General features: G+C 72.5%; 52 protein-coding genes and 1 pseudogene (1 of these 53 running past the window's edge). 36 read left to right on the top strand and 17 right to left on the bottom strand.

What is annotated here, in order from left to right; genetic code table 11:
- Positions 1–855, top strand: the 3' portion of a protein-coding gene (locus E1266_RS05400) for a xanthine dehydrogenase family protein molybdopterin-binding subunit (protein ID WP_132044330.1). 1203 nt of this gene lie to the left of the window's left edge; the window shows 855 of its 2058 coding nt (coding positions 1204–2058); the start codon falls outside the window, past its left edge; it ends in the stop codon at positions 853–855.
- A 4-nt stretch (positions 856–859) separates the two neighbouring features.
- Here E1266_RS05400 and E1266_RS05395 read toward each other — a convergent pair whose 3' ends face one another.
- A complete protein-coding gene (locus E1266_RS05395) occupies positions 860–1105 on the bottom strand; it encodes a DUF2630 family protein (RefSeq protein WP_132044328.1) in 246 nt (81 codons plus the stop codon).
- Positions 1106–1226: 121 nt separating this feature from the next.
- Here E1266_RS05395 and E1266_RS05390 point away from each other — a divergent pair, with 121 nt between their 5' ends.
- The 4 genes from E1266_RS05390 to E1266_RS05375 all read left to right on the top strand — a co-directional run bounded on the left by E1266_RS05390 (position 1227) and on the right by E1266_RS05375 (position 3719).
- Entirely contained in the window at positions 1227–1640 is a 414-nt protein-coding gene (locus E1266_RS05390) for an STAS domain-containing protein (RefSeq protein ID WP_165965942.1), read from the top strand.
- 157 nt (positions 1641–1797) lie between these two features.
- Positions 1798–2613, top strand: a complete 816-nt coding sequence (locus E1266_RS05385; protein WP_132044324.1) for a GPR1/FUN34/YaaH family transporter — start codon at positions 1798–1800, stop codon at positions 2611–2613.
- 79 nt (positions 2614–2692) lie between these two features.
- Positions 2693–2875, top strand: a complete 183-nt coding sequence (locus E1266_RS05380; protein WP_132044322.1) for a hypothetical protein — start codon at positions 2693–2695, stop codon at positions 2873–2875.
- A gap of 49 nt (positions 2876–2924) precedes the next feature.
- The gene (locus tag E1266_RS05375) at positions 2925–3719 is read left to right on the top strand and encodes a maleylpyruvate isomerase family mycothiol-dependent enzyme (RefSeq protein WP_132044320.1); all 795 of its coding nucleotides are present in this window, start codon (positions 2925–2927) and stop codon (positions 3717–3719) included.
- Here the strand turns inward: E1266_RS05375 and E1266_RS05370 are convergent.
- Entirely contained in the window at positions 3709–4197 is a 489-nt protein-coding gene (locus E1266_RS05370; protein ID WP_132044318.1) for a nuclear transport factor 2 family protein, read from the bottom strand. The two genes, E1266_RS05375 and E1266_RS05370, sit on opposite strands and share 11 nt — an antisense overlap.
- Positions 4194–5069, bottom strand: coding sequence for a TIGR03619 family F420-dependent LLM class oxidoreductase (locus E1266_RS05365; protein WP_132044315.1), 876 nt, complete (start codon positions 5067–5069; stop codon positions 4194–4196). The genes E1266_RS05370 and E1266_RS05365 overlap by 4 nt, the downstream gene beginning before the upstream one ends.
- Before the next feature lie 178 nt (positions 5070–5247).
- Between E1266_RS05365 and E1266_RS05360 the strand changes: the two genes are divergently transcribed.
- On the top strand, positions 5248–6186 hold the full coding sequence (locus E1266_RS05360) for an IclR family transcriptional regulator (protein WP_132044313.1): 939 nt from the start codon (positions 5248–5250) through the stop codon (positions 6184–6186).
- Between the two features lie 51 nt (positions 6187–6237).
- On the opposite strand, the gene E1266_RS05355 is transcribed toward E1266_RS05360, so the two are convergent.
- Positions 6238–6837 carry a flavin reductase family protein gene (locus E1266_RS05355; protein ID WP_132044311.1) on the bottom strand — a complete coding sequence of 200 codons (600 nt, stop codon included), beginning with the start codon at positions 6835–6837 and terminating at the stop codon, positions 6238–6240.
- Between the two features lie 288 nt (positions 6838–7125).
- Between E1266_RS05355 and E1266_RS05350 the strand changes: the two genes are divergently transcribed.
- From E1266_RS05350 to E1266_RS05320, 7 genes are all read left to right on the top strand, one after another.
- Positions 7126–7998 carry an alpha/beta fold hydrolase gene (locus E1266_RS05350; RefSeq protein ID WP_132044309.1) on the top strand — a complete coding sequence of 291 codons (873 nt, stop codon included), beginning with the start codon at positions 7126–7128 and terminating at the stop codon, positions 7996–7998.
- Complete coding sequence (locus E1266_RS05345; RefSeq protein WP_132044307.1) at positions 7995–9743, top strand: FAD-binding protein; 1749 nt, start codon at positions 7995–7997, stop codon at positions 9741–9743. Before E1266_RS05350 ends, E1266_RS05345 begins: the two co-directional genes overlap by 4 nt.
- A complete protein-coding gene (locus tag E1266_RS05340) occupies positions 9740–10759 on the top strand; it encodes a ferredoxin--NADP reductase (RefSeq protein WP_132044305.1) in 1020 nt (339 codons plus the stop codon). Before E1266_RS05345 ends, E1266_RS05340 begins: the two co-directional genes overlap by 4 nt.
- 23 nt (positions 10760–10782) lie before the next feature.
- A complete protein-coding gene (locus E1266_RS05335; protein ID WP_132044303.1) occupies positions 10783–11967 on the top strand; it encodes an acyl-CoA dehydrogenase family protein in 1185 nt (394 codons plus the stop codon).
- Between the two features lie 71 nt (positions 11968–12038).
- Positions 12039–12920, top strand: coding sequence for a VOC family protein (locus E1266_RS05330; RefSeq protein WP_243718241.1), 882 nt, complete (start codon positions 12039–12041; stop codon positions 12918–12920).
- A gap of 5 nt (positions 12921–12925) precedes the next feature.
- Complete coding sequence (locus tag E1266_RS05325; RefSeq protein WP_132044299.1) at positions 12926–14392, top strand: FAD-dependent oxidoreductase; 1467 nt, start codon at positions 12926–12928, stop codon at positions 14390–14392.
- Positions 14389–15966, top strand: a complete 1578-nt coding sequence (locus E1266_RS05320; protein WP_132044297.1) for an AMP-binding protein — start codon at positions 14389–14391, stop codon at positions 15964–15966. The genes E1266_RS05325 and E1266_RS05320 overlap by 4 nt, the downstream gene beginning before the upstream one ends.
- Before the next feature lie 215 nt (positions 15967–16181).
- Here the strand turns inward: E1266_RS05320 and E1266_RS05315 are convergent, their stop codons facing one another.
- Together E1266_RS05315 and E1266_RS05310 are read right to left on the bottom strand one after the other, a co-directional pair.
- Complete coding sequence (locus E1266_RS05315; RefSeq protein ID WP_132044295.1) at positions 16182–17408, bottom strand: sialidase family protein; 1227 nt, start codon at positions 17406–17408, stop codon at positions 16182–16184.
- Positions 17409–17411: 3 nt separating this feature from the next.
- Positions 17412–18014, bottom strand: a complete 603-nt coding sequence (locus E1266_RS05310) for a hypothetical protein (protein WP_132044293.1) — start codon at positions 18012–18014, stop codon at positions 17412–17414.
- Positions 18015–18517: 503 nt separating this feature from the next.
- Between E1266_RS05310 and E1266_RS05305 the strand changes: the two genes are divergently transcribed.
- Entirely contained in the window at positions 18518–20131 is a 1614-nt protein-coding gene (locus E1266_RS05305; RefSeq protein ID WP_207945433.1) for a serine/threonine-protein kinase, read from the top strand.
- 209 nt (positions 20132–20340) lie between these two features.
- Here E1266_RS05305 and E1266_RS05300 read toward each other — a convergent pair whose 3' ends face one another.
- Genes E1266_RS05300 through E1266_RS05290 form a run of 3 tightly spaced genes read right to left on the bottom strand, consistent with a single transcriptional unit; the run spans position 20341 to position 22519 of the window.
- A complete protein-coding gene (locus E1266_RS05300; RefSeq protein WP_132044291.1) occupies positions 20341–21129 on the bottom strand; it encodes an SDR family NAD(P)-dependent oxidoreductase in 789 nt (262 codons plus the stop codon).
- Entirely contained in the window at positions 21126–21371 is a 246-nt protein-coding gene (locus E1266_RS05295; RefSeq protein ID WP_132044289.1) for a ferredoxin, read from the bottom strand. The genes E1266_RS05300 and E1266_RS05295 overlap by 4 nt, the downstream gene beginning before the upstream one ends.
- Positions 21368–22519, bottom strand: a complete 1152-nt coding sequence (locus E1266_RS05290) for a Rieske 2Fe-2S domain-containing protein (RefSeq protein ID WP_132044287.1) — start codon at positions 22517–22519, stop codon at positions 21368–21370. The genes E1266_RS05295 and E1266_RS05290 overlap by 4 nt, the downstream gene beginning before the upstream one ends.
- A gap of 149 nt (positions 22520–22668) precedes the next feature.
- Between E1266_RS05290 and hsaA the strand changes: the two genes are divergently transcribed.
- Complete coding sequence (gene hsaA / locus E1266_RS05285; protein WP_132044285.1) at positions 22669–23853, top strand: 3-hydroxy-9,10-secoandrosta-1,3,5(10)-triene-9,17-dione monooxygenase oxygenase subunit; 1185 nt, start codon at positions 22669–22671, stop codon at positions 23851–23853.
- A gap of 22 nt (positions 23854–23875) precedes the next feature.
- Here the strand turns inward: hsaA and E1266_RS05280 are convergent, their stop codons facing one another.
- From E1266_RS05280 to E1266_RS05270, 3 genes are all read right to left on the bottom strand, one after another.
- Complete coding sequence (locus E1266_RS05280; RefSeq protein WP_207945432.1) at positions 23876–25240, bottom strand: DUF2254 domain-containing protein; 1365 nt, start codon at positions 25238–25240, stop codon at positions 23876–23878.
- A gap of 154 nt (positions 25241–25394) precedes the next feature.
- On the bottom strand, positions 25395–26579 hold the full coding sequence (locus E1266_RS05275) for an alpha/beta hydrolase (RefSeq protein WP_132044283.1): 1185 nt from the start codon (positions 26577–26579) through the stop codon (positions 25395–25397).
- On the bottom strand, positions 26576–28084 hold the full coding sequence (locus E1266_RS05270; protein WP_132044281.1) for an FAD-binding protein: 1509 nt from the start codon (positions 28082–28084) through the stop codon (positions 26576–26578). Before E1266_RS05270 ends, E1266_RS05275 begins: the two co-directional genes overlap by 4 nt.
- 192 nt (positions 28085–28276) lie before the next feature.
- Between E1266_RS05270 and E1266_RS05265 the strand changes: the two genes are divergently transcribed.
- Together E1266_RS05265 and E1266_RS05260 are read left to right on the top strand one after the other, a co-directional pair.
- Positions 28277–28897, top strand: coding sequence for a TetR family transcriptional regulator (locus E1266_RS05265; protein ID WP_132044279.1), 621 nt, complete (start codon positions 28277–28279; stop codon positions 28895–28897).
- 61 nt (positions 28898–28958) lie between these two features.
- Entirely contained in the window at positions 28959–29735 is a 777-nt protein-coding gene (locus E1266_RS05260) for an SDR family oxidoreductase (protein ID WP_132044277.1), read from the top strand.
- A 55-nt stretch (positions 29736–29790) separates the two neighbouring features.
- Here E1266_RS05260 and E1266_RS05255 read toward each other — a convergent pair whose 3' ends face one another.
- Positions 29791–30711, bottom strand: a complete 921-nt coding sequence (locus E1266_RS05255) for a 3-oxoacyl-ACP reductase (protein ID WP_132044275.1) — start codon at positions 30709–30711, stop codon at positions 29791–29793.
- 169 nt (positions 30712–30880) lie between these two features.
- Here E1266_RS05255 and E1266_RS05250 point away from each other — a divergent pair, with 169 nt between their 5' ends.
- Both E1266_RS05250 and E1266_RS05245 read left to right on the top strand, forming a co-directional pair.
- Positions 30881–33055 carry an acyl-CoA dehydrogenase gene (locus E1266_RS05250; protein WP_132044273.1) on the top strand — a complete coding sequence of 725 codons (2175 nt, stop codon included), beginning with the start codon at positions 30881–30883 and terminating at the stop codon, positions 33053–33055.
- A 262-nt stretch (positions 33056–33317) separates the two neighbouring features.
- On the top strand, positions 33318–34103 hold the full coding sequence (locus E1266_RS05245) for an NAD(P)H-binding protein (protein ID WP_132044271.1): 786 nt from the start codon (positions 33318–33320) through the stop codon (positions 34101–34103).
- A gap of 10 nt (positions 34104–34113) precedes the next feature.
- On the opposite strand, the gene E1266_RS05240 is transcribed toward E1266_RS05245, so the two are convergent.
- The gene (locus E1266_RS05240) at positions 34114–35715 is read right to left on the bottom strand and encodes a class I adenylate-forming enzyme family protein (protein ID WP_132044269.1); all 1602 of its coding nucleotides are present in this window, start codon (positions 35713–35715) and stop codon (positions 34114–34116) included.
- Between the two features lie 492 nt (positions 35716–36207).
- Between E1266_RS05240 and E1266_RS05235 the strand changes: the two genes are divergently transcribed.
- The 13 genes from E1266_RS05235 to E1266_RS05175 all read left to right on the top strand — a co-directional run bounded on the left by E1266_RS05235 (position 36208) and on the right by E1266_RS05175 (position 50509).
- Positions 36208–37611 carry an ABC transporter substrate-binding protein gene (locus E1266_RS05235; RefSeq protein WP_132044267.1) on the top strand — a complete coding sequence of 468 codons (1404 nt, stop codon included), beginning with the start codon at positions 36208–36210 and terminating at the stop codon, positions 37609–37611.
- A 39-nt stretch (positions 37612–37650) separates the two neighbouring features.
- Positions 37651–39873 carry an ABC transporter permease gene (locus E1266_RS05230; protein ID WP_132044265.1) on the top strand — a complete coding sequence of 741 codons (2223 nt, stop codon included), beginning with the start codon at positions 37651–37653 and terminating at the stop codon, positions 39871–39873.
- Positions 39866–40615: an ABC transporter ATP-binding protein gene (locus tag E1266_RS05225; protein ID WP_132044263.1), complete on the top strand. Its 750-nt coding sequence runs from the start codon at positions 39866–39868 to the stop codon at positions 40613–40615. Before E1266_RS05230 ends, E1266_RS05225 begins: the two co-directional genes overlap by 8 nt.
- On the top strand, positions 40608–41372 hold the full coding sequence (locus E1266_RS05220; RefSeq protein WP_132044261.1) for an ABC transporter ATP-binding protein: 765 nt from the start codon (positions 40608–40610) through the stop codon (positions 41370–41372). The genes E1266_RS05225 and E1266_RS05220 overlap by 8 nt, the downstream gene beginning before the upstream one ends.
- Positions 41373–41377: 5 nt before the next feature.
- Positions 41378–41731 (top strand): hypothetical protein, encoded by a 354-nt coding sequence (locus E1266_RS05215; protein ID WP_207945431.1) that lies wholly within the window; start codon positions 41378–41380, stop codon positions 41729–41731.
- An 84-nt stretch (positions 41732–41815) separates the two neighbouring features.
- The gene (locus tag E1266_RS05210; RefSeq protein ID WP_132044257.1) at positions 41816–43015 is read left to right on the top strand and encodes an NADH:flavin oxidoreductase; all 1200 of its coding nucleotides are present in this window, start codon (positions 41816–41818) and stop codon (positions 43013–43015) included.
- Between the two features lie 245 nt (positions 43016–43260).
- Positions 43261–44916, top strand: coding sequence for an AMP-binding protein (locus E1266_RS05205; RefSeq protein ID WP_132044255.1), 1656 nt, complete (start codon positions 43261–43263; stop codon positions 44914–44916).
- Between the two features lie 15 nt (positions 44917–44931).
- Entirely contained in the window at positions 44932–46095 is a 1164-nt protein-coding gene (locus tag E1266_RS05200) for an acyl-CoA dehydrogenase family protein (RefSeq protein WP_132044253.1), read from the top strand.
- Positions 46092–47048 (top strand): bifunctional MaoC family dehydratase N-terminal/OB-fold nucleic acid binding domain-containing protein, encoded by a 957-nt coding sequence (locus E1266_RS05195; protein WP_132044251.1) that lies wholly within the window; start codon positions 46092–46094, stop codon positions 47046–47048. Before E1266_RS05200 ends, E1266_RS05195 begins: the two co-directional genes overlap by 4 nt.
- Complete coding sequence (locus E1266_RS05190; RefSeq protein ID WP_132044249.1) at positions 47048–48124, top strand: acyl-CoA dehydrogenase family protein; 1077 nt, start codon at positions 47048–47050, stop codon at positions 48122–48124. The genes E1266_RS05195 and E1266_RS05190 overlap by 1 nt, the downstream gene beginning before the upstream one ends.
- Positions 48121–48552, top strand: coding sequence for a MaoC family dehydratase (locus E1266_RS05185; RefSeq protein WP_243718240.1), 432 nt, complete (start codon positions 48121–48123; stop codon positions 48550–48552). The genes E1266_RS05190 and E1266_RS05185 overlap by 4 nt, the downstream gene beginning before the upstream one ends.
- A complete protein-coding gene (locus E1266_RS05180; RefSeq protein WP_132044247.1) occupies positions 48549–49724 on the top strand; it encodes a lipid-transfer protein in 1176 nt (391 codons plus the stop codon). The genes E1266_RS05185 and E1266_RS05180 overlap by 4 nt, the downstream gene beginning before the upstream one ends.
- Positions 49721–50509: a MaoC/PaaZ C-terminal domain-containing protein gene (locus E1266_RS05175; protein WP_132044245.1), complete on the top strand. Its 789-nt coding sequence runs from the start codon at positions 49721–49723 to the stop codon at positions 50507–50509. The genes E1266_RS05180 and E1266_RS05175 overlap by 4 nt, the downstream gene beginning before the upstream one ends.
- Positions 50510–50855: 346 nt before the next feature.
- Here E1266_RS05175 and E1266_RS05170 read toward each other — a convergent pair whose 3' ends face one another.
- A complete protein-coding gene (locus tag E1266_RS05170) occupies positions 50856–51089 on the bottom strand; it encodes a hypothetical protein (RefSeq protein ID WP_132044243.1) in 234 nt (77 codons plus the stop codon).
- A 173-nt stretch (positions 51090–51262) separates the two neighbouring features.
- Between E1266_RS05170 and E1266_RS05165 the strand changes: the two genes are divergently transcribed.
- The 3 genes from E1266_RS05165 (at position 51263) to E1266_RS05155 (ending at position 53529) form a co-directional block, all read left to right on the top strand.
- Positions 51263–51763, top strand: a complete 501-nt coding sequence (locus E1266_RS05165) for a DoxX family membrane protein (RefSeq protein ID WP_132044241.1) — start codon at positions 51263–51265, stop codon at positions 51761–51763.
- 21 nt (positions 51764–51784) lie between these two features.
- Positions 51785–52576, top strand: coding sequence for an SDR family NAD(P)-dependent oxidoreductase (locus E1266_RS05160; protein WP_243718239.1), 792 nt, complete (start codon positions 51785–51787; stop codon positions 52574–52576).
- Between the two features lie 323 nt (positions 52577–52899).
- Positions 52900–53529 (top strand): HNH endonuclease family protein, encoded by a 630-nt coding sequence (locus tag E1266_RS05155; RefSeq protein ID WP_132044237.1) that lies wholly within the window; start codon positions 52900–52902, stop codon positions 53527–53529.
- 302 nt (positions 53530–53831) lie between these two features.
- On the opposite strand, the gene E1266_RS05150 is transcribed toward E1266_RS05155, so the two are convergent.
- A complete protein-coding gene (locus E1266_RS05150; RefSeq protein WP_207945430.1) occupies positions 53832–55448 on the bottom strand; it encodes an MFS transporter in 1617 nt (538 codons plus the stop codon).
- A 130-nt stretch (positions 55449–55578) separates the two neighbouring features.
- Between E1266_RS05150 and E1266_RS05145 the strand changes: the two genes are divergently transcribed.
- Complete coding sequence (locus tag E1266_RS05145; protein WP_132044234.1) at positions 55579–56274, top strand: TetR/AcrR family transcriptional regulator; 696 nt, start codon at positions 55579–55581, stop codon at positions 56272–56274.
- 198 nt (positions 56275–56472) lie between these two features.
- Here E1266_RS05145 and E1266_RS37790 read toward each other — a convergent pair.
- Positions 56473–56765: pseudogene (locus tag E1266_RS37790) on the bottom strand (Coagulation factor 5/8 type domain-containing protein); the annotation flags it as partial.

Raw genomic sequence — 56765 nt, 5'->3', positions numbered from 1 at the left:
CCGGCGCCCCGGTCCCGCCGCGCGGGCCGCAGGCTGGTCGGGACGGGCGTCGCGGCGTCCACCTACCCGGCGCGCCTCAACCCGGGCCGGGCGACGGCGCGGGCCGAGCCGGACGGGACGTTCACGGTCCGGATCGCCGCCGCCGACATCGGCACCGGCGCCCGCACCGCGCTGGCGCTGCTCGCCGCCGAGACGCTCAAGGCGGACCTCGGCCGGGTGCGCATGGAGGTGGGCGACAGCTCCTTCCCCGCCGCGTCCGTCGCGGGCGGATCCAGCGGGACGGCCAGCTGGGGCACCGCCGTGGTCCGGGCGTGCGAGGCGCTGCGCGAGCGGCTGAACGGGGCCGTCCCGCCGGAGGGCGTCGAGGCGTCGGCCGACACCCGGGACGAGGTCAAGGCGCAGGAGCGGTACGCACGGCACGCCTTCGGCGCGCAGTTCGCGGAGGTCGAGGTGGACGCCGACACGGGGGAGGTCCGCGTCTCCCGGATGCTCGGCGTGTTCGCCGCCGGGCGGATCGTCAACCCGGTCACGGCCCGCTCGCAGTTCGTCGGCGGCATGACGATGGGCATCGGGATGGCGCTGATGGAGGAGAGCGTCATGGACGAGCGGTTCGGCGACTACCTCAACCGCGACCTCGCCCAGTACCACGTCCCGGCCTGCGCGGACGTCCCCGGCATCGAGGCGGTGTGGCTGGAGGAGTCGGACCCGCACCTGAACCCGATGGGCGCCAAGGGCATCGGCGAGATCGGCATCGTGGGCGCCGCCGCGGCGATCGGCAACGCGGTCCACCACGCGACCGGGGTCCGCGTCCGCGACCTGCCGATCACCCCGCCGAAGCTGCTGGCGCGCGGGTGAGGGCCTACTGGCGGTAGTCCTCGACCTCGGAGGCGGGCCGGACCTGCGCCTCGTCGGGGTTCTGCCCCGCCTCGATGCGCGCCCGCCGCTGCCTGAGCAGGTCCCAGCACTGGTCGAGCGCCACCTCGAGATCCCTGAGCCGCTGCCGCGTCTCGGCACCGCCCGTCTCGGCGCGCTCGTGCGCGTCGCGCAGCGCGTGCTCCTCCGCGATGAACTCGCTGATGCGGTTCAGTATGGCCTTCTCGTCCATGAAACGGCTCCCGATGGTGGTTTTCCCGCTCGGTGGGGTTCAGAAGGTGCCGACAGATGAGAGCCTGGCATATACGGGGCCGCCCCCGGTAGCGGCGCCCCCGGCCATAGGCGAGGAGCGGATGACGGTCTGGCGGATCACCGACGGTGAGGGCGGCCTGGAGTCCGGGCGGCGCGCGTCCCCGCACTACGACATCGTCGAGCACGACACGGCGCTGCTGCGCATCGCGGGCGCGTCGGCCTCGCCCTGGCTGCGGATGGCCGGGGAGATCGACGTCTCGAACGCCCGGGACGTGTCGCGCGCCCTCGGCGGCGCCCTGGACCGCGTGCCCGGGGACGTCCACGTCGACCTGGCGGGCGTCGAGTTCGTCGACGTCGCCGGCCTGCGCGCCTTCACCCTGACGGCCCGGGAACTGCACGCGCGCGACCGCATGCTCGTCCTGCACTCGGTGTCGTCCCACATCGAGCGGCTGTTCCGGCTGATCGGCTGGAGCGGAACACCCGGCCTGCGGGTGCACTGCCACCCCCGGGCGTGAGACGCCGGAGCGGCGCGGCGGTAATGCCCCATCCATAGCCCCGCGAATTGCCGGTAAAGGACGCTCGCTTTTCGCGAGACGACCGTTCTGGTGGTCGTTTGCCCTGCCCAGGCACGGTTACCACGAATATACGGCTCTCCGAACAAAGGGGGATTTCATGGTAAGGCGCAGAGGACGGGCCGTTTCACCGGAGCCCGGTGCGCAGGCGGCCGTGCCCGCCGAAGGAGCCGCCCCGGCGGCGCCGGGACCGGTCCGCGAACGGAGCGAGCACGCGATGTGGGAGGACCGGACACGGGTCGTCCTGACGCCGATCGCCGCGCCGTCCATCCTCGGGCTGTTCGGGTTCGCCGGCGCGACCATGATGGTCGGCGCGTGGCAGGCCGAGTGGTACGGCAACGCCCTGACCCCGCTGATCCTCTGGCCGTTCACGCTGGTGTTCGGCGGCATCGCGCAACTCGTCGCCACCGGCTGGGCCTACCGGGCCCGGGACGGGGTCGCGACCGCGATGCACGGGATGTGGGGCTCGTTCTGGGTGGCGTTCAGCCTGCTGTTCGGGCTGGTCAGCGTCGGCGCCTTCCCGGCGGCACTGGCACCCGTGGCCGGGACGGCCAGCGAGGGGTTCGCGTTCTGGTGGGTCGCCCTCGCGGTGATCACCGCCCTGGGCGCGATCGCCGCGCTCGGCCAGAACCTGGCGGTCACGGGGGTCCTGGTGACGCTGGCGGCGGGCGCCGGCTTCAGCGCGGCGGGCTGGTTCGCGCCGTCCGAGTGGTCGCTGAACGTCGGCGGCTGGCTGTTCGTCGCGTCCGCGGTCATCGCCCTGTACACGGCCGCCGCGATGATGTTCGAGGGCAGTTTCGGGCGGACGGTCCTCCCGGTCGGCAAGACCCGCGCCCGCACGGACGTGCCGGGACGCAAGGCGGCCCGGCCGCTGGAGTACGCGCAGGGCCAGCCCGGCGTGCGAAGCGGCCAGTGATCTCCGGCGTGTCGGCTTGACTTTCCCGTTGCCCTATCCTGGACCGATCCTTGACGATCGGTTCGGGAAGGGAGCGGGAATGCCCGTGGTCCGCCGGACGTGGCGGCGCCTCGTCCACACCTACCACCGGCTGTGCGCGCGGGACGACGCCGTGACGCACGGCTTCACGGTGCCGGACGGCGTCTGGTCCTGCGACCGCTGCCACGAGCCCCACCTGGAACTCTCCTCCCTCCTCCGGCACGTGCGCACCGAGCACCCCTGACACCCCGCCGAGAGGGGTCGTAGGCTCTGAGGCCGACGGAGGGGGTCATATGGAGCAGATGCGCGCCTACACCGCGGCCTGGGAGCAGACGGTCCGATCCACGCTCGCGCTCGCCGAGACGTTCGGCGGAGCCGACTGGGAGCGGCCGACCGAGTGCCCCGGCTGGACGGTGAAGGACCAGCTGGCGCACATCACCGGTGTCGAGGCCGACCTGCTGGGCGATCCGGCGCCCGAGATCGACGTCCCCGGGTTCGACCACGTCCGCAACGATCTCGGCCAGGTCATGGAGAAGGCGGTGCACGTGCGCCGCGCCGTCCCGGGTCCGGCCGTGGCGGCGGAGCTGGCGGGCGCCCTGGAGCGCCGCCTGGCCCAGCTGCCCGGCCTGGACCCCGACCGCGTGGTCATGCTGCCGGAGGGCCGGGAGGGCACCTACACCGAGCTCATGAGGGTCCGGGCGATGGACTGCTGGGTGCACGAGCAGGACATCCGGCGGGCGGTCGGGCGCCCCGGCAACCTCGACGCGCCCGCCGCGCACTGCTTCTGGGAGATGCTGAGCAGGGGCCTCCCGCTGGTCGTCGCCCGGAGGGCGAAGGCCGGGCCGGGGAAGACCGTGGCGTTCCGGATCTCCGACCCGCTCGACTTCCACGTGGCCGTCCGCGTCAACGACGAGGGGCGCGGTCACTGGGCCGAGCCCGAGGAGCCGGACGCCGAGCTGGCCATGGACTGGGAGACCTACGTCCGCCTCGCCGCCGGACGCTGCGCCCCCGACGCGGTGACCGTCCGCCTCAGCGGCGATCGGGACCTGGGGAACCGGGTCCTCGCCACCATGGCCCTCACTCCCTAGCGGGGAAGTGGGAGGCGAGGAGGGCGGGGGACTCCTCGCGGCCGTCGAGGACGCGGTTCGTCCGCTCGACGGCGCGCCAGCCGGAGGGCGTGCGGCGCAGGCGCCAGCGGTTGGCGGTGGCCCGGCGGAGCGTGAAGCCGTCCGCCGTGTTGACGATCATGAGGGTATAGGCGACCGCGGTGGCGTCGTCGCCGGAGACCGCGACGTGCGGCGGGCCGGTGAAGTGCGCGCAGCCGCCCGCGATCCAGCGCTGGTGCGGGGTGGAGCGGACCATGGCCTCGATCTCCGCCCGGCCGGTCATCAGGAGTTCGTCCACGTCGTAGACGCCGTCGTCGTCCCAGAGGGCGGCGACGTCCTCGGCCCGACCGCCGTCGACCAGGGGGCCGTAGGAGAGGATCAGCCGGGTGATCTCCCGCTCGTCCTCGAGGAGGCGCAGGCGTTCCTCTAGGGCGGCGAGCCGGGCCTCGGCAGATGTCACCGTTCCTCCTCGAAGGTCAGGTCGTAGGGCGCGGAGAGGCCGCGGAGCGCGGCGAGCTGCTCGCAGTAGTGGCCGGGGGACGAGGACGCCAGGCGGACGCCCGCGATCGTGGCGCCCGCCTCGCGGAGCCTCGTGAGCGCGGCGCCGGCGGCGTCCGGGTCGCCGATCGGGTCCAGGCGGCGGGACGGTTCGAGGACGACGTCGAAACCGGGCGGCAGGTCGTGGGAGGCGAGCATCTCGCTCAGCGTGCGCCGGGGCAGGCCGAAGGGAACCCAGCCGTCGGCGGTCAGCGCGCGCCGCAGCGACCGTTCCGTCCGGCCGCCGATCCACAGCGGGACGCGGTCCTGGACGGCGTGCGGCTCCACGACCATGCCGGAGTAGTCGTAGTGGGGGCCGTGGTACTCGGGCGTGCGGCGGGACAGGGAGGCGCGCAGCGCGGCGAGGGCGTCGTCGGCGCGGGCGCCGCGTCCGGCGAACGGCGCGCCGAGGAGGTCGAACTCCTCCTCCAGGCTGCCGACGCCGAGTCCGAGCGTGAGCCGTCCGCCGCTGACGCGGTCGAGCGTCCCGTACCGCTTGGCGATGGCGAGTGGGTGGTGGTACCCGAGCACGAGCACCTGGGTCGCCAGGCGGATGCGGGACGTGCGGGCGGCGAGGTAGCCGAACGTGGCGAGCGGGTCCCAGTAGACGCCGCCGCGCCGCTCGACGGCCTCCACCGGGACGGCGACGTGCTCGCTGCAGGTCAGATGGTGGTACCCGAGCCGGTCGGCGGTCTCGGCGATCCGGCCGATCTCCGCGATCCCGGCGTCCCGCTCCCAGTCCGCGTGGCCGCCGGGCGGCTGCGCCACCACGGGCGTGACGATGCCGACGCGCATCGGTCCTCCCTTCCTCGGCAGGAAAACGTTCTATCACGGGAGCCGGTGCGCCCAGGTCACCGCACCGTGCCCGCCTCCCCCTGCCTGACCTGGCCTTACTTGGGGTCTTCCCATCTGACCAAGCGATTGCTAGATTCACGGTAACAAGAATTCATTTCAGTCTCCTCTGGGAGGTGCGATGAGCGAGGCCACCACCACGGCCGAGGCCACCACTGGTGAGGCCACCACGGGGCCCGGCCCGGCCGCGCGACGCGAGTCGCCGCCGTCGATGATCGAGCGGATGACCCTGATCCTCGACGCGTTCAACGGGCCCACCGCCCGGCTGACCCTGGAGGACGTCGCCCGCCGCACCCGGCTGCCGCGCTCCACCGCGCACCGGATCCTCGACCAGCTCGTCCGGCAGCGCTGGCTCGCCCACCACTCGTTCGGCTACGGCCTCGGCCCGCGCGCCCTCGGCCTCGGCGGCCGGGACGGCGGGCACGGCAAGATCCGCGAGGCCGCGGCGCCGCTGCTGCACGAGCTGCAGGTCACGACCGGGCTCGTCGCGCACCTCGCCGTGCTGGACGGCGCCGAGGTGCTCTACCTGGACAAGCTCGGCGGGCGGCTCGCCGCGTCCGTGCCGTCCCGGGTCGGCGGACGCGCCCCGGCGCACTGCACCGCGCTCGGGAAGGCGATGCTGGCGTGGCTGGAGCCCGAGCAGGTGGACGCGCTGCTCGGCGCCGGGATCAGCCGGCTCACCAGCCGCACGATCGGCGAGCTGACGACGCTGCACCAGGAACTGCACCGGGTGCGGCAGCGCCGCGGCCTGGCGTTCGAGCGGGGCGAGGCGTTCCCCGGCATCGCGTGCGTCGCCGCCGCGGTCCGCGGGCCCGAGGGGCCGGTGGCGGGGATCTCCCTGGTCGGCGACATCCGCACCCCGCTGGAGAACGTCGCGCCGCTGGTGGTCACCGCCGCCCGGGAGACGTCGCAGATCCTGTTCCCCGGCGCGGTCCCCGGCGCCGGGCGCGCGGGGACCCGGGCCCGCCGCGGCACCGGGGCGGCGGGACGCGGGCCGACCTGGTCGCCGGAGACGATGAACCGGCTGGTCGCCGTGGACGGCCGCGGCGACTGGATGTGAGGCGACCGGATGCGCCGGGCGGCCGGGCGGCCCGGTGCGGTCCGGCGGCCGTCAGCCCCAGCCCCAGCGGTCGCCCATGCCCCACGGGTCCGGGGCCATCGGCGCGTCCGGCTCGTTGATGCCGAACCGGCTGCGGAAGAACACCATCGGGTGCCGCCACGCGCCGTCCCGCACCACGTGCCGCTCGACCGCGAGGACCCGCCCGATCACGATCTCGTGGTCGCCGGCCTCGTGCACGTCGTGCACGACCGCGTGCACGCCCAGCAGGACGTCCGGCAGCGCCGGGGTCCCCCACTGGGACACCTCCCACTCCAGGCCCTCGAACTTGGCGCCCCGGCTCGACCCGAACCGCTCGCACAGCTCCCGCTGCTCCTCGCCGAGCACGTTCACGCAGAACCGCCCCGCCGCGCGGATCCGCGGCCAGGAGCGGCCGCGCTTGTCCGCGCAGAACAGGATCAGCGGCGGTTCGAGGGACACCGAGGTGAACGACTGGCAGGCGAATCCGACCGGCTCGCCGCCGTCGAGGGCGGTGACCACGGTGACGCCCGTGGCGAACTCCGCCATCGCCTTGCGGAACTCGGCCGGCTCGGGGGCAACGGCGTCGGGGTCCGGAAGACCGGTGGCTGCGGTGAGCGCTGGCTCGGCTGACATCTGTTCACCTCTGTGTCGGGACGGACACGATCCCTGTCGTCAACAAACTTTCAAAGGGACAAAATCCACTAAGCGGCAGGTACCCGCCAACGGTCAAGTCGTGCGTCCGAACGTAGGCACGGCCGTCGGGCGGCGGTCCGGACGGATCCCGTTGAGTGGAAGCGCGCGCCCGGGCGGCCCGGGAAGGCGGCCGGGCGCCGCGCGTCCCGCTGATCGGGATCCGCGGAGTGACCTTGCCGCCGCGCCGATTACGTTCCGGACAAGCCACCGTCGAAGGACTGGGAGATCATGCCTGCGGAGCTGACCTACGAGGCGACGTTGCGCGAACTCGCCACCGACCGGGGCGTCCTGCGCTACCACGAGGCAGGTGAGGGTCCGCCCCTGCTGATGCTGCACGGGTCCGGCCCCGGCGTCACGGGCTGGCGGAACTTCCGCGGCAACCTCGCCCGGTTCGCCGAGCACTTCCGGTGCCTGGTCCTGGAGTTCCCCGGCTTCGGGGTCAGCGACCCGACCGACGAGCACCCGATGATGGCGGCCGGCGGCGCGACCGGCCGGTTCCTGGACGGCCTCGGCCTCGACCAGGTCGACGTGGTCGGCAACTCGATGGGCGGCATCATCGGCGCCCAGTTCGCGATCCGGCGGCCCGAGCGCGTCCGGCGCCTGGTCACGGTCGGCGGGCTCGGCGCGAACGTCTTCAGCCCCGGGGCCAGCGAGGGCATCAGGCTGCTGATGGAGTTCACCGACGACCCGTCCCGCGAGCGCCTGGTCCGGTGGCTGCGCGCGATGGTCCACGACCAGCGGCTCGTCACCGAGGAGCTGGTCGAGGAGCGCTGGCAGCAGGCGACCGACCCCGACACCCTCGCGAGCGCCCGCCGCATGTACGGGTCCAAGGCGATGGCCGCCCGCGCCAAGGCGATGGCGCAGTCCGCCGAGCCGCCGTACTGGGCGATGCTGCACAAGCTCCAGGCCCGGACCCTGATCACCTGGGGCCGCGACGACCGGGTCAGCCCTGTCGACATGGCCCTCGTCCCGATGCGGACGATCCCCGACGCGCAGGTCACCATCTTCCCGAACTGCGGGCACTGGGTGATGATCGAGCAGAAGGACGCCTGGGAGAGCGCCGTCCTCGCCTTCCTGACCAGGAAGGACGAGAGTAAATGAGCGAAGCGAACCGGGGGGTCGTCCCCCCGAAGAAGACAGAGAGCGAAGTGGACTGGGACCACGAGTTCGATCTCGTCGTCGTGGGCAGCGGCGGCGGGGGCATGACCGCCGCGCTGACCGCGCACGACGCGGGGCTGAGCGCGCTGATCATCGAGAAGGGCAAGCGGTTCGGCGGCTCGACCGCGCTCTCCGGCGGCGGCATCTGGATCCCGAACAACCCGACGCTGAAGGCGCGCGGCCACGACGACAGCCGCGAGTCGATCCGCCGCTACCTGGACCTCCTCACCGAGGGACGCGTCCCCGCCGCGCGGCTCGACGCGTTCGTCGACAACGGGCCCGCGGCGATGGAGCTGATCGGCAAGAGCAGGTGGATGAAGTTCTTCTGGACGAAGGGCTACGCCGACTACCACCCCGAGCTCGAAGGCGGCCGCGCGCTCGGCCGGTCCATCGAGGCCAAGCCGTTCGACACCCGCAAGCTCGGCGAGGACGAGAAGTACCAGCGGCCGAACAACATGAAGGGCCCCCTCGGCCTCTGGGTGACCGCCAAGGACTACCACGACCTCGCGATGGCCAAGCGCACCTGGGCGGGCCGGCGCGCGTCGATGGTCGCGGCGTGGCGCGTGTCGTCCAACCTGGTCCGCCGCAGGCACATGTCGACCGGCGGCCGGGCGCTCGTCGCGCGGCTGCGGATGGCGCTGAAGGACGCCGGCGTCCCGCTCTGGCTGCAGACCGCGATGAGCGAGCTCGTCACCGGTGCGGACGGCCGCGTCATCGGCATCGTGGCGGCGCGGCGGGACGGCACGACGCTCCGCATCCGGGCCCGGAAGGGCGTCCTGCTGGCGACCGGCGGTTTCGACCACAATCAGGAGATGCGCGACAAGTACCTGCCGGAGGGCGGCCGGGAGGACTTCGCGATGGGCGCCCGGGAGAACACGGGCGACGGCATCCGCGCGGGCGAGACCCTCGGCGCGGCGGTCGACCTGATGGACGACGCGTGGTGGATGCCCGCCGTCCGGCACCCGGCGGGCGCGACGATCCCGCTGGTGTCCGAGCGCGCGATCCCGCGGCAGGTCATCGTGTCCGCGGACGGGACGCGCTTCACCAACGAGGCGGCGCCGTACGTCAACTTCGTCCACGACCAGCTCGAAGGCGGCCACGTCCCGGCGTGGTTCGTGATGGACGCCAAGGCCCGCGCCCGCTACCCGTTCGCGCAGATCCTGCCGGGCGCGCCGATCCCGAAGGCGTTCTACGACGCGGGCATCGCGTTCAAGGCGGACACCCTCGCGGAACTGGCGGACAAGATCGGCGTACCGGCGGACGCCCTCGCCGCCACCGTCGAGAAGTTCAACGGCTACGCCCGCGACGGCAAGGACCCCGACTTCGGCCGCGGCGACTCCGCCTACGACCGCTACTACGGCGACCCGAACCTGAAGAACCCGAACCTCGACGTCGTCGACACGGCCCCGTACTACGCGTTCCGGCTGGAGGTCGGCGACCTCGGCACCAAGGGCGGCCTCGTGTCCGACGAGCACGCCCGCGTGCTGCGCGAGGACGGATCGGCCATCGACGGCCTGTACGTGACGGGCAACTCGTCGGCGTCGGTGATGGGCAACGAGTACGCGGGGCCCGGCGCCACGATCGGCCCGTCCATCGTGTTCGGCTACATCGCGGCGAAGCACGCCGCCGCCGCCGAGCCGGAGGCGGCGGGGGAGCCGGCCGCCGGGAAGGCCGCCGAGGGGTCATGACGGCACTCAAGGCGCGGGTGGTGGAGGTCGTCAAGGAGACGGCCGACGCGCACTCGCTCGTCCTCGAACCCGCCGAGGGCGACCGGGACCGGTTCACCTACCGCCCCGGGCAGTTCCTCACGGTCCGGGTCCCGTCCGGGGACGGCTGGGCGGCGCGCTGCTACTCGCTGTGCAGCTCGCCGCTCACCGACGACCGGCTGAAGGTCACGGTCAAGCGGGTCGGCGGCGGTCTCGGGTCCAACTGGATCTGCGACAACGTCACCGCGGGCGACGTCCTGGAGGTGCTGCGGCCGGCGGGCACCTTCACCCCGTCCTCGCTGGACGACGACCTGCTGCTCGTCGCGGGCGGCAGCGGCATCACCCCGGTGATGTCGATCCTCAAGTCGTGCCTGGCGGGCGGAAGCGGGAAGATCGCCCTCATCTACGCCAACCGGGACGAGCGGTCGGTCATCTTCGCGGACGAGCTGAGGGACCTCACCGAACGGCACCCTGAGCGGCTCACCGTCGTCCACCTGCTGGAGACGGTGCAGGGCCTCCCGACGCCCGCAGTGCTCCGCTCGCTGGCCGCGCCCTACACGGACCGGCAGGCGTTCGTGTGCGGGCCCGAGGTCTTCATGGACATGGTCACCGGCACGCTCACCGGCTCCGGCGTCCGCGTCCACGTCGAGCGGTTCTTCTCGCTGGAGGGCGACCCGTTCGAGGAGCCGGACACCGCCGCGGAGGCCCCGGACGGCGAGGACGCGGCCGAGGTCGAGGTCGAGATGGACGGCGAGACGCGGACGGTGCCGTGGCCGAGGTCCGAGAAGCTGCTGGACGCGCTGCTGCGCGCCGGGGTCGACGCCCCGTTCTCCTGCCGGGAGGGCAACTGCTCGGCGTGCGCCTGCGTGGCGCTGGAGGGCGAGGTCGCCCTGGACGCCAACTCGGTCCTCGACGAGCAGGATCTCGCCGACGGCCTCATCCTCGCCTGCCAGGCGAGACCGGTCACCGGCCGGCTGAAGATCACCTACGACGGCTGACGACACATCACGGGAGACAGGCGATGGCGAACCGCGTGCTCGACAAGATCATGGAGCGGGCCGACCAGATCCGCGAGCTCGGCCCCGCGAACGAGCGGCTCGGCCGGCTCGACGACAAGGCCGCCACGCTGCTGCGCGACGCGGGGGTGATCCGGCTGCTGCAGCCGGAGGCGCACGGCGGCCTGGAGGTCCACCCGCGCGAGTTCGCCGAGACCGTGCTCGGCATCGCCGCCCTCGACGGCTCCACCGGCTGGATCGCCGGGATCGTCGGCGTCCACCCGTGGGAGATGGCCTACGCCGACCCGAAGGTCCGCGAGGAGGTCTGGGGCGAGGACCCCGACACGTGGATCGCGTCCCCCTACGCGCCCATGGGCATCGCCCGGCCGGTGGACGGCGGCTACGTCTTCAACGGCCGCTGGCAGTTCTCGTCCGGCACCGACCACTGCGACTGGATCTTCCTCGGCGGGATGCTGGGCGACGACGAGGGCAAGATGGCGCAGCCGCCGCGGTCGCTGCACCTGATCCTGCCGCGCTCCGACTACGAGATCGTCGAGGACTCCTGGAACGTCGCCGGGCTCCAGGGCACCGGCAGCAAGGACATCATCGTCAAGGACGCGTTCGTCCCCACCTACCGGACGCTGGAGTACTCCAAGGTCGTGGACGGCTCCGCGCCCCGCGAGGCGGGCCTGACCAACCCGGCCTACCTGATGCCGTTCTCCTGCGTGTTCCCGCTCGGCATCTCCGCCGCGGTGATCGGCATCGCCGAGGGCGCCCTGTACCACCACATGGCCTACCAGCGGAACCGCGTCCAGATCACCGGCACGAAGATCAAGGACGACCCGTACGTGCTGTACGCGATCAGCGAGGCGGCCGAGGAGATCAAGGCGTCCCGGACCGCGCTGCTGGACAACTGCTCGCGCATGTACGACATGGTCGCGTCCGGGCACGTGCCGACGTTCGCGGAGCGGGCCGCCGGGCGCCGCACCCAGGTCCGCGCGGCCTGGCGGGCGGTGCAGGCGATGAACGAGATCGTCGTCCGGTCGGGCGGGAACGCGATGCGCACCGACAACCCGATCCAGCGCTTCTGGCGGGACGCGCACGTCGGCCTGGCCCACGCGATCCACGTCCCGGGCTCGGTGTACCACGTGTCCGCCCTGACCGACCTGGACATCGAACCCCCGCAGGGCCCGATGCGCTCCATGATCTGACCGGCCGGGAAAGCGCCGAGACTTCACCGAAGGGATCGAGGACAGTGACGCAGATCCGAGGATTGGGCTACGTGAAGGTCCAGACCCGGCACATCGAGCGCTGGCGCGAGTTCGCCCTGGAGGGGCTCGGGTTCGCCGAAGGCAGCGGCCCCGACCCGGACGGGCTGTACCTGCGCATGGACGAGCGCCGGTCGCGCCTGCGGGTGCTGCCGGGCGACTCCGACCGGGTGCTGGCCGTGGGCTGGGAGGTCCGCGACCAGTACGCGCTGGCCGCCGTGCGCGAGGCCGTCGAGAAGTCCGGCACGGCCGTGACGGCGCTGAAGCCGAAGGAGGCGGCGGAGCGCGACGCCGAGGAGGTCATCGCGTTCACCGACCCGGGCGGCACGCCCGTCGAGGTGTTCTTCGGCCCGGTCCTCGACCACAGCCCCGTCCGCACCGCGTTCGCGCAGAAGTTCGTCACCGGCCCGATGGGCATGGGCCACGTGGTGCTGCCCACCCCGAACTTCGCCGAGACCGCCGCGTTCTACAACGAGGTCCTCGGCTTCCTGCCGCGCGGCGCGATGAAGGTCGGCGGCCCGGTCCGGATCCGGTTCATGGGCGTCAACCAGCGGCACCACAGCCTGGCGATCTGCCCCGCGCCGCACGACGGCGACCCGGGCCTCGTCCACCTGATGGTGGAGGCCGACACGCTCGACGCGGTCGGCATGGCGCTCGACGCCGTCACCGCGAAGGGCTTCTCGATCTCCTCCACGCTGGGCCGGCACACCAACGACAAGATGGTGTCGTTCTACGTGCGGGCGCCCGGCGGCTGGGACATCGAGTACGGCTGCGAGGGACTCCTGGTGGACGAGACGTACTACACCGCCGAGGAGATCACCAAGGACAGCTACTGGGGCCACGACTGGTCGGGCTCCGAGCCGCTGGCCGCCTTCGCCCCGCAGAAGGAGGACTGAGGCCGATGGCGACGTCCTCGGTGGAGCCGGTCGGCGCTTCGGAGACGGCGTTCGACCACGAGTGCGACGTGCTGGTGGTCGGCTTCGGGGCCGCCGGAGCGGCCGCGGCGTACGAGGCCGCGGCGGCGGGCGCGGACGTGCTCGTCCTGGAGCGGTCGAGCGGCCCCGGCGGGACGTCCGCGCAGTCGGGCGGGGAGCTGTACCTCGGCGGCGGCACGCGGGTGCAGAAGGCGTGCGGCTTCGACGACAGCCCGGACGACATGTACGCGTTCCTCCTCGCGGCGCTCGGCCCGCACGCCGACGCGGAGAAGCTGCGGCTGTACTGCGACGGGAGCGTGGAGCACTTCGAGTGGTTCCGCGCGCGCGGCGTCCCGTTCAAGGAGAGCCTGTTCGACGCGCCGGGCTGGATGCCGTACACCGAAGACGGCCTGATGTGGCTCGGTGAGAACGCCTGGCCGTACAACACGATCGCCCGGCCCGTGCCGCGCGGGCACCGCCCGGAGGCACCGATGTTCGCCGGCGGGATCCTGATGGAGAAGCTGATCGCGGCCGCCGCCGGGGCGGGCGCCGTCACCCATGAGGACACCTACGCCACGAACCTGGTCGTGGACGAGGGGCGGGTCGTCGGGGTCGTCGCCCGCAGGTTCGCCGAGACGGTGGCCTACCGGGCGCGCAAGGGCGTCGTCCTCACCGCCGGCGGGTTCGTCGACAACGAGGAGATGCTCGCCGACCACGCCCCGGTGCTGCTCGGCCACGACAAGATCAGCGACGGCACCAGCGACGGGTCCGGGATCCGGATGGCGAGCGCGCTCGGCGCCGCGACCCGCCGCATGGCGTCGGTGGAGATCGCGCTCACCGCCAACCCCGCCGTCGTCTGCCGGGGCATGCTCGTGGACGGCCTCGGCCGCCGCTTCATCAACGAGGACGTCTACCCGGGCCTGTACAGCCACCGGGCCGTCCAGCACCAGCCCGGCCCCTACTGGGCGATCATCGACGAGACCGGGCACGACGAGATCGCCGATGCCGACATGTGGGGCGTGCGCCCCAAGCACGCGGCGGAGACGCTCGCGGAGCTGGAGGAGTCCCTCCGCCTGCCGCCCGGGTCGCTGGAGGCGACCGTCGAGACCTACAACCGGTTCGCGGAGCGGGGCGAGGACCCCTACTTCCACAAGGACCCGAGGTGGCTGCGTCCGCTGAAGGGGCCGTTCGCGGCGATCGACCCGGCCGACGGGTTCTTCGGCGCGGGCAGGCACGGCGCCGGGACGGGCGCCGGCGGCTTCACCCTCGGCGGCCTGGACACCACCGTGGACGGCGAGGTCCGCGACGTCTCGGGGAGGCCGATCCCCGGCCTGTACGCCGCGGGGCGCACGGCGGCCGGCATCCACGGCGAGGGCTACATCAGCGGGACGTCCCTCGGCGACGGCACGTTCTTCGGCCGCCGCGCCGGCCGCGCCGCCGCCCGGACCCCATGACCGAACTGGCCGACGACCGCCCGGCCCGCGAGACCACCTTCGCCGAGCTGGTCGCGGCCCGCGCGGACGACGACCGCACCGGCATGTGCTTCGAGGACGCGTCCTGGACGTGGCGGGAGGTCGTCGCGGAGTCCCGCCTCCGCGCCGCCCTCGCCGGCACCGGCGGGCACGTCGGCCTGTTCCTGGAGAACGGCCCGGAGCACCTGTTCTGGCTGCTCGGCCTGGCGCTGGCGGGCGTCCCGGTCGTGGAACTGAACCCGACCCGCCGGGGCGCCGAACTGGCCCGCGACGTCACCCACACCGACTGCCGCCTGCTGGTCACCGGGACGTCCCGAGCGGAGGCGCTCGACGGACTGACGGACCTCCCGTCCATGACCGTCGGCACCGCCGCCTATGCGGACCTGCTGGACGAGGCCCGCCCCGCCGAGATGGCTCCGGTCGACGCGAAGACGATCTTCTCCCTGGTGTTCACGTCCGGCACGACGTCCGCGCCGAAGGCGGTGATCTGCACGCAGGGGAGGCTGGGCCGGATCGCCGTCCAGCAGCGCGACCGCCGCAACCTGACCCGCGACGACGTGTTCTACGTGGTCATGCCGATGTTCCACTCGAACGCCCTGATGGCGGGGATCGCCCCCGCCGTCGCGACGGGCGGCCGCATCGTCCTGCGCCATAAGTTCTCGGCCTCGGGCTTCCTCCCGGACGTCCGCCGCCACGGGGTGACGTTCTTCAACTACGTCGGCAAGCCGCTCAGCTACATCCTGGCCACCCCGGAGAAGCCGGACGACGCGGACAACCCGCTCCGCATCGCGTTCGGCAACGAGGCCGCCGAGCCCGACATCCACGAGTTCGCCCGCCGCTTCGGCTGCACGGTCATCGACTCCTACGGCTCCAGCGAGGGCGAGATCCGCCTGAACCGCGTCCCGGGAACGCCACCCGGCTCCCTGGGCGTCGCCGAACCCGGCACCCTGGTCATCGACCCGGACACCCTCCGCGAATGCCCGCCCGCCGAGTTCGACGAGCAAGGCAGGCTCCTCAACGCGGATGAGGCGATCGGCGAAATCGTCGACACCATGGGCGCTGCCAAGTTCGAGGGCTACTACAACAACCCCGAGGCGACGGCGAAACGCGTCCGCAACGGCTGGACGTGGTCGGGCGACCTCGCCTACCGCGACGCAGACGGCTACTGGTACTTCGCGGGCCGCACCGACGACTGGCTGCGCGTGGACGGCGAGAACATAGCCGCAGCCCCCGTCGAACGCCTCCTGTCCCGCTACGACCCCTTCGCAGACGTGGCGGTCTACGCCGTCCCAGACGCGCGGGTAGGCGACCAGATCATGGCGGCGGTCACCCTGACCCCAGGCCGAGCGTTCGACGCGACGTCCTTCACCGCTTTCCTGGCCGCCCAACCCGACCTCGGCACCAAGTGGACACCCCGCTACATCCGCGTGGTCGACGAACTGCCCCGCACTCCCACCAACAAGGTGCTCAAACGCCCTTTGCGGGCGGAAGCCTGCAACACGTCAGACCCGGTCTACGAACACCGCGACGGCACCTACGAACGCCGGACGCCCTAGCCGCCCTGGCGCTCGTACTCGTCCCACAGCCCGAGCGACTCGATCAGCGAGACCTTGCGTAGTGGCCGAGTCGGGAAGGTTGAGTCGTCATGGGCAGGCGTAGAACGGATGTCTCTCGTGCCACGTGGCGTAAGAGCAGTCTCAGCAGCGGTAATGCGTTTTGATCGCGGGTCAAGTCTGCCTTCGCTTCCACGATCTGCAAGGGGCCGCCGTCGTCAGTCGCCGGTGCTGACGAAGACGCCCGCCGTCACGAGCGGGTCTATGCCGACGAGTGCCGGGATGACGACGCGGCCGCCCGCCTCGGCGGGGTCGCCCAGCGAGCCGCCCTCGGCGAAGCCCGGCAGCCGGTGCAGGCGCCAGGTCTCGCCGTCGTCCCCCGAGGTCCACAGCACGGGCACGGCGGTGCCCTCCCGCTCCACCAGACCCGACATCAGGAACGCCGAACCGAGGGCGGTGAACCGTCCGACCTGGGGATGGTCGGTCGGGCCCGTGCCGGGCATCGTCCGTGCGGGCGACCAGGTGGCGCCGCCGTCGGCCGACCGCGCGTACGCCGCGCCGAACGGCGGGCCCTGGTCGTCCGGGCCGTCGGGTGGCGGCCCGGCCGCCTGCGCCGCGGGATCGTCCGGCGGCAGCTGCCGGTAGCCCGCGGCGATCATCGTGCCGCCGCGCGCTCCGGCCGTCTCCACGACGCTGATGCGGTCGCCGAGCGCCTGCGAGCGGTCATGGACGCGCCCCGTGGAGTCGAGGGTGAACAGCGCCGCCTGCGGCGGGTTGCCGCAGTACCCGTAGAGGAACAGCCCCGGACGCGTCGCCTGCTCCCGGTACGTCTGCTCGCAGTTCCGGGTTCCGGGCGGGGTGAAGGGCCGCCATGCGCCGTCCGGGCCGAGCCTCCACCAGGTGGACGTGCCCATCCGGGAGTAGGCGTGGACGCCGTCGCTCATCAGGGTCGGCCGGCTGAACGTCGTGAACGGGTCGCCGGGGGGAGTGCCGATGGCTTTCCAGACGACCCCGTCGGCGGACGTCCAAGCGGCGCTGCCGGTGAAGGTCTGCGCCGCCCCGGAGCTGAGGCGGGCGCCGACCGCGACGAACCCGCCCTCGACCCGGGCCAGGCCCGTCACCATGGCCGCGCCGCGGGTGCGCGCCACGGCGCCGAGGTTCCCCTCCCGCCAGGACCGCCCGTCCGTGGAGGTCCAGGAGGCGATGACCGACCCGCCGCCCGGCGGACCGGCCCGGCCCACGGCGACGAACCGCTCGCCGTCGCTGCTGAGGAGCACGAGATTCGGCTTCGCCCCCTGGACGGACAGTTCGGCCATCGGCACGTAGGTCCAGGCGCCCAGGGCCGCGGCCTCGTCACCGGACCGCCACCGGAGCCAGGCGCCGCACCCGGCCGCGGCGAGGAGGACCAGGACCACGGCGGCGGCCAGCGGCCTGCGCTTCGCCATGCGTTACCCCTTGCTCGCGCATCGGGCGGACGTGACCCTGCCGGAGAGCTCCGTCTTCCGCGTCCCGTCCGGATTGGCGGTCATCGTGTAGACGGGGACGCCCGCGACGCCTCCCGCCGACCGGAGGCCGCCGACCCGGTGGGACAGCCGCTCGTTGCCGATCGTGTAGGTGATGTCGACGACCCACTCGTAGTAGGCCCGGCAACTGCGGACCGCGAACCTCACATACGCGGGCTTGTCGCGGGTGACCGTGAGGCCGGACAGGGACGAGTCGCCACCGGACCCGTACGGTGCCTCCTGCTCGCCCTCGCGGATCAGCAGCCGGTCCCGGTCGAGGTCGTACTTGAGGCTGCGCTGCGCTTCGCCGCCCCCGCACCCCTTCGGCTTCTCCAGGACCCAGTCCAGACGGGGGCGGGGCTCCGTCCGAGTTACGCGGGGCTGGACGGACTCGACGTGGAGCGGGTCGGCGGCCCGGTTGGTGAGGGTCAGCTGGAGCGTCCCGTTCTCCCAGGACGCGGCGCCCGCCTCGGCGGCGGTGGTGCGGGGGTCCTGCTCGAACGTGAACTGCAGCGAGTCCAGGGGCTTGCCGCCCGCGGGCATCGCCACCGCGCTCTGCACATCGCAGCCGGCATTTGTCGGCCATGACACATGAACGCCGATCCCCGCCTTTTTCGGTGTGCCGAAGACGAATTCGGGTGCCTTTGTCGCCCATGCCGACAAAGCGGTCACCAGGATGGTCGTCGTGACCCCTCCCACCCAGATCAGCATGCGATTCCGCCTGGAAGGGGACGGTCCGTGCGATACTCTCCTCCGCACTCCGCCCCGATGACCGGCCATGGAAAAAAGATACCGTCCGCTTGCGTTTCATTAGCGCGGAAAACGGTTCTGCGGGAGACCGGAACTGGTCGCGTTACCCGGCCCCGGTCGGGCCGAAGGATGGCGATGTCCCCGTTGCGGGAGCTCGGCCGCCGGGTGGCCGCCGAGGAGTCCGGATGTCCTTCGCCCGCCGGGGTCGCGCCGTGCGCCTGAGCCGATGATCGCCGTGGCGTCCGGACAATCGTCCCGCTCGTGTGGAAAAGTTCAGTCGCGATCATCGGCGGGAGGTGCGGGTGTCCAACGCGAGACTTAAGCCGCTCCAGGCGGACGACCCGAAGCGGATCGGCGGGTACCGGCTGCTAGCCCGGCTGGGGGCCGGGGGAATGGGACGGGTCTACCTGGGGCGGTCGAAGGGCGGGCGGCCCGTCGCGGTCAAGGTGATCCATCCGCACCTGGCCGAGGATCCGCAGTTCCGGCGGCGGTTCGAGCAGGAGGTCGCGGCGGCGCGGCGGGTGGGCGGCATCCACACCGTGCACGTGGTGGACGCCGACACCGCCGCCGAACCGCCGTGGCTCGTGACGGAGTACGTCGCCGGCCCGTCGCTGCAGGAGGCCGTCGGGGAGCACGGCGCGTTCTCCGCGGAGTCGGTGGCGGGACTCGGCGCGGGCCTGGCCGAGGGGCTGATGGCGATCCACGAGCGCGGCGTCGTCCACCGGGACCTCAAGCCCGGCAACGTGCTGCTCGCCCAGGACGGGCCCCGCATCATCGACTTCGGCATCGCCCGCGCGCTGGACGCCACGTCGCAGACCACCAGCGTCGTCGGCACCCCCGGGTTCATGTCGCCCGAGCAGATCCGGGGCCGCGAGGTCGGGCCGGCCAGCGACGTGTTCTGCCTGGCCGCCGTGCTGGCGTTCGCGGCCACCGGCCGGCGCCCGTTCGGGGACGGCCCGCTCGAAGCGCTCGGCTACCGCGTCGTCAACGAGGCCCCCGACCTGACCGGCGTCCCGGAGGAGCTGCTCCCGCTGCTCGCGGCCGCCCTGGAGAAGGACCCGGACGACCGGCCGGGCGTCACCGAGGTCCTCGACCGCTGCTCCGCGCTCCTCCAGGGCGGGGAGGCCCCGCTCCCGCCGCCCGTCAGCACGATGATCGCCACACGGGTCGCGGAGACCGAGTTGCTGCTGCCCCCGCCGGGCGGCGCGTCGCGGGAGCGGCGGCGCCCGCCGCGGCGGCCGGTCGCGGGCGCGGCGGCGGTGGTGGGCGTCCTGCTCGCCGCGTTCGCCGTCTGGACCCTCGCGAACGACGGGGAGAAGGCGGCCGAAGGCGCCACGCCGGAGGTGTCCGGCCCCGCGACCTCCGCCGCCTCGCCGACGCCCGTGCCCAGCACGTCCGTCAGCGACGCCGCTTCCGAACGCTCTAGTCCCGACCCCACGCGGAAGGCGTTCGAGAAGATCTCAAAGGGCGACTGCCTCAACGCGCACCGGTCCCCGGAGGACTCCGACGAGTGGAGCAAGGCCAAGCCGAAAGCGGTCTCCTGCGGCCGCCCGGACGCCTACGTCCGGGTGACGAAGGTGGCCGACGACTCCTCCGACTGCGCCGACGGAGACGGTGAGATCGACGGCGAACTGTGGTGGTCCTACGGCGAGGAGCCCGACGAGATCGCGCTCTGCGTCACGCGGCAGCTCCGCGTGGGCGAATGCTTCCTCGCCACGGACGGGGCGGAGGAGAACACCGTCGCCATCAGCAACGGCGACCTGATGACCTCGTGGCCGTGCGGGAAGCGGCCCCTCCCCGGGTCCTACGACCACATCCTCCGGGTCACCGCGCTCACGGGCGGCTCCTGCCCGTCCGCCCCCAGGTCCGTCGACTGGGAGTACCGGGGCGGCAAGCTCTGCGCCCGGCTCGTCTGAGGGCGGTAGGGCAGGAGGACCACCGGGATCGCGTTGACGCGCGTCTTCTACGCCCGGGGGAGCAGGCGGGCGTCGTTCAGGGAGAGGGGCGTGAACCTGGCGGGCGGCACCGTGCTGACCCTGCTCTGGCTCGCTCTCTGGTACGACCGCCTGTTCCGAACCTGCTACTCGTCCATGCGAGGGACGCCAAGACCTCGATCAACTCGAGGTCAACCGGGTTCCGGGAGGAGGCGCTGCATAGCCCGGTGGGTGCCGGCTACCAGTTTGTCGCGGGGGAAGCCCGTGCGTTTCCGGGCCAGTTCGTAGTTGCCGCCCGCCACCCAGACGGGGCCGTCCTTGAGGCGTTCCAGGCCCTCGCGGGCTATGTCGTCGGGTTCGGCGACGTTCAGGCCCGGGATGTCCATGTTCAGTCCGGCGCGTTCCATGGCGGGGGTGCGGGTCACACCGAGGACGAGTTCCAGCACGTCCACGCCGTGCTCGCGCATCTCCAGCCAGAGGCCCTCGGCGAAGACGCGGCCGAACGCCTTGACGGCGGAGTACACGCTGATCTGCGGCTGGCCCATGTAACCGGCGAGGGAGCCGACCAGGAGGATGCCGCCCCGGCCCCGTGTCTTGAGGAGGCCGCCGAAGTGGTGCGTGAAGGCCAGTTGGGCGGTGATGTTCAGGTCGATGACGTCCTGGAAGCGGTCCAGGTCGCCGGTGACGAACTCGTGGCCGTAGCTGTTCGCGCCCGCGTTGTAGACGAGCAGGCCGACGTCGAGGTCGTCGGTGACTTCGCGGACCCTCTTCAGCGGGTCGGGGGAGACGAGGTCGAGCTCCAGGGTGCGGACCTCCACGCCCTTCGCCCGGACGGCCTCGGCGGTGTCCGCCAGAGGGCCGGGCTTGCGGGCGATGAGGACGAGGTTCAGGCCCGCGTCGGCGAGGCGGTGCGCGAAGGCGGCGCCGACGCCCTCCGAGCCGCCGGCGATGACGGCCCACGGGCCGTAGGTGTCGATCATGTGTCCTTCTCCGGGTCCACGACCGTCACCGCTCCGGTCAGGGCGGCCTCCTGGATGGCGGAGCGGAGGGCCGGGCAGGTCTCGTGGGGGTCGTCGAGGTTCACGCAGGCGGCGCGGGCGGCGGCGTTCCACTGGATGCTCGTCTGCTCCCAGCTCGACTTGCGCACCAGGACCTCGGCGGTGCAGCGGCGGCAGGCGACGGGCACCAGCGGCGCGTCCAGGAGCCGGTCGTCGGCCGTCATGTCGAGGCCGCCTCGCGGCGTGCGAGGTTCTCCTCGACCTCCTTCTCCCACGACTCGACCGGGCGGGTGGTGTCGATCTCGAACTCGAACCTGTCGGTCATCTCCGGCTTGACGTCGGCGACGTCCACGTAGAACTGCTCGTACCAGCGGCGCAGCTGGTAGACGGGGCCGTCCTCCTCGCACAGCAGCGGGTTGTCGATGCGGGCCTTGCGGCGCCAGATCGCGATGTCCTGCTCGAAACCGGTCAGAATGAAGTCCGAGAGCTTCTGCGCGGTCGCCTCCGCCGCCTCCGGCGGCAGCGCGTCGCTGTGCTGGACGATGATGCCCGAGTGCAGCGAGAAGGAGTTCTCGTCGATCGGATAGTGGCAGTTGATCAGGACGGAGTGCAGGTCGTAGCCCTCGTAGTGGTACGTCAGCTCGTCGATCATGAAGGAGGGGCCGTGGTAGGACGCGACGGAGGTGTTGCCGAGCATCCGCGGGCCGCCCCCGGTGGTCTGGCGGCGGGCGTCGTCGCGGGTGCGGCCCTTCATGATCTGGGTGGCGACCTGGCCCTCGAAGACGTTCTTGAAGTACGTCGGGAACGACTTGTGGATGTAGAAGAAGTGCGCCATGTCGACGACGTTGTCGATGATCTCGCGACAGTTGGTGTTGACGACCGTCTCGGTCCAGCGCCAGTCGGTCCAGTCGTCGCGGGTGGCGCCTTCGATCACCGGGATCGTCACGTCCGCGGGGGGCTTGTTCCCCTCGGGGTCGTTCCAGACGAACAGCAGCTCGTCCTGCTCCATCGTCGGCCACGCCGCCGTCCGCGCCCGCAGCGGGACGCGCCGGGAGTACGGGATCTTCTTGCAGCGGCCGTCGCCGCCCCAGCGCCAGTCGTGGAACGGGCACGCGATCTCGTTGCCCTTGACGGTGCCGTCGGACAGGTCGCCGCCCATGTGCCGGCAGTAGCCGTCCAGGACGTTGGTCTTGCCGTCCTCGCCGGTGAAGACCACGAGCTTCTGCCCGAACGCGTTGACCGTGTGGGGCTTGCCGTCCCGGAACTTCTCGGCCAGCCCGAGGCAGTGCCATCCCCGGGCGAAGCGGCGGGAGATCGCCGCCGCCTCGATGGCGCGGACGGCGTCCGACTCGGTTGCGGTCACGTGGATCATCCCTTCGGCGGTGGACGGGTGATTCGAACGTTAGGTCGCAGGTCACCGTCAGGTCGCGAGAGTCCCGCTGGCCGGGACGCCGGCGCCCGTGACGATTCGCCGACATGGTCTCCTGCAGGGGCCGGAGTAGGGAAGACGGGAGCGTCTCGATGAGCGGCAGTGAACCGGGGAGCAACGAGGTCCTGGAGGGCGTGCGGGAGTTGCTGCCCGGCATCGCCGAGCGGGCCGGGTCCGTGGACGAGAAGGGCCGCATCCCGGCCGAGACCGTCCGGGAGCTCACCGCGGCCGGGGTGTTCCGGATGCTGCAGCCCACCCGCTACGGCGGCGCCGAGGGCGACCCGGTCGCCTTCTACGAGGTGATCCGGGCGATCTCCGGGGTGTGCGGGTCGACCGGCTGGGTCTCGGCCATCCTCGGCGTGCACTCCTGGCATCTCGGCCTGTTCGCGGACGAGGCGCAGCGCGAGGTGTGGGCCGCCGGGCCGGACACCCTCGTCGCCTCGTCCTACGCCCCGGTCGGCCGGCTCACCCCGGTCGACGGCGGCTACGAGGTGTCGGGGCGGTGGTCGTTCTCGTCCGGGGTCGAGTTCGCCTCCTGGGCGCTGCTCGGCGCGCTCGTCGTGGGGGCGGAGGGCCGTCCCGTGGACTTCATGACGGTGCTCGTCCCGAAGGACGACTACGGGATCCACGAGGTGTGGGACTCGATGGGCCTGCGCGGCACCGCCAGCGACGACATCGTGGTCGAGGGGGCGTTCGTGCCCGCGCACCGCGCGATGCGCAACTTCGAGCAGGCGCAGCTGCGCAATCCGGGCCGCAAGGTCAACTCGGGCCCGCTGTACCGGATGCCGTTCGGGACGATCTTCACCAGCACCGTCACCGCCAGCGTGATCGGCATGGCGGCCGGCTGCCACGACCACTACGTGGCGCGGATGCGCGACCGGATCCGGCTGAGCCTCGGCGGCGGCCGGTTCGTCGAGGACCCGTTCGCGCAGGTCGCCGTCGCCCGCGCCGCGTCCGAGATCGACGCCGCGGTCCTGCAGACCGACCGGAACGTCCGGGAGATCCACTCCTACGCGGCCCGCAACGAGAAGATCCCGATGGAGCTGCGGCTGCGCGCCCGCCGCGACCAGGTCCGCGGCACCGAGCGCGCCATCGAGGCCATCGACATCCTGTTCAAGACCGCCGGCGGCAACTCCCTGCAGCGGGGCAACCCCATCGAGCGGGCCTGGCGCGACGCCCACGCCGGCAGCCTGCACGTCGCCAACGAGGTCGAGCACGCCCTGTCGATGTGGGGCCGCGGCATCTTCGGCCTCAAGGTCGAGGACAACCTCGTCTGACCGCACCCCCGGGCGGACCGGGCTAGTCCCGGGCGCCGGACTGCCGGACGGGGTTCTCGTGGTCGGCCGGATCAGTGGTCTGCCGGGCGATCGCGCGGAGTCGCTCCCGGTCCTCCGGGTGCATGCCCGGCTGCTCCTCGACCGCTTCGAGGAGCAGCCGCATCTGGCGGCGCAGCGCCGGGACGTGCGCGGGGCGGCCGGCCTCCTCCACGTGCTGGATCAGCATCCGCAGCACGCGCAGCAGCGCGGCGACGACGTGCGGCTGGGACACCGACGCCTGGCGGAGCTGGTCGAAGCCGTGCTGGACGTACTCGTCGTGCCGCAGGGAGTACGGGCGCAGCAGCACCCGCCCGCCGGCCCCGTGGACCCGCTCCGGGGGCAGGTCGGCGACGAGGACCTTGCGGAGCAGCCCGCCCACGCGCAACGACGCCTCGACCGCGGTGGTCGGGTCGTTGACGGCGGGGCTGAGGGCGCGCAGTCCCACGTCGACCAGCTGCCGCAACGCGAAGTCGACGTCCTGCTGCATGGTGCGGGTGTCGGCCACCTCCACCGTGGCCGACAGGTTCCGCACCACCCGCTCGGGGTTCTGCGGCGTAGGCCACAGCGTGACCAGCGCCTCGCCTTCGTGGATGAACGCGCCCGTCCGCGTCTCCAGCCGGACGGTCGTGCCGGCCGGCACCGCCCGGAGGATGCGCTCCGCGGACGCCTGGGTCACCCAGCCCGCCCGGTCGGCGGGGACGACGTACGCCTTGTCCGCGTCCACCTCCGCCGCTTCCCCCGGCGCGGGCTGCTCGGCCCGGCCGGCCCGCAGCAGCGACCGCAGGACCGACTCCCCCTCATGGGAGATCGAGCGGACCACCTCGCCGACCTGGAGCCGGTGCGCCAGGCGGTCGAGGTGGGCGATGATCAGCAGGACCGTCGCGACGGTCAGCACCACCGCGATCGTGACCGAGACCTTCGGGGCGGGCCCCGACGACTCCGCGTCGATGTGCCGCAGCGTCAGGACGCTGTACACGAACGTGCCGACCAGGACCCCGACGACGACCTGGCTCAGCCGGTCCCGGATGAACGAGCGCATCACCCGCGGCGAGAACTGGCTGCTCGCCAGCTGCAGGCTCACGACCGTCAGCGAGAACACCACGCCCGCCGTGGTGATCGTCGCACCGGCCACGGTGCTGAGCAGCCAGGTCGCCGCGTTGCTGTTCATGTCGACGGTGGCGGGGACCCGCGTCCGCGTCCCGATGGCCCGGTCGACGGCCGCCGCGGCCTCCGCCAGCACCACGCCGCCGATCACCACCAGGGCCGGGAGCAGGAAAAGGCTCTCGCGGAAGCGGTACAGCGCCGCCGCCCACCTCAACTCGGGCCGCAGCCTCCGGTGTCTTCTCACCCGGTCATGCTCGCCCCGCCCGCGCCGCCGAAACGCCTCCCGGGCGCCTTGTCGATCACGATGCCGGTCACTCCGCCAGGCCGGTGCCGGCCCGCGCCGGCGGACGGGTGCGCGGTCTCGGCCGCCCGAGGCGACGAGACCGCGCACTTCCCCGTCAGCAGGTGGTCGGCGGGGTGCGGCCCGCGCGGAGGTCCTGGACGAACGTCAGGGACGACTGGAACGAGGCGTCGATGGCGCCCCGGTGGTCGGCGCCCTCGAACTCCCGATACGCGATGTCGCCGTAGCGGGCGCACAGGTCCCTGACGATGTTCTGCGTCGAGGCGGGGCTGACCTCGCGGTCGGCGGTGCCCTGGACCACCAGGGTGGGGACCTTCAGGTCCAGCCCGAGCGCCTCCTGCTTCTCGTAGTACCTCTCGAACGCGGACGTGTCGGCTCCCGGGCGGAAGACGTCGTCCAGCGGCAGGGTCGCGCTGAACTGCTTGAGCTGCGCGGAGCACGCGGTAGTGCGTCCGGCCTCGGCGATCCGCGCGGCCTCGTCCGTCAGCACGTCGTCCGGGTCCATGGACGGGTCGGCGGCGTACGCGCCGTTGAGGAGGATGAACATGAACGGCAGTGCGATCTCCGCGCCCGGGTACTGGTTCGCGACGTAGGCGAACGTCTGGCTCATGTTCGAGCCGGGCGCGATCGACACGGCGCCCCTCAGGCGGATGTCGCGGGGCGGCTGGAGGTCCGCCGCCGTGAACAGCGTCGCCTGGCCGCCCTGGCTGTGCCCGGCGACGAACCAGTCGCGTCCGATGCCGCGGTCGGCCTCGCGGGCGGCGCGCACCATGTCGGTGACGGTGTTCGCCTCGCTCCTGCCGTGCATGTAGGTGTGGCCGCCGGGCGTGCCGAGGCCCTCGTAGTCGGTCTGCACGACCGCGAAGCCGTTGGCGACCCACTTGTCCAGGTACTTCTCGGTGATCGACAGGTAGTCGCCCGCCGGCCCGCCCGCCGTGCTGGCGGAAGGCGCGCAGATGTCGGCGGTGCCGGTCGTGCCGTGCGCCCAGCTCAGCACCGGCCACCCGCCGCGCGGGGGCGTGCCCTTCGGCACCGCGACCGTGCCCGAGACGGTGATGCGCTGCCCGTGCGACCCCTCCGAGACGTAGGTGACGAACCGGTTCCGGGCCGCGCTCGGCAGGGCCGCCGCGTTCGTCAGCGGGCGGCTGCTGATCAGCTCGCCGCGCTGCCCCGGCGGCACGCCGCGGTCACCGGCCTGGGCGGGGACCGCGGCGAACCCGGCCGTCCCGGCGAGGATCACGGCGGCGGCGATGCCCGCCGCGCGCGTTCTGGACGATCTCATGTCTGGTTCCTCCTCATGTTCTGGACGGCGCGGTAGGCGAACGCCATCGCGGAGCCGATCGGGATGCCCGGGCCGGGGTAGACCGCTCCGGTGAACGATGCGCTGGTGTTGCCCGCCGCGTAGAGCCCGGGGACGGGACGGTCCGAGGCGTCCAGGACGCGGCCGTCCGGGTCGGTGCGCAGCCCGCCCTTCGTGCCGAGGTCGCTGAGGACGACCTCCGCCGCGTAGTACGGCGGCCGGTCGACCGCCACGACGCAGGGCCCGCCGCCGGAGAAGTAGCGGTCATAGGGGTCCTCGCCGCGGTGGAAGTCCTCGTCGACGCCCTTCTCCGCGAAGCCGTTGAAACGCTCCACCGTCGCGGTGAGCACGTCCTCCGGGAGCCCGGTCCGGGCGGCGAGCCCGGCGAGCGTGTCCGCCCGGACCCACGCGCCCGAGGCGAGCTGGTCGTCCGGCACCAGCGGCGGGACGGAGATCGCCGGCAGCCCGCCGGACCGCGAGTCGAAGACCAGGTGGAAGGGGCCTTGCGCGGCGGCCATCCGCCGCCCCATCCGGTCGTAGGGCAGCGACTCGTTGGCGAAGCGGCGGCCCGACCCGTCCACGATGAGCCCGCCGCGGAAGCCGAGCGTGAACGCCGGCCGCCCGTCCGGGGTCAGGAGGCCGGGGCAGAACCACGCCTGGTCGAGCCGCCCGGTGGCGGCGCCGATCCGCACGGCCGCCTCGATGGCGTCGCCGGTGTTCGCGCCGCCCGGGGCCATCGTCCGTTCCGCGTCGCCCGGCACGCCCCGCTCGCCGCGCAGCGCGGCCGACGACTCGAACCCGCCGGCGGCCAGCAGCACCCCGCGCGCCGCCCGGAGCCGGACGGGGCCGTCCGCCGTCACCGCCGCCACACCGGTGACCCGGCCGTCCTCGACGACCAGGCCGGTCAGCGCGGTACCGGTGCGGACGGTGCCGTTGCCGGTCGCGGTGATCGCCAGCAGCAGCCGCCCGATCAGCGCCCGTCCCTGCGCCATCGGCTTCGCCGAGTGCCCGCGGCCCGCGCGGTCCCGGTCGACCGGCGGGCGGACGAGCCCGGCCAGGTCGCCGAGCCGCTCCACCGGCAGGTCGAGGGGGACGAACGACCGTCCCCCGTCGAGGCGTCCGGGCGCGTCGAAGTAGTCGGGGAACGCGCGCCACTCGAACTCGATCGCCGGGTCCCGCTCCAGGAAGTCCACCAGTTCCGGTGCCGTCTCCAGGAACGCCTCCCGGTGCGCGGCGTCGCCGTCGCCGAGCAGGGCCCGCAGGTAGGTGCGCGCCGACTCGGTCGAGTCGCCGATCCCGGCCCGCTCCTGCACCCGCGTCCCCGGCAGCCAGATCGCCGCCCCCGAGTACGCGGACGTCCCGCCGAGCAGGTCCGTCTTCTCCAGGACGGCGGTCCGCAGCCCGCCCGACGCCGCCGCGAACGCACCGGCCATCGCCCCGGCGCCGGACCCGGCGACCACCACGTCGTACTCGTCGTCCCACGTCACGCGAGCCTCCAGCCTCCGGGAACCTGACGCGCGCACACCGTAGGCGCGGCCTTCCGGCCCGGGGGCCGTCCCGTCCCACTGACCGGTATCGCCGATCGCGGGGGCGGCCGTGACTGCGGATATTGTTCCGTGTCAGGACGCGACCGGCCGGGACCCGGCCGGTCAGCGGGAGAGGACCCCGGGGGGAGGACCGTGGCGAGGATCGCAGCGGGCAGGCTGTCCGCCGAACCGAGCTCACCGGAGCAGCACGACCGGCGGCAGCGCATCCTGCGGGCCGCGTCCCGCATCGGCGCGGACAAACCCCTCGAACGCGTGCAGATGCACGAGGTGGCGAAGGCGGCGGGGGTGGCGATCGGCACCCTCTACCGGTACTTCCCGTCGAAGGTGCACCTGTTCACCGCGGTGATGGCGGCGCAGGTCGACCGGCTCCGCGACCAGGTCACCGAACCCGCGCCCGGCACCGCCGCCGAGGACGCGGTCGCCGACCTCCTGGTGCAGGCCAGCCGGCACCTGATGGCGCAGCCCCTCCTGTCGACGTCGATGCTGCACGCGTCGAACACCGCGCACGTCGCGACCGTCGCCGACACCGTCCACATCGACAACACGTTCCGCGACATCCTGCTGCGCGCCGTGGGCATCGAGGACCCGACCGCGCAGGACGTCACCCTCGTCCGGCTGCTGATGCAGTGCTGGTACGGGGTGCTCCAGTCGAGCCTGAACGGACGCTCGTCCATGGCCGACGTGGAAACCGACATCCGGCTGGCCTGCCGGCTGCTGCTGGCGCCCCGTTCGAACGCCGCCGCCTCCCGGTGACCGGGCCCGTCCCGGGACGCGGCGCCCGGCGGCGGCGCACACCTCCAGAAGGGACCCCCGCATGGCACGGACCATCGCCGTCAGCGGCTCGGCGTCCGGCATAGGCCGGGCCCTCGCCTCGATGCTGCGCGACGCGGGCGACACCGTCATCGGGATCGACCTGCGCGACGCCGAGGTCCGCGCCGACCTCGGCGGACCCGACGGCCGGGCGCGGGCGGTCGCCGAGGTGCTCGACCTCTCCGGCGGGACGCTGGACGCGGTCGTGGCCTGCGCCGGCGTCTCCGACTTCACCGTCCTCCCCGTCCAGGTCAACTACTTCGGAGCGGTCGCCCTGCTGGACGGCCTGCGCCCCGCCCTCGCCCGCGCCGGGGCGCCCCGCGCCGCCGTCGTCGGGTCCATCGCCGGGACCCACCCGGTGGACGAGGCCGTCGTCCGGGCCTGCCTGGACGGTGACGAGGCCGCCGCGCTGCGGGCGGCCGCGAAGGCCGTCGAGGCCGGTGCCGGGAGTCAGACGTACTCGTCCTCGAAGTCGGCGCTCGCCCAGTGGCTGCGCCGCGTCTGCGTCACCCCGGAGTGGGCGGGCGCGGGCATCCCGCTGAACGCGATCGCGCCCGGCGTCGTCCGGACGCCGATGACCGAGCCGCTGTTCGCCGACGAGGCCATGTTCCAGATCATGAACGAGGCCGTCCCGATGCCGCTGAACGGCTACGCCGACGCCGAGGTGATCGCCGAGGCGCTGCGCTGGCTGATCTCCCCGGCCAACACCCACATGACCGGCCAGGTCATCTACGTGGACGGCGGCGCCGAGCCCGCCCTCCGCGACCCCGGGATCTTCTGAGGCGCACCGATGGCCGCCCCCTCGCGCCACGGGGCGGCCATCGGCGGTCCGGGGGTCAGTGCTTGCTGGTGCCGGTGTCGTCGAGCGCGGCGACGCCGTACGCGGCATACGTCTGGTGCGGGTCGCGTCCCTCGAAGTAGGGGGTGATCTGCTCCCCGAGCTCCGCGACGGAGAAGACGCCGTCCGCGGCGGTGAACTTCCGCTCCACGGTCGGCGCGGCCATCAGCGCCACCATGTCGCCGTAGACGACGAACACCTGCCCGGTGATCTTCTCGGCCGCGGGGGACGCCAGGTAGCCGACGAACGACCCGACCCGCTCGGGCGCCATGACGTCGAGCCCGCCGGGGGAGGTCCCCTCGCCGAACGTCGCCTCGGTCATCGCCGTCCGGGCGCGCGGGCAGATCGCGTTGGCCCGCACCCCGTACCGGCCGAGGCCCGCGGACGTCGACAGGGTCAGCGCCACGATGCCGGCCTTCGCCGCCGAGTAGTTCGGCTGGCCCGCCGACCCGAACAGAAACGCCTCCGACGCCGTGTTGACGACCCGCCCGTAGACCGGGCCGCCGGCGGCCTTGCTCGCCGCGCGCCAGTGCGCGGCGGCGGCGCGGGACACGGCCGCGTGCCCCTTCAGATGGACGCGGATGACGTCGTCCCAGTCCGACTCCGACAGGTTGAACAGCATCTTGTCGCGCAGCACGCCCGCGTTGTTGACGACGATGTCCAGCGACCCGAACGTGTCGATCGCGGCCGACACCAGCGTGTCGCCCATCGACCAGTCGCCGACGTCCCCGGTCACCGCGACGGCCTTGCCACCCGCCTCCCCGATCTCGGCGACGACGTCGTCGGCGGCAGAGCCGATGTCGTTGACGACGACGTTCGCGCCCTGCGCCGCCAGTGCGAGCGCCTCGGCGCGGCCGAGCCCGGCGCCCGCGCCGGTGACGACGGCGGTGCGGCCCGCCAGGGAGAGGTCAGCGTTCATCGGAGCCTCCGGGTCGGTGTTCAGCTGGCACGCCGGAGGCTAGTACGTATTCTAGTTTTCTCTCCGGCGCGGTCCCGCTGAGCGGGGCACGCGCCCGCTCTGAACGGCACGGACCACTGAGCGGGACACCGCCCGGCACCGAATCAGAACGAATTCTAGTCTCGTGGCCATGACCATCGGACTGACGGACGAGCACCGCGACCTGCGCGACGCCGTGCGCGCCTGCACGGCCAGGCAGGTGACGCGGACGGTGGTGCGCGCCGCCGTGGACGCCGACCGGGAGAAGATCCCGGCGTTCTGGGACGACCTCGCCGCGCAGGGGCTGCTCGGCCTGCACCTTCCGGAGAACGCGGGCGGTGCGGGCTACGGCCTGGTCGAACTGGCCGTCGTCGTGGAGGAACTGGGACGCGCCATCGCGCCGGGCCCGTTCCTGCCGACCGTCCTGGCCAGTGCCGTCCTGCACCGGGCGGGACACGCGGAGCACCTGCCCCCGCTGGCCGACGGCACGAAGACCGGCGCGGTCGGCCTGGAGGCGGGCGGACTGGCGCTGTCGCGCTCCGGCCCCGAGGTCACGCTGACCGGCACGTCCGGCCCGGTCATGGGCGCCGCACTCGCGGACGTCCTCGTGCTGCCCGCGAAGGACGGCGACGGGACGGCCTGGATCGTCGTGCCCAGCGACCGCGTCACGGTCCGCGAACTGCCCGGCCACGACCTGACCCGCCGCCTGGCCAGGATCGAGTCAGGGAACACGACCATCCCGGGCCGTTCGATCCTGAACCTGGACGCACAGGCCGTCCGTGATCTCGCGGCGGTCCTGTTCGCGGCCGAGGCGTCCGGGCTGGCCGACTGGGCGACGCACACCGCCGCCGAGTACGCCAAGGTCCGCGAGCAGTTCGGCCGGCCGATCGGACAGTTCCAGGGCGTCAAGCACCGCTGTGCCCGCATGCTCGCGCACGCCGAGCAGGCCCGCGCCTGCGCCTGGGACGCCGCCCTCGCGCAGGACGGGACCCGCGCGCAGGAGGCGTCGCTCGCCGCCGCCGTGGCGGGGGCGACCAGTGTGCAGGCCGCGTTCCAGGTCGCCAAGGACTGCATCCAGACCCTTGGCGGCATCGGCTTCACCTGGGAGCACGACGCGAGCCTCTGCCTGCGCCGCGCGCAGACGCTCCGAGTCCTGCTCGGCCCGACCGCCGGCTGGCGCCGCCGCGTCGCACGCCTCACGCTGGACGGCGTCCGCCGCGAGCTCACCGTCGAACTGCCGCCCGAGGCCGGGCGGATCCGCACCGAGATTCGCGCCGAACTGGAACCGGCCAAGGCCCTGGACGGCCAGGAGCGCGTCACCTACCTCGCCGACCGCGGCTACACCTCCCCGCACCTGCCCGCCCCGTGGGGGAAGGGCGCGGACGCGGTCACCCAGCTCGTCATCGCCGAAGAAATGCGCGCCGCCGGGCTCCGCGCGCACGACATGGTCATCGGCAACTGGGTGGTGCCGACGCTGATCGAGCACGGCTCGCCCGCCCAGCACGAGCGGTTCCTGCCCGGGTCGCTGCGCGGCGACATCCGCTGGTGCCAGCTGTTCTCCGAGCCCAGCGCGGGCTCCGACCTGGCCGCGCTGTCCACCCGCGCGGAGAAGGTCGAGGGCGGCTGGAAGGTCACCGGCCAGAAGGTGTGGACGTCCATGGCCCGCGAGGCCGACTGGGGCATCCTGCTGGCGCGCACCGACCCGTCCGTCCCCAAGCACAAGGGCCTGTCCTACTTCCTGCTGGACATGAAGTCCGACGGCCTGGACATCCGCCCGCTCCGCGAACTGACCGGCGACACCCTGTTCAACGAGGTGTTCCTCGACGGCGTGTTCATCCCGGACGCCCTGCTCGTCGGCGACCCCGGCGACGGCTGGAAGCTCGCCCGCACGACCCTCGCCAACGAGCGGGTGTCGCTGTCGAACGACTCGTCCCTCGGCAGCGGCGGCGAGGCACTGCTCGAACTGGCCGCCGGAGGGGCGGACGACGAGCGCCTCACCACCCTCGGCGGCATCCTCTGCGACGCCCAGTCCAGCAGCCTGTTCGGCCTGCGCACCACGCTGCGCTCCCTCGCGGGCGGGCAGCCGGGCGCCGAGTCCAGCATCGGCAAGCTGATCGGCGTCGAGCACATGCAGCAGGTGTGGGAGACCGCCGTCGACTGGATCGGCCCCGAGGCCCTCACCGGCGAGAGCGAGGGCGGCATGGGCGACCCGACCTGGATGTTCCTGAACTCCCGGAACCTGTCGATCGCGGGCGGCACGACGGACGTCCAACTGAACATCATCGGCGAACGCCTCCTCGGCCTGCCCCGCGACCCGGTGGCGTGACAACGACCGACCTGCACGCCGGCACCCGGCCGCGCTCTCTCCGCCCGACCCGGCACGTCCACACCGCTGTTTCGGCGGGTTCCGCGTTCCGGACGCCCTGTGCGCCGGGCCGTGGGGTTCCTCAGGCCGGGGAGGCATCGGGGCCGAAGCGGCGGCGGCGCGTTCCACCTCGGTCTCCTCCTCGGCATGTCACATCCCGGGGCTCCGGGCCGTCGTGACGGCAGATGCACGACAAGCTCATGCGGCTTTGGAGGAATGAATCATGAGGTCGACCATCCTGGTCACCGGTGGTACGGGGACGCTCGGGCAGCACGTCGTCCCGCTTCTGCGCGAGGCCGGACGCGATGTGCGGGTGCTCAGCCGGCGCGGCCGTGAGGCCGCGGACGGGGTCGAGTACGTGACCGGCGACCTGCTGAAGAACGAGGGCATCGAGGCGGCCGTCGCCGGTGCGGAGATCGTCGTCCATCTCGCGGGCGGCGCCAAGGGCGACGACGAGGCGACCCGGAACCTCGTGCGGGCCGCCGCGCGGGCGGAGGCGAAGCACCTGGTGTTCATCTCGGTCATCGGCGCCGACCGGGTCCCGCTGAGCTGGCTGAAGACGCAGCTGGACGCGGAGCAGGCGGTGATCGACTCCGGTGTGCCGTGGACGGTCCAGCGTGCCGCCCAGTTCCACGACCTCGTCCTGAAGGTCGTGCGGAGCATGGCGCGGCTCCCGGTCGTCCCGAACCCGGGCGGCCTCCGGTTCCAGCCGGTCGACCCGCGCGACGTCGCCGCGCGGATCGCCGGGCTGGCGCTCGGTGAGCCGGCCGGGCGGGTGCCCGACCTCGCCGGCCCGAACGTCTACGGGATGGACGAGCTGGTCCGCGGATACCTCGGGGCGCGCGGCAAGCGCCGTCCGCTCATGCCCGTCCGCATACCCGGAAAGGCCGGCCGCGCCTACCGCGCCGGCGACAACCTGGCCTTGGACGGCGCCGACCGCGGCACCCGCACCTGGGAGGACTTCCTGGACGAGCGGCTCGGCGCAACCCCGGCCCGCGCGGACGTGTAGCCGCGCCGGGTCAGGCGATGTTCTCCTCGATCTCCTTGCGGAGGACCTTGCCGGTGGCGTTCCGGGGCAGCGGGTCGGTCGTCACATGCCAGCGGGTCGGGACCTTGAAGTAGGCCAGGCGTTCCTTCGCGAACGCCGTCAGTTGCTCCGCGGAGGGCGGGGTGCCGGTGAACACGGCGACCGCCGCGACCTCCTGGCCCAGGTCCGGGTGGGGGATGCCGACGACGGCGCACTCCCGCAGGCCCGGGTACTCGGCGAGGACGTTCTCGATCTCGATCGGGTAGACGTTCTCGCCGCCGCGGATGATCAGGTCGGAGCGGCGGGTGGTGAGCCGCAGCCGGCCGTCCTCGATGACGCCGATGTCGCCGGTGTGCAGCCAGCGGTCCGCGTCGATGGCGGCGGCGCTGGCCTGCGGGTCCCGCCAGTAGCCGATCATGTTGTAGGCGCTGCGGGCGCACACCTCGCCCTCGACGCCCTCGGGGACCGCCCTGCCCTCCGGGTCGCGGATCTCCACCTCGACGCCGAGGTTCGGGCGGCCGAGCGTCCCGGGCGCCTCCGCGAGGTCCATGGGCGTCGCGACGGAGATGGCGGTGCACGACTCCGTCAGCCCGTAGCTGTCGACCAGGGCGCCGCGCGCCGGCGGGAACACCGCCCGGAGCCGCTCCTTGAACGCGGGCGAGGACGGCGCGGACGCCAGCGCGAACGCGGTGAGGGACGACAGGTCGTACTTCGACAGGTCGTCGTGCTCCATGATGCGGTTCGCCATCGTGGGGACGGCGCCCCAGTTCGTCACCCGTTCCCTCTCGACCAGGCTGAGCACCTTGTCCACGTCGAACCCGCCGTCGGTCATGACCACCGCGGTGCCGCCGGCGAGCCGCGGGACGGCCAGGTTGTGCAGGGACGCGATGTGGAACAGCGGCAGGGCCAGCAGGTAGCGGCGCGTGGACGGGTCGATGCCGAACACGCTCATCATCGCGTCGTTGTACCGGTGGTACTCGATCACCGAGGTCAGGTTGCGGTGCGAGTGGACGGCCCCCTTGGGGCGCCCGGACGTGCCGCTCGTGTAGAGGATGACCGCCGGGTCGTCCTCGGCGACGTCCGGGACGTCCAGTTCCGCGCCCGGGTAGCGCGACGTCAGCGACGGGACGTCCTTCTCGATCGTCAGGACGTCCTCGGAGATCAGCGCGGCCCGCTTGGCGTCCGCGATCACGATCTTCGGGTCGGTGTGCCCCAGCGCGTACTCGATCTCCCGCGGCGCCCACCAGGCGTTGTAGCCGACCGCGACGGCGCCGGCGGCGATCGCCGCCCAGAAGGAGATGATCCATTCCGGGCTGTTCGCGGCGTTGATCGCGATGCGGTCGCCCGGCTGCACGCCGAGGTCGTCGCGCAGCGCCTTCGCCATGGACGCGACGGCGGCGGCGTGCTCGGCGAAGCTCACCCGGCGCGAAGCGGTGACGATGTAGTCGCGTTCGCCGTAGGACGCCGAGCGCGCGAGCACCTCGCCGAGGCTGCGGGCGCGGCCGCGGAACACGGGCAGCCGGGTGCCGAGCACGTCCTCCTCGCGCAGCTCGAACTCACCGCCGGGACCGGTCAGCTTCTCGACGATCTCCATCGGAACCCCTCCTCCTCGCCGGACCGCTCATTGTCGGCCCACGAATCATGGGATTCACCTGCGGATTCCGCTCAGCGGGACGGCCGCCCCCGGCCGGGCCGCCGCCGGTGAGCCGGACAGCTCCCGGTGAGCGGGACTGTGCCCATCGCGTGCGCCATGTCACATCACCATGACCGTCACCAGGACTGCGTAGTCCGGACCTGCCGGAACGGCGGGCGGACCGGGCTGTGCGCGAAGCAGTACTGAGCGGAGTGGCAATGAACAGTTCGAGCGGCGATGCCGCGATCACCACCGGGCCGGGGCAGGGCATCTCGCGGGAGGCCGGCTCGGCCGGGTCCGGCTGACACCGGCCCCGCCCACGGCGCACCTCGCGCCGGGAACGTTCCACAAGGCGCCGCCGGCGCCGCTCCCGGTCCCGCACGCCTCCAGCCCCCCGCCGACATCCCACCCCCGTTCGCCGCGCCTGACGCGGCGCTGAAAGGAGCACGACCGATGAGGGTCGACAAGATAGGCCGGATCGCGGCGGGTGCCGTGGCGGTCGCGCTGGTGACCGCGTCCTGCGCCAGCGACCGTTCGGGCGACGACGGGGTCACCTCTGGCGGCTCGGACGGCAAGCAGGCCGCCTCCGCCTTCGGGACGCTCGCGTCGCCGTGCGGTCCCGGCGACGCCAAGGGCGAGACCGACCAGGGCGTCACCGACGAGCAGATCACGATCGGGTTCGGCGACGACCGGGGCTTCCCGTCCGCGCCGGGCCTGTCCAAGGAGATGGGCGACGCCGTCGCCGCGATGATCGACTGGTGCAACGAGCAGGGCGGCATCAACGGGCGCGAGATCAAGGGCAACCAGTACGACGCCGCCTACATGCAGTCCGCGAAGGTGATGCAGGAGGCGTGCAAGCAGGACTTCTTCCTCGTCGGGCAGGGTTTCGCGATGGACGAGGCGGCCGAGCAGCACCGGGTGGCGTGCAAGCTGCCGACGGTCGCCGGCTTCACGGTCGGCCCGAACGCCGCGATGGGGCCGATGAAGTACGAGGCCGTCCCGTACCCGGTGGACCAGATGAACATCGCCGGGCTCCGCATCGCCGAGCAGCTCTTCCCCGACTTCAAGGACAAGACGGACATCCTGTTGTCCACGTCGCCGGCGGTCAGCGCCGGCACCGACAAGATCACCGGCGCGATGAAGGAAGTCGGCATGGAGCCGATGGAGTGCGGCGTCCGGCTGAACGACAAGGGCGAGAGCAGCTACATGCCGTTCGCCGAGAAGATCAAGGACTGCGGGGCCGGGTACCTGTGGTCGTCCGACTCGCCCGACCCCGGGCAGTTCAGCCTGCTGGAGTCGATCGAGCGGGCGGGCGCCGAGCCGAAGTACATCTTCGAGGCCACCTGGTACAGCCAGGCGGTCTCCGGCTGGAACAAGTCGGGCACCGGTGACGGCCTGCACATCGGCATGATCTTCCAGCCGCTGGAGAACGCGGACAAGGTCCCCGCGGTCAAGCAGTACGTGGACCTCGTCACGGAGAAGAAGGGCAAGGTCGCCCTGCTCGGCATGCAGGCCACCTCGTCGTTCCTGCTGTGGGCGCAGGCCGCGGACAAGTGCGGCTCGGACCTGACCCGGCAGTGCGTGGTCAACGAGCTGGCCAAGGTGCACGAGTGGACGGGCGGCGGCCTGCACGCGCCGACCGACCCGGGCGCCAACAAGCCGGCGTCGTGCGGGCTGATGGTCAAGCTCACCGGGACGAAGTACGCGCAGATCCACCCGAAGAACGCCGGTGAGTTCCAGTGCGGCTCCGAGTTCGTCGTCGAGATCGACGAGAAGAACTGGGGGACGAAGCTGGACGGCGACCGCATCTCGACGAAGTTCCTGACGGACGACGTCATCAAGCCCCAGTCCTCCTGATCGGACCGCCCCCGGCGGCGACCACATGACGGTGAGCACATGACGACGTTCCTGACCTACACCATCCTCGGCCTCGTCCTCGGGTCGGTGTACTTCATCGCGGCCTCGGGGCTCGTCCTGACCTACAACACCTCGGGCATCTTCAACTTCGCCCATGGTGCCCAGGCGATGTTCGGCACGTTCCTGTACTGGCACTTCACCGAGCGGTGGGGGTGGCCGGTGTGGCTCGCGCTGCTCATCGTGATCGGGCTCGTCGGCCCCGCGATGGGCGCCGCGCTGCACACCGCGATCATGCGGGGCCTGCGCGGCACCGCCGACGTCACGAAGATCATCGTGACGGTGGCGGTGCTGCTCGGCACCGTGTACCTGGCGCAGTGGGTCTGGAACCCGGACGAGGCCCACACCGTGGACATGTTCTTCGGTGCGGGAGCGAAGATCACCGTGGCGGGCGTGGTGGTCCGGTACCACGAGATCGTCTGCCTGGTCGCCGCCGTGGCCATCGCCGCCGGGCTGCGGGTGCTGTTCACCCGCAGCCGGGCCGGCGTGGTGATGCGGGGCTCGGTCGACGACCCCGACCTGCTGCGGCTGAACGGCCACGACCCGGAGCGGGCGGCGATGCTGTCGTGGGCGCTCGGCTCGACGCTCGCGGTCCTCGCCGGGGTGCTGATCGTGCCGATCAGCGGCGGCGGGCTCGACGCGAACATGCTGACCCTGCTGGTGATCGACGCGTTCGCCGCGGCGATGTTCGGCCGGTTGCGCAGCATCCCCCGCACGCTCGTGGGCGCGATGGTGCTCGGCCTGGCCGCCAACTACGTGCTCGCCTACCTGCCGTCGGCGGGCACGTTCACCGGCAACCTGCGCGTCTCGCTGCCGATGATCCTGCTGTTCGTGGTGCTGGTGGTGCTGCCCCAGGACCGGCTGCGGGGGGCCGCGATCCGGACCCGCGAGCGGTACCGGGTGCCGACCGTCCGGGCGGCGGCGGTGTGGGGGGCCGTGCTGGTCGCGGTCGTGTACCTCTACAGCCTGCTGCTGTCGGACGGCGCCGTCTCCACGTTCGCCCTCGGCATGACGTTCGCGATCATCGCGCTGTCGCTGACCGTGCTGACCGGCTACGCGGGCGAGCTGAACCTCGCGCCGCTGGCGTTCGGCGCGGTCGCGACCGTCGTGGCGTTCCACACCGGCGTGGAGGGCACGGGCCTCGCGTCGTACATGAGCGTCCGGGGACTGGTGCTGGGCGTGGCGGTGGCGGCGCTGGTCGGCGGGCTGGTCGCGCTGCCGGCACTGCGGCTGCGCGGCCTCTACCTGGCGCTCGCGACGATGGCGTTCGGCGAGTTCCTGTCGAACATGGTGCTGCGCGACACCACCGAGCACGAGCTGCTCGGGTTCACGTTCACGCTGTTCCCGGACGGCTCGCTCGTCGTCCCGCCGCTGAAGGCGGGCCCCCTCGACCTGCGGGACGGGACGACGTTCCTGATGACCGCGACCGTCCTGTTCGCGCTGATCGCGGTCGGGCTCGCCGCCCTCCGGGGCAGCGGGTACGGGCGGCGGCTCGCGGCGATGAAGGACAGCCCGGCGGCCACCGCGATGCTCGGGCAGAACCTCGTCCGGCTGAAGCTGAGCGTCTTCATGATCTCCGCGGCGATCGCGGGGCTGGGCGGCGTGCTGATGTCGGCCGCGCACGGCACCGTCGCGCAGGAGAGCTTCTCCTTCATCGGCAGCCTGTCGCTGCTGATGCTGGTCGTGGTGGCGGGCATCGGCTACCTCAGCGGCGCCCTGGTCGGCGGCCTGCTGGCGGGCGCCGGCGCGAGCGTCCTGGTGGCGACGTTCGGCGAGCTCGCGCTGGAGAGCGAGGGCATGGGCAACATCTACGACGCGCTCGGCCATCTCGTCCTGGTCGGGACGGCGCTGCTCGGGATGGGCGTCGGCCGGAACCCGAGCGGGATCGTCCACGACGTCATCGAGGGGTACCGGGCGATGCGCGGCGCCAGGCCCCTGCTGTACGGGGCGGGGGCGTTCGGCGCGGTCCTGTACGTCCTCGCGCTGACCGGCGCCATCGGGACCTGGACGTTCGCGCTCGTCGCCCTGTGCGTGGTCATGCTCCTCCCCGTCCTCGGCCGCGTGTACCTGGACGAGGGGCGGCGCGACCGTCCGGCCACGCTGGAACTGGCCGGAGTGGACGAGCCCTATACCGAGGAGCTGCGGGCACGGCTCGACCGCGAACTCGGCCTGCCGGCAGCTGCGAAGGGAGCCGTCGATGCCTGAAGGGAAGACCCTGCTCGAAACGCGGGGCATCACCGTCCGGTTCGGCGGCAACACCGCCGTGGACGACGTCGGTGTCACGATGGCCGAAGGGGAGATCACCGGGCTGATCGGCCCGAACGGGGCCGGCAAGACCACGATGTTCAACACCATCACCGGCTTGCAGAAACCCGCGTCCGGCCAGGTGCTGCTGGACGGGGACGACATCACGCGACTGTCCCCGTCCAAACGCGCGCGGCGCGGCATGGCGCGCACGTTCCAGCGGCTGGAGCTGTTCCTGTCGCTGTCGGTACGTGACAACGTGCGCGTCGCCGGCGACATCCTGCGCAGCACCGGCCGCAAGAGATTCGACCTGGACGAGCGGACCGACAGCGTCCTGGAACGCACCGGCCTCACCGACATCGCCGACCGCGACGTGTCCGACGTCCCCATCGGGCGGGCCCGCGTCGTGGAGGTGGCGCGCGCGCTGATGACCTCGCCGCGCCTCCTCCTGCTCGACGAGCCCGCGTCGGGCCAGACCGACGCCGAGTCGGCGGTGTTCGCGGAGATGCTCACAGGCCTCGCCGCCGAGGGCCTCGCGATCTGCCTCGTCGAACACGACCTGCCGCTCGTCATGAAGCTGTGCTCGACCATCCACGTCCTCGACTACGGCGCGCTCATCGCGTCCGGGACACCGGCGGAGATCAAGGAGTCGCCGGAGGTCATCGCCGCCTACATCGGCACGGAGGAGGCCGTACATGAGTGAGGTGGTCCCGCAGCCGCGCCCGGCGGGCGACGACACGGCCGGCGCGGGCGCGGCGGAGACCGCGCCGCTGCTGGAGCTGGCCGGGGTCCGCGCGGGCTACGGCGCGATCGAGGTGCTGCACGGCGTCGACCTGGCGCTGCGGCCCGGTTCGCTGCTGGCGCTGCTCGGCCCGAACGGCGGCGGCAAGTCGACGACCATGCGGGTGTGCGCGGGTCTGCACCCGGTGTCCGGCGGGGAGCTGCGGTACGCGGGACGCAAGGTGAGCGGCATCTCGGCGCAGGCCGCGGCCCGCCTGGGCGTCTGCTCCATCCCGGAGGGCCGCGGCATCTTCCCCAACCTGACGGTGCGGGAGAACCTGTGGGCCGCCACCGGGACGGGCGCCCGCCTGGAGGACCTGGAGGAGAAGGCGTACGCCCGCTTCCCGATCCTCGGGGAGCGCCGCCGCCAGCTCGCCGGATCGCTGTCCGGCGGCGAGCAGCAGATGCTCGCGCTGTCGCGCGCGCTCGGCACCGACCCGGCGGTGCTGCTGCTCGACGAGCTGTCCATGGGCCTCGCCCCCATGATCGTGACCCGGATGTACGAGACGGTCGCCGAGCTGGTCGCGGGCGGCCTGTCGGTGCTGGTCGCGGAGCAGTTCGCCCGCGCCGTCCTGCCGATCGCCGACACCGCCGCGCTGATGCTGCACGGGCGCGTGGTGGCGGCCGGCCCGCCCGGCGAGATCGAAGACCGGCTGTCCAGCGACTACCTGGGAGGTTGACCATCATGCACACGGAGGAAAGGCGCCGGCGGTTCAAGGACGACGTGGCGCGGCAGAAGCTCAAGACCGACCGGTTCCGCTACGACGGGGTGCTGCGCGTCGCCGGCGCCGTCGCGATGGTCGCCGGTGTCGCCGGCGTCTTCGCCGCCTACAACATCTCGCTGGCCACGGACGACATGCGCGACGTGGGCTCGCTGCAGACCCTCGCGCTCGGATTCCTCGCGGTGACCGTCGCCGGCGCGGCCCTGTACCTGGCCGCCGCGGTCACCCGCGTCCTGCGCCTGTGGCTGCTGCGGCAGCTCATGGAGCAGCAGGCCCAGGCCGACCAGATCGCCGCCGCCCTGCGTGACCGGGGGTAGCGGGCCGCCGCTCCCGGCCGGCGGGATGTCCGGGGTGCCCGGACATCCCGCTGATCAACGCCGAGTTCAACTGGAGGACGCCGAATGAACGACCCGAGGCCCGACGTGTTCGCCCCGGCGAGACTGGGGCCCGTCACGCTGCGGAACCGCGTCATCAAGGCGGCGACGTACGAGGGGCTGACCAAGGACGGCCAGGTCACCGACGCGCTGATCGACTTCCATGTCCGGCACGCGCGCGGCGGGGTCGGGATGACGACCCTCGCGTACTGCGCGGTCTCGCCGGAGGGCCGCACCGACCGCCGGCAGATCCACTGGCGGGACGAGGCACTGCCCGGACTCCGCAGGCTGACCGACGCCGTGCACGCCGAGGGAGCGGCCGTCCAGGCGCAGATCGGGCACGCGGGCCCGGTCGCCAACCCCAAGAGCAACAGGCTGCCCGCGCTCGCACCCAGCCGCCACTTCCACCTGACCACGCAGACCGTCGCCAAGGCCGCCGCGCACGCGGACCTGGCGCGCATCGTCGAGGCGCACGCGCGCGCGGCCGGGAAGGCGATCGAGACCGGCTTCGACGCCGTCGAGATCCACATGGGGCACAACTACCTGACGAGCTCGTTCCTCAGCCCGAAGCTCAACCGCCGCGACGACGAGTACGGCGGCTCGCTGGCGAACCGCGCCCGGCTGGCCCGCGACATCGGCCGCGCCGTCCGCGACGCCGTGGGCGACCGCATCGCGATCACCGCGAAGCTGAACATGGACGACGGGGTGCCCGGCGGGTTCTGGCTGGACGAGGCGATCCAGGTCGCGCGGTGGCTGGAGGCCGACGGCTCGGTCGACGCCCTCCAGATGACCGCCGGCAGCTCCCTCCTCAACCCCATGTACCTGTTCAAGGGGGACGCGCCGCTGCACGAGTTCGCGTCCGTCATGAAGCAGCCGACCAAGCTCGGGATCAAGCTCGTCGGCAAGCACTTCCTGAAGTCCTACCCCTACGAGGACCTCTACCTGCTGAGGGACGCCCGCCAGATCCGCGCCGCGGTGCGGCTGCCGATGATCCTGCTCGGCGGCGTCACCGGCAAGGCCGGCATGGACACCGCCATGGCGGAGGGCTTCGCGTTCGTCGCGATGGCCCGCGCCCTGCTGCGCGAGCCCGACCTGATCAACCGGATCAGGGACGAGCCCGCCACCGAGTCGCTCTGCATCCACTGCAACAAGTGCATGACCGCGATCTACGGCGGCACCCACTGCGTCCTCTCGACCGAACCGGCCTGGGGCAGCGCGCGTGCGTGACGAGACGACCGCTGCCCAAGCCGGACGCCGGCGTGCGTTCCAGCGGAGTCGGCCAGGTGCCTCCGACAGCGCGGCGCGACGGCCGGGCCGGTCCGGGCGCACCCCTCTCGACCTGGAAGTTCCGCTCAGCGGGACGGCGCGGGGGCCGCTCCCGGTCAGCGGGATGCCCGCACCCGCCGGGGCGTCCGGCTGATTTAGCGTCGGGGGCGCGGTGCCGGGTCCGAAAGGGGAGGCGAGGAGCGGGAGTGCGCGACGAGACGATCGCGGGGATGCTGCTGGCGCGGCTCGGGGACCACCGGCCCGGCCTGCGCAGCCGCGAGCGGTCCTGGACGTGGGACGCGGTCGTCCGGGAGAGCGCGGCGCGTGCCTCGCTGGCGCGCGAGCTGCGCCGCGACGGGCCGTTCCACATCGGCGTGCTGCTGGAGAACGTCCCCGAGTACGTGCTGTGGCTGGGGGCGGCGGCGCTGAGCGGCGCGACGGTCGTCGGCGTCAACCCGACCCGGACCGGCTCCTACCTGGAGCAGGAGGTCCGCCACACCGACCTGCAGCTCCTCGTCACCGACCGGGCCGGGCTGGACCTGCTGGACGGCCTCGACATCGGCGTCCCCCGCGACCGTTTCCTTCTGACCGACGACGACGGCTACCCCGCCCGGGTCGAGGGGCACGCCTGCGAGCCCGCGGCCGACGGGTCGGTCACTCCGGAGACGCAGATGCTGCTGCTGTTCACGTCGGGGACGACCGGAAAGTCGAAGGCCGCCCGCTGCTCGCAGGGCAGGCTCGCCGAGCTGGGCCGCAACAACAGCGCCAAGTACGAGATCAAGCGCGACGACGTCTGCTACTGCCCGATGCCGCTGTTCCACGGCAACGCGCTGATGGCGCTGTGGGCGCCGTCCCTCGCGGTGGGCGCGACCGTCTGCCTGACCCCAAGGTTCTCCGCCTCCGGGTTCCTGCCGGACGTGCGGTTCTACGGCGCGACGTTCTTCACCTACGTCGGCAAGGCCATCGGCCACGTCCTCGCCACCCCGGAACGCCCCGACGACGCCGACAACACGCTCACGCACGGGTTCGGGACGGAGGCGTCCCCCGAGGACAAGGCCGGGTTCCGGCGCCGCTTCGGCGCGGCCCTCGTCGAGGGCTACGGCTCCAGCGAGAGCGCCGGCATGATCGAGCGGGATCCGGAGACGCCGCCGACCGCGCTCGGCCGGCCCGCGCACGACGGCGTCCGGATCGTCAACCCGGAGACGCTGGAGATCTGCAAGCCCGCCGTCCTGGACGAGCACGGCCGCGTCGGCAACGCCGAGGCCGCCGTCGGCGAGATCGTCGACGTGCACGGCGCCGCGAAGTTCGAGGGCTACTACAAGAACCCGGAGGCCGACGCGGAGCGCGTCCGGCACGGCTGGTACTGGACGGGCGACCTCGGCTACGTCGACGGCGACGGGTTCCTGTACTTCGGCGGCCGGTCGGGCGACTGGATCCGGGTGGACTCGGAGAACATCTCCGCGCTGCTCACCCAGAACGTGCTCCGCCGCCACCCCGGGGTCGTGGACGCGGCGGCGTTCGGCGTCCCCGACCCGCGCGCCGGCGACCAGGTGATGGCGGCGATCGAGCTCCCGCCCGGCACCGCGTTCGAGGACCTGGGCCTCGCGGCGTTCCTCGCCGCGCAGGACGACCTCGGCACCAAGGGCGCGCCGCGCTTCGTGCGCGTCTCGCACGCGCTGCCGACGACCGGCTCGGGCAAGCTCAAGAAGAAGGAGATGCAGCTCGAAGGCTGGCGTACCGGCGACCCCGTGTACCGCTGGGCGACCAGGGGGGCGCCCGAGTACGTCCTGATGACCGAGGCCGACAAGGCGGCGCTGCACGCCGAGTTCGCCGCCGCCGGACGCCGGCGTTTCCTCCCTTGATCACGGAAGGGTGTTATGGATCTGCGTGAGTCCGCGGCGCACGAGAAGCTGCGCGCGGAACTGAGGGCGTACTTCGCGGGCCTGCTGCCCGCGGACGTGCGCCGCCGCGCCGGCGAGCAGGGCGTCGGCGGGGAGCGGTTCCGCGAGATCGTCAAGATGCTCGGCGACGACGGCTGGCTCGGCTACGGCTGGCCGGTCGAGTACGGCGGGCAGGGCAGGTCGATCGCCGAGCAGTACGTGTTCTTCGACGAGGTCCAGCGGGCCGGGCTGCCGTTCCCGTTCGTCACCGTCAACACCGTCGGCCCGACGCTGATGAGGTACGGGACCGACGAGCAGAAGCGGCGCTTCCTCCCGGGCATCCTGTCCGGCGACATCGTGTTCGCGATCGGGTACACCGAGCCCGACGCCGGCACCGACCTGGCGTCGCTGCGCACCCGGGCCGTCCGGGACGGCGACGCGTTCGTCGTCGACGGCAGCAAGATCTTCACCAGCGGCGCCAACACCGCCGACCACATCTGGCTCGCCGCCCGGACGAACCCCGACGCGCCCAAGCACAAGGGCATCTCGATCCTGATCGTCCCGACCGACGCCGACGGGTTCTCCTGGAGCCCGATCCCCACGGTCGGCGGGATGGTCGTGACGTCGACGTACTACAACGGCGTCCGGGTCCCCGCGTCCGCGGTGGTCGGGGACGTCGACGGCGGCTGGAACCTGATCACCACCCAGCTCAACCACGAGCGCATCGGGCTCGCCGCGCTCGGCGGCCGGATGATCCGGCTGTGGGAGGACGTCCGCGACTGGGCCCGCGAGAACGGCGTCATCGACCTGCCGTGGGTGCGCGCCGACCTGGCCCGCACGCACGCCAGGCTGGAGGCGATGCGGCTGATGAACTGGAAGATGACCATGGCCGTCGAGGCGGGCGAGCTGACCGGCGCGCAGGCCGGCGCCGCCAAGTCCTACGGGACGGAGACGCACATCTTCGTCCAGCGGACGCTGACCGGCGTTCTCGGCGCGGCCGGACGGATCCGCCCCGAGTCGCCGGGCGCCGTCCTGCACGGCCAGATCGAGCAGCTGTCCCGGCAGGGCATCGTGAACACCTTCGGCGGCGGCGTCAACGAGGTGCTGCGCGACATGGTCGCCGTCCAGGGCCTGGGACTGCCGAGATCGAGGCGATCATGAGCGATTCCGCGTACGAGGACAGGCTGCAGGCGTGGGTGGGCCGCGAACTGCTCACCCTCCGCCCCGGGCAGGACCCGGTGAACGTCCCCATGATCCGCCACTGGGTGGAGGCGATGGAGGACGACAACCCCGTCTACCTGGACGAGGACGCCGCCCGCGCCACCGGCCGCCCCGGCGTCGTGGCGCCCGCGTCGATGCTCCAGGCGTGGACGATGCGCGGGTACGCCGCGTCCGTCTCCCCGGACGCCGAGCGCACCGGCTCCGACGAGCTGACCGACCTGCTCGCCGAAGGCGGCTACACCTCCGTCGTCGCCACCGACTCGGAGTTCGAGTTCCACCGCGAGCTGGTCCCCGGCGACCACGTCAGCGTGGAGGAGACCCTTGAGGCGATCTCCCCGGAGAAGAAGACCGCGCTCGGGCCGGGCCGCTTCATCAGCACGGTCAAGACGTACCGGGACGCGTCGGGCGAGATCGTCGCGACGCAGCGGTGGCGGATGCTGCGCTTCCGGCCCGCCGCGAAGCCCGAGCCGGAGCCCGCGCCGAAGGCGCTGCGGCCGCGGCCCGCGATCAACCACGACAACGAGTTCTGGTTCGCCGCCGCCCGCGAGCACCGCCTCGTCATCCAGCGCTGCGCCGACTGCAAGTCGCTGCGGCACCCGCCAGGCCCCTGCTGCCCGCAGTGCGGCTCGTTCGGCTGGGACACCGTCGAGTCGGCGGGCGAGGGCCACGTCTACACGTACGTGGTCAACCACCACCCCCGCCACCCCGCGTTCGACTACCCGCTGGTCGTCGCCGTGATCGAGCTGACCGAGGGGACGCGGCTGATCGCCAACATGACGGGCGTCGAGCCCGAGGACGTCGAGATCGGCATGCCGGTCGTCCTCGACTGGATCGACCCCGACCCCGACCTGTCCCTGCCGGTCTTCCGCCCGGCCGCTGCTGAGGAGCGCTGATGGACTTCACCCTGGGGGAGGACCTGGAGGCCGTCCGGGACCTGGCCCGGCAGATCTTCGCCGACCACGCCGCGCAGGAGCGGATCAAGGCCGCCGAGCAGTCCGGGACCGGCCTCGACGCCGCGCTCTGGACCGCGCTCGCGGACGCGGGCCTGCTCGGCGTCGCGCTGCCCGAGAGCGCGGGCGGCGCGGGCCTCGGCGTCGGCGGCCTGGCCGTCCTGCTGGAGGAGCAGGGCCGGACCGTCGCGCCCGTGCCGGTCTGGCCTGCGGTCGTCGCGGCGCTCACCCTCGCCGAGCACGGCACCGCCGCCCAGCGCGACCTCCTCCCGGCGCTCGTGGACGGCGGCGAAAGGCTCACGGTCGCGCTGGAGGAGTTCGGCGCCGCGGACCCCGCCGAACCGCGGTGCACCGCCGTCCGCGACGGTGACGGATGGCGGCTGACCGGCGTCAAGGCGGTCGTCCCGGCCCCGTCCGGCGCCTCGCACGTCCTGGTCTCCGCGCGCTCCGATGAGGGGTCCGGCCTCTACCTCGCCGCGACGTCCGCCGCCGGAACGTCCTGGGAGCCCGCCGGGACCACCGCCCACGACGGCGCCGCCCACCTCACCCTCGACGGGACGCCCGCGCAGGCGCTCGGCGACGAGGCCCTCGCGTCGGTGCTGCGGCTCGCCCGGGTAGCGCTCGCCGCCGTCCAGGTCGGCGTGGCCGAGGGCGCGCTCCGCCTGGCCGCCGACCACCTCACCGGACGCGAGCAGTTCGGGCGCCCCCTCGCCGCGTTCCAGGCCGTCCAGCACCAGCTCGCCGACTGCTACATCGAGATCGACGCGATGCGGGTCTGCCTCTGGCACGCGGTATCGCTGATCAGCGCCGGGCAGGACGCGGAATCGGCGGTGCTGGTCGCCAAGTGGTGGTCGGACGAGGGCGGGCTGAACGTCGTCCACCGCGTCCAGCACCTGCACGGCGGCATCGGCGTGGACGTCGACTACCCGGTGCACCGCCACTTCCTGTGGGGCAAGCAGATCTCCGGCACCCTCGGCGGCGCGTCCGCCGACCTCGAACTGCTCGGAGCGGCCCTGTGATCGCCGACGTGAAGCGCTACGAGGACGTCGCGGTCGGGCAGGAGCTCCCCGAGCTGCGCATCCCGCTGACCCGCACCATGATCGTCGCGACCGCCATCGCGAGCCGCGACTACCAGGACGTCCACCACGACCCGTCCCTCGCGGTCGAACGCGGATCCAAGGACGTCTTCATGAACATCCTGACGACCAACGGCCTCGTCGACCGGTACGTCACCGGCTGGGCGGGCCCGGCCGCCGTCGTGACGGCCATCAAGATCCGACTGGGCGCGCCCAACTACCCCGGCGACACGATGGTGCTCACCGGCACCGTCACCGCCAAGCACGACGACCGCGGCGTCGAGATCGCCGTGCGGGGCGTCAACGAGATCGGCCCGCACGTCACCGGCACCGTCGTCGTCCGGCTGCCCGGCCAGGGGAGTGACACATGAGCGTGCTGCCCGGGGCCGCCGCGATCGCGGGGATCGGCGCCACCGAGTTCTCCAAGGACTCCGGCCGCAGCGAGCTGCGGCTCGCCTGCGAGGCGGTGCTCGCCGCCGTCACCGACGCGGGGCTCCAGCCGTCCGACGTGGACGGCATGGTCACCTTCACCGCCGACACCAACTCCGAGATCCACATCGCCCGCAACCTCGGCATCGGCGAGCTGTCGTTCTTCTCCCGCGTCGGGTACGGCGGCGGCGCGGCGTGCGGGACCGTCCAGCAGGCCGCGATGGCCGTCGCGACCGGCGTCGCCGACGTCGTCGTCTGCTACCGCGCGTTCAACGAGCGGTCCGGTACCCGCTACGGCCTCGGCCAGGCGGACCGGCCGGTCGACGTCAGCGCCGACCGCGCCGCCTACTCGTGGATGACGCCGTTCGGCCTCGCCACCCCGGCCCAGTGGGTCGCGATGTTCGCTCGCCGCTACATGCACGAGTACGGCGCGACCAGCGAGGACTTCGGCCGCATCGCCGTCGTCGACCGGGCGCACGCCGCGAAGAACCCCGCCGCGTGGTTCCATGACCGCCCCATCACGCTGGAGGACCACCAGGCGTCCCGCTGGATCGCCGAACCCCTCCGCCTCCTCGACTGCTGCCAGGAGAGCGACGGCGGACAGGCCCTCGTCGTCGTCTCCGCCGAACGCGCCCGCGACCTCCCGCACCCGCCCGCCCTGATCTGGGGCGCCGCGCAGGGGTCGGGCAACGACCAGCACATGATGACGAGCTACTACCGCTCCGAGATCACCGGCATCCCGGAGATGGGCCTGGTGGGACGGCAGCTCTACGCGCAGTCCCGGCTGACTCCCGCCGACGTCCAGGCCGCGATCCTCTACGACCACTTCACGCCGCTCGTCCTGCCGCAGCTCGAAGAACTCGGCTTCTGCGCCAAGGGCGAGGCCAAGGACTTCGTCGCGGACGGCAACCTCGAACTCGGCGGCCGCCTCCCGTTCAACACCCACGGAGGCCAGCTAGGCGAGGCGTACATCCACGGCATGAACGGGATCGCCGAGGGAGTCCGCCTCGTCCGGGGGACGTCGGTGAACCAGCCGGGCGACGTCCACAACGTCCTCGTCACCGCCGGGACGGGCGTCCCGACCAGCGGCCTGATCCTGGGGGCTTCCGGATGAGCGAATGGCGCGGCCGCCACCTCGGCACCAAGACCGTCTCCTACGACGACACGCAACCCGTCCTCTACGCCCTCGCCGTGGGGGCGAGCGCCTCCGACCTCGACCTCGTCTTCGAGGAGCGGCTCCGCGTCCTCCCGACGTTCGCCCTCACGCTTGCCCAGTGGGCACCGGACGCGCTGGGCTCCGCAGGGGCCTTCGACATCACGACGGCCGTCCACGGCTCGCAACGCCTCCGCGTCCGCAAGCCCCTGCCCCGGTCGGGCTCGGTGGAGATGTCCGCCCACGTCGCCGAAGTCTGGGACAAGGGCTCCGCGGCCGTCTTCGAGGTCGCCGTGGAGAGCCCGTACTTCGAGGCCACCTGGTCGCTGTTCGCCCCGGGTTCCGGCGGCTTCGGCGGCGACCGGGGCCCGTCCTCCCGCCGCCGTCCCGAGACGGACCCCGACGGGTCGCTGACCGTGGCGACGTCTCCGGAGCAGGCCGCCCTCTACCGCCTCCTGGGCGACCGCCACCACCTGCACATAGACCCGGAAGCGGCGAAGAAGGCCGGAATGCCGCGCCCCATCCTGCACGGCCTGTGCACCCTGGCCGCGGTGACCCTTCCGCTGGCCGAGTCGCTAGGCGCGCACCCGGCCGACCTACTCGAACTGGAAGGCCGCTTCGCCGCCCCCGTCTTCCCCGGCGACGTCCTGCACCTGGAGACCTGGAAGGAAGACGAAACGACGCTCTTCGAGGCGTCAGCGGACGGCAAGACGGTGATCTCCGCGGCCCGAGCCCGTTTCGCCTGAGTCGACGACCCGGCCGCGACGCTCATCGACCGGTACACCCGGCGCGGCTGAGCGTGGCTGTCACTCCTCGCTCATCGAACGAATCCGCCGCTTTGATCATCTAATGGGAAAGTCGCTCCGGAGAGGCGAGGTCGGCGTACGTGAATGGACCGTTCAAACGGCAGGGCCATCCTGCTCCTCCCCGTTCTGAACGCTTGCTCGCGGGTGTCGTCCTCCTGCTGCCGATATGGCTGCTGACCGCGTTCATTCTCCACGACCACGGCGAGCGACGCGCCGAGCCTGCCCGGACGAGCGGAACCGCCCCCGCCGAGGCAGGCGGGGGCGGCGGCGTGCCGGCCGGGCTGGGTCAGTACAGGCCCCACAGCTCGTAGCTGGCCCACGGCGCGGAGCTGCCCTTGCAGTCGTAGGACTGCCAGCCGGACTTCACGCCGGCCTCGCCCGCGGCCTTGCAGCTCGAGTACCAGTAGAACGTCTGGCCGGTGTTGTGCCACGACGCGGCGAGCGCCGGGGTCGCGGTCGCGCCGACCGCCAGCGCCGACCCGGCGACCACGGCGGCGACGGCGGCTTTCCTGATCTTCATGTGACCCTCCCTGTGAGGTGACGTGCACGAACAGTCACAGCATGTGCGCGATCCGTCACGCTGAGTATCCGGGAAAACGCGTACATCGCCCCCGGGTCCGCCGCCCAATCTTGTCATTGACAAGACTGCCCCCGCCCCTTTATCTTGACAGTGACAAGTTAGGGGGAAGTGAGATGGCACCACTGATGTTCCTGATCGGCGGCACGCTGGCCGCGCTGCTCGCGGGCCGGGTGGGCGTCCGGTGGCTGCGGCCGTGGCCGGTACCGCTGCGCGTCGGGCTCGCCCTGATGTTCACGGTGACGGGGATCGCCCATTTCGTCGGCATGCGCGAGGCGCTGATCGACATGGTCCCGCCCGCGCTGCCCGCGCCGGGGCTGCTGGTGACCGTGACCGGCGTCCTGGAACTGGCCGGCGCGGCCGCCCTCCTCTGGGAGCGCACCGCACCCTGGGCCGCGGGCGGGCTGAGCCTGATGCTGATCGGCATGTTTCCGGCGAACGTCCACCTGGCCCTCAACGGCGGGGACATCCCCTGGGACGACCGCCTGCTCCCCAGGACCGCCATGCAGGTGGTCTTCCTGGCCGCCACGCTCGCCGTGGTCGCCCACCACGTGCGGCGGACGGAGGAGACCACCCGGCGCGAGCCCGCGAAGAGCCTCTCTGGAGAAGGTTTCTAGAACCGACTACTGTCGCGTCCCGTGAGCGATGCGCTGAACGTGGTCGTGACGGGCGGGAACCGCGGGGTCGGACGGGCCGTCGCGGCGGAGGCCGCCCGGCGCGGCCACCGGGTGACGATCGTGGCGCGGCGGCCCGCCGAGGGGGCCGCCGCCGCCCGCGAGACCGGCGCCGAGTTCGTCCCCGGCGACCTGTCGACCCTCAGCACGACCCGCGCCGCCGCCGCCGGGATCGCGGAGGCGGTCCCGGTCGTCGACGTGCTCGTCCACAACGCGGCGCTGTGGCCGAGCCGCCGCGTCCTCAACGAGGACGGGTTCGAGCAGGCGTTCTTCACCAACCACCTCGCCCCGTTCCTCCTGAACCACCTCCTGGAGGAACGGCTCCGGCGCGTCGTCCAGGTGAGCGCGGGCCTCTACGTCATGGGCAGGGTCGACCCCGACCGCACCCCGACCGGCGACGACTTCAGCCCCACCAAGACCTACGCCAACACCAAGCTCGCCAACCTCCTGATGGTCCCGCTGTTCGCCGAACGCTGGAAGGAGGCCGGCATCACCATCGACGCGGTCCACCCCGGCGTCCTGCGGACTGGCCTAGGCGAACGAAACGGCTTCCAGGGGCTCCTCCTGAGAACGGTGAAGCGCACCCTGAAATCCCCCGAGGCCGGTGCCAAACCCGTAGTGGACCTCCTGACCTCCGAAGGCACGGGCCGCTACTACAACGGCCTGAAACAACGCCCCCTGAAACCCGTGGCCCGCAACACCTCCCTGGCCGAACGCCTCTGGACCGACGCCCAAAAGGCCGTTAACACCCCCTGAGCCGCCCCGCACCCGAGTCTCGCCGAGGGACCCGCCGCAACCGACTGAGCGGGGCCTTCGGCGGCGCGATACCTCTCAGGCGGACGAGGTTCAGGGAGTCTTCATCTGCCGGGGCCGGGGCGTCGGCGGGCCTGTCGCGGCAGGTCATCAGGGGTAGGGCGCGGGAGTTACGGCAGCTTCCGACAAATGCGGCGGCGTCGCTGAGCAAGGCGTGACATTTATTCGTGTTTGTCTCGAATGTCACCGTCGCACTGTTGCCGTTCCCGCCCCGCTCAGGGCGCCCCCGGCCCTGGCAGGGAACGGCCGCGGAAGGGCTCCCCCCGATGCGACGACCGTTCCTGTTCCTGCTACCCGCCGTGCTGGCCGCCGCGCTGGTCGGCATCCCGTCGGCTCCCGCGTCCGCGACCCCGCCCAACATCCCGTCCGCCGCCACGGCCGCGTCCCGGCTGGCCGCCCTCACCGTGGCCGCCGAGTCGAACGCCGGCAGCTACGACCGCTCCCTGTTCCCGCACTGGATCACGATCTCCGGGGCGTGCAACACGCGCGAGACCGTCCTCAAGCGGGACGGCTCCAACGTCGTCACCAACTCGTCCTGCGCCGCGACCTCCGGGTCCTGGTACTCGCCCTACGACGGCGCCACCTGGTACGCGGCGTCCGATGTGGACATCGACCACATGGTGCCGCTGTCCGAGGCGTGGGCGTCGGGGGCCTGGGCCTGGACGACGTCCCGCCGCCAAACCTACGCCAACGACCTCGGCGGCCCCGAACTTTGGGCCGTCACCGACAACGTCAACCAGGCCAAGGGGGACAAGGACCCCGCCGAGTGGCAGCCGCCGCGCGCCGCGTTCCGCTGCACCTACGCCCGCGCCTGGATCCAGGTGAAGTGGTACTACGGCCTCACCGTCGACAGCGCCGAGAAGAACGCCCTCTCCACAATGCTCGGCACCTGCTGAGGCGGTCGCCGAGAGCAGGGGGCCGGGCGCCGTTCCCGCCGGGGCGGCACCCGGCCCCTCTCTCCGGCCGCAAATCTAGACAGTGACAAGCCCGTGCGCACCGGCCTATCTTGACGGTGGCAAGTTAGGGGAGGTGACATGGCACCATTGATCTTCTTGACCATCGGCACGCTGGCCGCGCTGGTCGCGGGCCGGGCGGGCGTCCGGTGGCTGCGGCCGTGGCCGGGCCTTGCCGGGCACGAGCGATCCGCGCGCCGTCGAGACGGCCGAAGCGCTCGACTACGACTTCGCCCGTTTCCACTTCAACCTGTTCCACCTGTGGCGCGCGCCGGCCGGGCGTCGACGGCCTGGTCGCCATCGGAGCTGGTGCCGTCGGTCTCCTGCGGGGGACGGGCTCGGCGGCCGAGGACGAGGGTGACCAGGAGCGCGGCGAGTGCGATGGGCACCGCGCCGGCCGCGGCGAAGACCTGCAGCCCGTCGGCGACGGCACCGTGCACCGCGCCGAGGATGGCCTGGCCGTCCGAGCCTGCCGCCTCCGCCGCGGAGACTCCGTCGTGCACGCTCGACAGGGCGGTGCTCGCGGCGGCCTCGGACGTCCCGGCGGGCATCGAGCCGTCCAGCGAGGCCCGGTAGACCAGCATGCCGACGGTCCCGCCGGCGGCGATCCCGAGCGCGGTGCCGAGTTCCCCGCCGACCTCCTGCGCGGCGGCCGCCGAGCCGGTCTGCTCGGCCGGGGCGCTGGAGATGATCAGGTCGCTGACCAGGGCCATGGCGGCTCCCTGCCCCAGGCCGACCACGGAGATCGCGGTCACCAGCAGCGGCAGGGGAGCGCCGGGGCCGGTGACCGCTACGAGGAGCACGGCCCCGAGCGCGGCGACGGCGAGCCCGAGGGCGACCACGACGGCCGGGCGCATCCGTCCGGCCAGCGGCGCCGCGAGCATCGTTCCGGCGACGTTGACCACGATGTAGGGCAGGGTGCACAGGCCGGCCTGGAGCGGGGAGAGCCCTGCCACCCACTGGAGGTACTGGGTGAACAGGTAGAACATGCCGACCACCCCGGTCCCCACGAGGAGCAGCGTCACGAGCGGGACCGCGATGCGGCGGTTGGCGAGCAGCGTGAGGTCGAGGAGCGGGTCGCGTATGCGGCGCTGCCGGCGGACGAAGAGGGCCAGCACGAGACCGCCGGTCGCGGTGATGCCCAGCTCGCGCCAGGCCGACCCGGTACCGGTCTCCTGCCCGGCGGCGAGTTCCTGGAGGCCGTAGACCACGGCGAGCATCCCGGCCACGGACAGGGCCACGCTGGTCAGGTCGAGCGGGGCGGTGTTCCTTTCGGCGCGTTCGGGCACCAGCGCGGTTCCCGCCAGGACGAGCAGCGCCATGGGCGGGACGTTGATCAGGAAGATCGATCCCCACCAGAAGAACTCCAGCAGCGCGCCGCCCACCAGCGGGCCGACCGCGCCGCCGACGGAGAAGGCGCTGAACATGATCGCGATGGCCAGGCGGCGCTGGGTGTCGTCGCGGAACATGGTTCGCAGCAGGGAGAACAGCGAGGGCATCAGCGTGGCGCCGGCGGCGCCCAGCAGGGCGCGCGCCAGGATGAGCATCTCCGCGTTGACCGAGAACGCCGCCAGGCTCGAACAGGCGGCGAACGCGGCGGCACCGGTCAGCAGCAGCCGCCGCGGCCCGACGCGGTCCCCCAGGCGCCCCATGGTGACCAGGGACCCGGCGATGACGAACCCGTAGACGTGCACGATCCACAACGCCTGGGACGCGCTCGTGTCCAGATCCGCGCTGAGCGTGGGCATCGCGAAGAACAGCACGGTCAGATCGGTCGAGAGCGTCAGCATCGGCAGGACCAGGAGGGCGAGCCCGGCCCATTCCCTCGGGGTCGCGCGCTCGGCGGAGGATGTGTCGTGCACCTGTGCTCCCGGCGTCCGGTATCGTTTCGTTCCGTAACGTAATCATAGGAGACCGGCCGAGGCAACCCACCCGGGACCCCCGGATCCACGACGTCATTACGTTCCGCGACGGAACCACTAACCTGAGCGCATGTCGGACCTGCACAGCGGCGCCGCGAAGGGCGCCGGCGGCCGGCCCCGCGATCGGCAGATCGACGAGGCGGTGATCGCCGCGACCCTCGCGATCCAGGAGGAGAAGGGCTACTCCGGCGTCTCCCTGGAAGCGGTGGCGCGGCGCGCCGGCACCTCCCGCCCGGCGATCTACCGCCGCTGGCCCGGACGCGCGCCGCTGGTGCTGGCCGCGGTCGCGGACCGCCTGGACGTCCCCACCCCGCCGGACACCGGATGCACGCTGTGCGACATCGGCGAGAGCTTCAACGTCTTCCTCGCCGCCTACCGCACGATCCGGCCCGAGGCCCTCAGCGCGCTCTACGCGGACTGCGCGCCCGATCCGGACCTGCGCCGCCGGTACCTGGCGACGGTCGTCGAGCCCGCCCGCTACGCCGTCGGCCGCACGCTGGACCGCGCCACCGCCCGCGGCGACCTGCGCTCCGGTGCCGACCGCGAGCTGCTGCTCGACATCGTCGGCTCGCTGGTGCAGTACAGGGCGATGTTCGGACGCGAGCACCTCACCGACGCCGAGGCCGGACGCGCCATCGAGATGCTCCTGCGGGGCGCCGCCGCGGACTACGACGCCCTGCTCGCGCACAGCGAGGCACTCGAGCGAGCAGACCTCGGCGGATCGGCGCATCACGTCCACGCCCCGCAGGGTGCCTCGGATCACTAGAGACGATTTCTAGAGATCCTTTGCGTGTCGGTACGCCCCCATCTCATGGCTGAGTCGCTGAACGTGGTCGTCACCCGCGATCGACGTGCTCGCCCACAACGCCGTGGTCTGGCCCAGGCACTTCGTCCGCAACGAGTGGTGCACCGCGAAGCGCGCCGCGTAGGTCATCGCCCGGCCGGCGGTGAGCTGGGCGGGTCGTTATGGCGTGGTTTCGGTTTGGTGCCACATTGTTAGGTAGGTTTCGGCGCCTTGGGTTAGGTCGGCTGTTATTTCTTGGCCGGCTCTGTTGTGGATGTCGGCGAGCCAGTCGGGGACCAGGCCGTAGTTGGCTACGCCGTCTGTGTTGAGGTCCCAGGTGCGGAGGCCGGTCTGCTGGCGGTCGAGGGTCACCGCCGGGTCCACTGGGGATTTGAAGGGGTAGCGGAGCGGGGTGGTGTTGTTCGCGCGCGGGGGCGGGAGGGCGCCCATGCCGTTCGCGTCCAGGCCGTAGC

This window comes from Actinomadura sp. 7K534, from assembly GCF_004348575.1.
GTDB lineage: Bacteria > Actinomycetota > Actinomycetes > Streptosporangiales > Streptosporangiaceae > Spirillospora > Spirillospora livida.
This window is presented reverse-complemented; position numbering and strand designations above follow the sequence as displayed.

Coding starts and splice junctions, on each gene's coding strand:
- E1266_RS05290 (WP_132044287.1), bottom strand. CDS start 22,519: ATGATCCACGTGACCGCAACCGAGTCGGACGCCGTCCGCGCCATCGAG.
- E1266_RS05350 (WP_132044309.1), top strand. CDS start 7,126: ATGCCTGCGGAGCTGACCTACGAGGCGACGTTGCGCGAACTCGCCACC.
- E1266_RS05375 (WP_132044320.1), top strand. CDS start 2,925: ATGGAGCAGATGCGCGCCTACACCGCGGCCTGGGAGCAGACGGTCCGA.
- E1266_RS05275 (WP_132044283.1), bottom strand. CDS start 26,579: ATGAGATCGTCCAGAACGCGCGCGGCGGGCATCGCCGCCGCCGTGATC.
- E1266_RS05240 (WP_132044269.1), bottom strand. CDS start 35,715: ATGGAGATCGTCGAGAAGCTGACCGGTCCCGGCGGTGAGTTCGAGCTG.
- E1266_RS05355 (WP_132044311.1), bottom strand. CDS start 6,837: ATGTCAGCCGAGCCAGCGCTCACCGCAGCCACCGGTCTTCCGGACCCC.
- E1266_RS05215 (WP_207945431.1), top strand. CDS start 41,378: ATGCACACGGAGGAAAGGCGCCGGCGGTTCAAGGACGACGTGGCGCGG.
- E1266_RS05335 (WP_132044303.1), top strand. CDS start 10,783: ATGGCGAACCGCGTGCTCGACAAGATCATGGAGCGGGCCGACCAGATC.
- E1266_RS05210 (WP_132044257.1), top strand. CDS start 41,816: ATGAACGACCCGAGGCCCGACGTGTTCGCCCCGGCGAGACTGGGGCCC.
- E1266_RS05220 (WP_132044261.1), top strand. CDS start 40,608: ATGAGTGAGGTGGTCCCGCAGCCGCGCCCGGCGGGCGACGACACGGCC.
- E1266_RS05235 (WP_132044267.1), top strand. CDS start 36,208: ATGAGGGTCGACAAGATAGGCCGGATCGCGGCGGGTGCCGTGGCGGTC.
- E1266_RS05385 (WP_132044324.1), top strand. CDS start 1,798: ATGGTAAGGCGCAGAGGACGGGCCGTTTCACCGGAGCCCGGTGCGCAG.
- E1266_RS05195 (WP_132044251.1), top strand. CDS start 46,092: ATGAGCGATTCCGCGTACGAGGACAGGCTGCAGGCGTGGGTGGGCCGC.
- E1266_RS05320 (WP_132044297.1), top strand. CDS start 14,389: ATGACCGAACTGGCCGACGACCGCCCGGCCCGCGAGACCACCTTCGCC.
- E1266_RS05250 (WP_132044273.1), top strand. CDS start 30,881: ATGACCATCGGACTGACGGACGAGCACCGCGACCTGCGCGACGCCGTG.
- E1266_RS05390 (WP_165965942.1), top strand. CDS start 1,227: ATGACGGTCTGGCGGATCACCGACGGTGAGGGCGGCCTGGAGTCCGGG.
- E1266_RS05145 (WP_132044234.1), top strand. CDS start 55,579: ATGTCGGACCTGCACAGCGGCGCCGCGAAGGGCGCCGGCGGCCGGCCC.
- E1266_RS05325 (WP_132044299.1), top strand. CDS start 12,926: ATGGCGACGTCCTCGGTGGAGCCGGTCGGCGCTTCGGAGACGGCGTTC.
- E1266_RS05260 (WP_132044277.1), top strand. CDS start 28,959: ATGGCACGGACCATCGCCGTCAGCGGCTCGGCGTCCGGCATAGGCCGG.
- E1266_RS05180 (WP_132044247.1), top strand. CDS start 48,549: ATGAGCGTGCTGCCCGGGGCCGCCGCGATCGCGGGGATCGGCGCCACC.
- E1266_RS05230 (WP_132044265.1), top strand. CDS start 37,651: ATGACGACGTTCCTGACCTACACCATCCTCGGCCTCGTCCTCGGGTCG.
- hsaA (WP_132044285.1), top strand. CDS start 22,669: ATGAGCGGCAGTGAACCGGGGAGCAACGAGGTCCTGGAGGGCGTGCGG.
- E1266_RS05380 (WP_132044322.1), top strand. CDS start 2,693: ATGCCCGTGGTCCGCCGGACGTGGCGGCGCCTCGTCCACACCTACCAC.
- E1266_RS05175 (WP_132044245.1), top strand. CDS start 49,721: ATGAGCGAATGGCGCGGCCGCCACCTCGGCACCAAGACCGTCTCCTAC.
- E1266_RS05360 (WP_132044313.1), top strand. CDS start 5,248: ATGAGCGAGGCCACCACCACGGCCGAGGCCACCACTGGTGAGGCCACC.
- E1266_RS05190 (WP_132044249.1), top strand. CDS start 47,048: ATGGACTTCACCCTGGGGGAGGACCTGGAGGCCGTCCGGGACCTGGCC.
- E1266_RS05255 (WP_132044275.1), bottom strand. CDS start 30,711: ATGAACGCTGACCTCTCCCTGGCGGGCCGCACCGCCGTCGTCACCGGC.
- E1266_RS05300 (WP_132044291.1), bottom strand. CDS start 21,129: ATGATCGACACCTACGGCCCGTGGGCCGTCATCGCCGGCGGCTCGGAG.
- E1266_RS05245 (WP_132044271.1), top strand. CDS start 33,318: ATGAGGTCGACCATCCTGGTCACCGGTGGTACGGGGACGCTCGGGCAG.
- E1266_RS05155 (WP_132044237.1), top strand. CDS start 52,900: ATGCGACGACCGTTCCTGTTCCTGCTACCCGCCGTGCTGGCCGCCGCG.
- E1266_RS05165 (WP_132044241.1), top strand. CDS start 51,263: ATGGCACCACTGATGTTCCTGATCGGCGGCACGCTGGCCGCGCTGCTC.
- E1266_RS05225 (WP_132044263.1), top strand. CDS start 39,866: ATGCCTGAAGGGAAGACCCTGCTCGAAACGCGGGGCATCACCGTCCGG.
- E1266_RS05170 (WP_132044243.1), bottom strand. CDS start 51,089: ATGAAGATCAGGAAAGCCGCCGTCGCCGCCGTGGTCGCCGGGTCGGCG.
- E1266_RS05200 (WP_132044253.1), top strand. CDS start 44,932: ATGGATCTGCGTGAGTCCGCGGCGCACGAGAAGCTGCGCGCGGAACTG.
- E1266_RS05365 (WP_132044315.1), bottom strand. CDS start 5,069: ATGCGCGTCGGCATCGTCACGCCCGTGGTGGCGCAGCCGCCCGGCGGC.
- E1266_RS05340 (WP_132044305.1), top strand. CDS start 9,740: ATGACGGCACTCAAGGCGCGGGTGGTGGAGGTCGTCAAGGAGACGGCC.
- E1266_RS05395 (WP_132044328.1), bottom strand. CDS start 1,105: ATGGACGAGAAGGCCATACTGAACCGCATCAGCGAGTTCATCGCGGAG.
- E1266_RS05315 (WP_132044295.1), bottom strand. CDS start 17,408: ATGGCGAAGCGCAGGCCGCTGGCCGCCGCCGTGGTCCTGGTCCTCCTC.
- E1266_RS05345 (WP_132044307.1), top strand. CDS start 7,995: ATGAGCGAAGCGAACCGGGGGGTCGTCCCCCCGAAGAAGACAGAGAGC.
- E1266_RS05295 (WP_132044289.1), bottom strand. CDS start 21,371: ATGACGGCCGACGACCGGCTCCTGGACGCGCCGCTGGTGCCCGTCGCC.